This window comes from Kitasatospora sp. MAP5-34, assembly GCF_029894335.1.
Taxonomy (GTDB): domain Bacteria; phylum Actinomycetota; class Actinomycetes; order Streptomycetales; family Streptomycetaceae; genus Kitasatospora.
The window spans coordinates 1-53,248 of the sequence record NZ_JARXZC010000021.1 but is presented as its reverse complement, the minus strand read 5'-3'; the positions used below and the strand labels follow the sequence as shown (position 1 = coordinate 53,248).

Sequence of the window (53,248 nt, the reverse complement as noted above, 5' to 3'; positions counted from 1 at the left end):
CGGCCCGGGCCTCGCGGAGCGTGCCGTGCCCCGCCGACCGGACCGGGGCGCCCGGCGAGTCCGGGTAGTCCGGGTAGCGGAACGCCAGCGCGATCTCGCACTCGCCGACCCGCAACATCGCCAGCGACTCGGGCGGCTCGGCCTCGACCAGCGAGACCCGGACGCCCGGATGGGCCCTCCGCAGCCCGGCCACCGAGGGCGGCACCAGGGTGGAACTCGCGGTCGGGAAGGACACCAACCGCACCCGCCCGGCCCGCAACCCGGTGAGCGCCGCGACCTCCTCCTCGGCGGCCGAGAGCCCGGCGAGGATCCCGGTGGCGTGCTTGAGCAGCACCTGCCCGGCCTCGCTCAGCTGCATCCCACGCCCCGAACGGACCACCAACGGCGTGTCGACCGACTTCTCCAGGGCCTTCATCTGCTGGCTCACCGCAGGCTGGGTACAGCCCAGCTCCCGCGCGGCGGCGGAGAACGAGCCGGTACGGGCGACGGCACGCAGGACGCGCAGGTGACGAGCCTCGATCATGCCCCAGTTATAAGCCACCCTTTGGGTCCGAGGCCAACGCCAACCCCAGCGGGCCGACCGGAGAACGCCGGAGGCCCGGCCGCACCTTGGGTGCGACCGGGCCTCCGGGTTACCGACTCAGCGGTCGGTGTCACCGACTCGGAGGTCAGTGCGAGTGGCCGTGGCCACCGTGCGAACCGTTGCCGGCCTCGTCGTCGGCCGGCTTCTCCACCACGAGGGTCTCGGTGGTGAGCAGCAGGGACGCGATGGACGCGGCGTTCTCCAGCGCGGAGCGGGTGACCTTGACCGGGTCGATGACGCCGGCCTTCAGCAGGTCGCCGTACTCGCCGGTGGCGGCGTTGAAGCCCTGGCCGGCCTCCATCTCGGAGACCTTGGAGGTGATGACGTAGCCCTCCAGGCCGGCGTTCTGGGCGATCCAGCGCAGCGGCTCGGCGAGCGCCTTGCGGACGACCGCGACACCGGTCGCCTCGTCGCCGGTCAGGCCGAGGCCGCCGTCGAGCACCTTCTGGGCGTGCACGAGGGAGGCGCCGCCACCGGCGATGATGCCCTCCTCGACCGCCGCGCGGGTCGCCGAGATGGCGTCCTCGAGGCGGTGCTTGCGCTCCTTGAGCTCCACCTCGGTGGCGGCGCCGACCTTGATGACGCAGACGCCGCCGGCGAGCTTCGCCAGGCGCTCCTGCAGCTTCTCGCGGTCCCAGTCCGAGTCGGTGTTGGCGATCTCGGCCTTGATCTGGGCGACGCGGCCGGCCACGGCCTCGTGGTCGCCCGCACCGTCGACGACGGTGGTCTCGTCCTTGGTGATGGTCACGCGGCGGGCGGTGCCCAGCACGTCCAGACCGGCCTGGTCGAGCTTGAGGCCGACCTCCTCGGAGATGACGGTGGCACCGGTCAGGGTGGCCAGGTCGCCCAGGATGGCCTTGCGGCGGTCACCGAAGCCGGGGGCCTTGACGGCCACGGCGTTGAAGGTGCCACGGATCTTGTTCACCACGAGGGTGGACAGCGCCTCGCCGTCGACGTCCTCGGCGATGATCAGCAGCGGCTTCGAGGTGCCACCCTGCAGGACCTTCTCCAGCAGCGGCAGCAGCTCCTGAATGCTGGAGATCTTGCCCTGGTTGATCAGGATGTACGGGTCCTCGAGGACCGCTTCCTGACGCTCGGCGTCGGTGACGAAGTACGGCGACAGGTAGCCCTTGTCGAACTGCATGCCCTCGGTGAAGTCCAGCTCCACGCCGAAGGTGTTCGACTCCTCGACGGTGATGACACCGTCCTTGCCGACCTTGTCGATCGCCTCGGCGATGAGCTCGCCGACCTGCGGGTCCTGGGCGGACAGCGACGCGACGGCGGCGACGTCGTCCTTGCCGTCGATCTCGCGGGCGCTGGCGAGCAGGTACTCGGACACGGCCGCGACGGCCTTGTCGATGCCCTTCTTCAGGGCGGCGGGACCGGCGCCGGCGGCGACGTTGCGCAGACCCTCGTTGACCAGGGCCTGGGCCAGCACGGTGGCGGTGGTGGTGCCGTCACCCGCGACGTCGTTCGTCTTGGTGGCGACCTCCTTGACGAGCTGCGCGCCAAGGTTCTCGTACGGGTCGTCGAGCTCGATCTCGCGAGCGATGGTGACGCCGTCGTTGGTGATGGTCGGCGCGCCGAACTTCTTGTCGATGACGACGTTGCGGCCCTTGGGACCAATGGTCACCTTGACGGTGTCGGCCAGCTTGTTCACGCCGCGCTCCAGCGAGCGGCGGGCGTCCTCGTCGAACTGCAGGATCTTCGGCATGGTTCGTTTCCTTCGGGGAGTGTCTACTGCGTGAGCGCGCGCGGGCCAAACAACCGCGCCCCGGGCCCCTGTCGGTGACGACACGGATCCGGGGCGGGCTGGAACGACTTACTTCTCGACGATGGCGAGAACGTCGCGGGCCGAGAGGACGAGGTACTCCTCGCCGTTGTACTTCACCTCGGTGCCGCCGTACTTCGAGTACAGGACGACGTCCCCGACGGTGACGTCGAGCGGAAGACGGTTACCGTCCTCGAAGCGGCCCGGGCCGACAGCCAGGACGACGCCCTCCTGGGGCTTCTCCTTGGCGGTGTCCGGGATAACCAGGCCGGAGGCCGTGGTGGTCTCGGCTTCGAGCGGCTGGACCACGATGCGGTCCTCGAGCGGCTTGATGGCAACCTTGCTGCTGACGGTGGTCACGTCCGAGCTCCCCTTCGGAGAATACGGGGTTGTTCTTCAGGTAGGTGGCGACGTCTGCATGCCTGCCGTCGCGGGGGTCAGGCACACTCTGCCGCGTTAGCACTCTCCCTGGGGGGAGTGCCAGGAACGACCATAGGCCGCAGTTAGCACTCAGTCAACCAGAGTGCCAACGGCGTGGCTCGAAGGCAGCACGGCGGACGGGGACAATGGCCGGGTGGAGATCGAATCGTTCCAGGCCCTGCTGACCGACGAGGGCCAGACCCTGCTGGCCGAGCTACGAGATTTCAAGCCAGGGGAGGAACTGGCGCTGGCCACCCGGCTGCGCCGGAAGCATCCGGCCGAACTGGTCTCCGCCGCGCTCGCCCAAGCCGCGCTGCGGCAGCGGGCCCGCGCGAAGTTCGGCTCTGCCGACAGACAGCACAGCGGGGAGGACACGGACGCGGACGCGCTGTACTTCACCCCCAACGGAGTCGAACAGGCCACCCGCCGCAGCGTCGCCGAGTGGCGGGCGGAGCGGTTCGCGGCGCTCGGGGTCCGGCGCCTCGCCGACCTCTGCTGCGGGATCGGCGGCGACGCGATCGCGCTGGCCCGGGCCGGGATCGCCGTGCTCGCCGTCGACCGTGACCCGCTGACCTGCGCCGTCGCCGAGGCGAACGCCGCCGCGCTGGGGCTGGCCGAGCTGATCGAGGTGCGCTGCGCCGACGTGACCGACGTCGACGTGACGGGCTTCGACGCGGTGTTCACCGACCCGGCGCGGCGGACCTCGCGGGGCCGGGTGTTCGATCCGGAGGCGTACTCGCCCCCGCTCTCCTGGGCGATCGGGGCAGCCCGCCGTACCCCGTTCGGAGCACTCAAGGTCGCGCCCGGCATCCCGCACGAGCTGGTCCCCGAGGGCGCCGAGGCCGAGTGGGTCTCGGACCACGGGGACGTGAAGGAGGCCGGGCTCTGGTTCGGCACCAAGGCCGACAAGGCCACCGAGCCGCACCGCGCCACCCTGTTGCCCGGCCCGCACACCCTCACCGGCGGCCGGCTGCCCGACCCGGAGGCCGGCCCGGTCGGCCGCTACCTGTACGAGCCGGACGGCGCGGTGATCCGGGCGCACCTGGTCGCCGAGGTCGCCGAGCAGGTCGGCGGGCGGCTGATCGACCCGATGATCGCCTACCTGACCTCCGACCTGCTCGTCCCGACGCCGTACGCCCACGCCTACGAGCTCACCGACGTGCTCCCGTTCAACGTCAAGAAGCTGAAGGCGCTGCTGCGGGAGCGCGGGGTCGGGACCGTCGTGATCAAGAAGCGCGGCATCGGGATCACCCCGGAGGACCTCCGCCGCCAGCTCAAGCCCACCGGACCGAACACGGTGACGGTGATCATCAGCCGGGTCGGGGACGGGCACATCATGATGCTCGGTCAGCCGGTGGGCTGATCAGCCCGTGGGCGGCTGGATGTAGTCGTCCAGGCGGGCGACCGCGAAACCCTGCTCCTGGATGCGGCTGAGCATCTCGCCGAACATCGCGGTCATGGTCTCGCCCTTGAGCTCCGACGGGCCCCGGAAGTGGGCCAGGATGATGTCCCCGGGCCTGAGCTTCTTGTCGGCGGTCACGTACTGCATGTCGTGGATCTGCATCGTCTCGTGCCAGAGCACGATGGCGCGCGGCCCGCACTCCTGCACCGAGGTGTTGAGGGTCGGCGTGTTGGCGCCGTCGCCGTACGGCGGGCGGAAGAGCAGCGGGGCCGTGCCGTACTGCTGGGTGAGGGTCGCCTGGTCCACGCAGATCTCGGACTTCTGCTTCGCCGCCGAGATCTTGCTCATGATCGGGTGGGTGACGGTGTGGTTCTGGATGTGGTTGCCGAGCGCCTGGAGTGGCTTGAAGTAGCCGTAGTCGTTCTCGATGATGTTCTTGGTCAGGAACATCGTGACCGGGATCTTGAGGTCGTTCATCATCTCGATGAACTTCGGGTCCTTCTCGGCGCCGTCGTCCAGGGTGATGAAGACGATCTTGTCCTTGGTCGGCACACTGCTGATCACCGGCACGGTGCCGCTCGCGGTCAGCTTGATCGGCCGGTCGGTGGGCGGGGCGGGGGCCGGCGGCAGCGGCTGGAGGCCCCACTTCGACCACGCGGCGGCCTGCGGCCCGCCCGAGGCGGACGCGGAGCCCGACGGCGCGTCAGCGGACTGGCTGCTCTGCTCCGGTGGGGCGGCGGGGTGGGCGGCGGGGGCGGCGCTGCTGCTGCAACCGGCCACCGCTGCCAGCAGGGCCAGCGCCCCTACCGCGTACGTCTTCGTCCTGCTCTTCACGGTGCTCCCCTGGTCGTTCCGCGCTCTCGGTAGGAACGCTACCGGCTGGACATCCGGGTCATTCCACGTGCTCGCTGGTGAAGCTCCAGCGGTGCACCGGACGGGCGAGCAGGCCGCCGGGCGGGTCCGGGACGGGCAGCGGTTCGCCCGTCCACCAGGTGATCAGCAGCACCCGGTCGCCCGGCGCGGTGAACACCTCCAGCCGCTCCAGCCCGGCCGAGCCGCGCAGCGCCGGGACGGCCTCACCCTGGACCCATTCCCGCAGCTCACCGGCCCTGCCGTCGGCCGCCCGGGCCTCCCACATGGCGGCCGTGGTCACCCGAGGGCCAGGTGCGCGGCGGCGTGCAGGTCGCCGTGCTCGATCGTTGCCGCAGGCACCGAGACCTCGGTGACGGGCAGCGAGGAGTCGGCCGACAGGTCGAAGGACGACGGCGCGCGATTGCGCCAGACCATCTCCGAGCCGAGCGCGGCGACCATCGCGCCGTTGTCCGTGCACAGCCCCGGGCGCGGCACCCGCAGCACGATGCCGGCCTTGTCGCAGCGCTGCTGGGCCATCTCGCGCAGCCGCGAGTTGGCCGCCACGCCGCCGCCGATCATCAGGTGCTCGACGCCGTTCTCCTTGCACGCCTTGACGGCCTTACGGGTCAGCACGTCGGTGACGGCCTCCTGGAAGGACGCGGCGACGTCGGCGACCGGCACCTCCTCCCCCGCCCGGCGCTTCGCCTCGACCCAGCGGGCGACGGCGGTCTTCAGGCCGGAGAAGGAGAAGTCGTACGCCGGGTCCTTGGCGCTGCTGAGCCCGCGCGGGAAGGCGATCGACTTCCGGTCCCCCTCCCGGGCCAGCCGGTCCACCGCCGGGCCGCCGGGGAAGCCCAGCCCGAGCACCCGGGCGACCTTGTCGAAGGCCTCGCCGGCCGCGTCGTCGATGGTCGCGCCGAGCGGGCGGATGTCGGTGGTGATGTCGGCGCTGAGCAGCAGCGAGGAGTGCCCGCCGGAGACCAGCAGGGCCATCGTGGGCTCGGGCAGGCGGCCGTGCTCCAGCTGGTCCACGCAGATGTGCGAGGCGAGGTGGTTGACCCCGTACAGCGGCTTGTCGAGCGCCCAGGCGTACGCCTTCGCCGCCGACACGCCGACCAGCAGCGCACCGGCCAGGCCGGGCCCGGCGGTGACGGCGATGCCGTCCAGGTCACTGGCCTTGATCCCGGCGGTGTCCAGCGCGCGCTGGATGGTCGGGACCATCTCCTCCAGGTGCGCCCGGCTGGCGATCTCGGGGACGACCCCGCCGAAGCGGGCGTGGTCGTTGACGCTGGAGGCCACCGCGTCGGCGAGCAGGGTGGTGCCCCGGACGATGCCGACGCCGGTCTCGTCGCAGGAGGTCTCGATACCGAGGACGAGCGGTTCGTCAGCCATTCTGAATGTCCTTCAGGTCGTACTTCGGGTTCTCCAGACGCATCACCAGTGCGTCCACGTTGGCGGGCTGGTAGTAGCCGCGCCGGATGCCGACCGGCTCGAAGCCGAAGCGCTCGTACAGCTGCTGGGCGCGCGGGTTGTCCACCCGTACCTCCAGCAGCAGTTCGGCGCAGCCGCGCCGGGCGGCGGTCGCGATCAGGTCGGTGAGCAGCGCGGCGCCGATCCCGGCGCCCTGGTGCCGCTCGTCGACGGCGATGGTCTGGACGTCGCCCTCACCGGCGACCTCCATCAGCCCGGCGTAGCCGACGATGGCGCCCTCGGGGGTGGTGGCGACGGTGTAGTGCCGGGTGCCGCCGGGGTGGGCCTCGGCCAGCTCGGACCAGTACATGCCGTGCGACCAGGCGTCCTCGGGGAAGAGCCGGAGCTCCAGCTCCATCACCGGCTCGATGTCCCACCAGCGCATCGGGCGCAGGCTGACGTCACTGCTCACGCCGGCAGCACCGCCTTGTAGCCTGCGGGCACCTGGGCGTCGGGGCGGCGCAGGTAGAGCGGGACGTTCGGCAGCAGCTCCCGCCCGGCGGCCAGCTCGGTGGCGGCGAAGTCGGCGAGCGCGCCGGCCGACACGTGCTCGGGGCCGCGCGCGCCGGGGAAGCTGTCCGGGTACAGCAGCGCACCGGCGCCGACGGACCGCGGCTCGGGCGTCAGCTCGGCGGGCCGGTCCACGGCCGGTCCGGTGACGCGGCGGCCGTCCGCGTCGTACGAGGCCCAGTAGACCTCCTTGCGCCGCGCGTCGGTGGCGACGGTGAACGGTCCGGCGAGACCCTCCGTCCGGGCCTGGTGGGCGATCGCGTCGAGGGTGCAGACGCCGTACACGGGCAGCCCGAGGGCGTGGCCGAGCGCGGCGGCGGTGACCAGGCCGACCCGCAGGCCGGTGTACGGGCCGGGGCCGACGCCGACGGCGATGCCGGTCAGCTCGCGCTTGTCGACCCCCGCCGCGCGCAGCACGTCGTCGATGGTGGGCAGGAGCAGCTCCCCGTGCCGTCTGGCGTCGACCTCGTACGACTCGGCGAGGACGCCCGAGCCGTCGTGGACGGCGGCGGTGACGGCGGGGGTGGCGGTATCGAACGCGAGCAGCAGCACGTGTCCAGGTTAGAGGGTCGCGCGGGTCGGCATTTCGTACTGGTCCGGAACACACGTCCGGATCGGTCCGGCTGGGCCTGACGGACCTGGCACGATGGGCGGCACAGCAGGAGCCGACAGGCAACAGCAGGAGCCGACAGAGGGAGCGCACGTGGTGAAGACGCGTCCTGGAGTGGTGGTCACCGGCCTGACCGTCGGAGCCCTGGCGGCGGTGAGCCTGCTGGCCTTCCAGGCCAACGGCGCCGTGACCCGCCCGGCCGCCGCCAAACCCGTGGCGAGCGCCCCCGCCACCACCGCCTCCCCCACGGCCGGCCCGAGCCCCGCCGCCGTCGCACTGCCCGCCGCGTCCGGCAGCGGCCGACGGGTGGTCTACTCCACCGGCCTGCACCAGGTCTGGCTGGTCGACCCGAAGAAGACCCCGCCGGTGCAGAGCTCCTTCAAGGTCACCCCGGGCACGGTCGGGCCACTACCCGGCACCTACACCGTCTACAGCCGCACGGCGGCGGGCACCGGCACCGACGGCCTGCAGATCGAGCACGTGGTCCGGTTCGCCCAGCAGAGCGGTACGGTCTTCGGGTTCAGCGCCGCCGTCGACACACCGACCCCGGCGCCCTCCCCGGACGCGACCCAGCCCGACCCGGCCCAGAAGAAGACCGGCGGCATCCGCTCCGGCCGCACCGACGGCCAGTCCCTCTGGGACTTCGCCCCGAACGGCACCCGGGTGACGGTCATCCCGTAGCGGGCTAAGCCGCTTGCCGTGCCCCGACGGGCTCCGGCGGGGTGGACACGGCGGTGGCCGCCGCGCAGGCGGCCAGTACGGCGCGTACGGGCGCTCCGGCGGGCGGGCCGGGCTCCGCGGCCGGACGGCCGGGCTCGGTGGCCCGCTGCTGCGGAGTGTCCGCAGTGGGGGTGGTGCTCGACATGGCGCCTCCCTAGTTAGGCATACCTAACCGCAGCGCCCATCCCATCACGCCGGGACACCCACCCGCAACACCTTGCCGACAGACTGTCGGAAACCTGCCGGTGGCGAGGTCAGACTTCACTCATTCCGGTGAGATCGACGCCGTCCCACCGTGCCCCGAGGCCGGACAGCGTCACCTGGCGCGGGTCGGAGTCGTCCTCGGCCGTGCCGCCGATCGCCCGCTCGATCCGAACCTCCAGGCGGTCGTCGCTCAACTGCTCGACCTTGCCCTCGCCCCACTCAACCACCACCACCGACTCCGGCAGCGAGACGTCCAGGTCGAGGTCCTCCATCTCGTCCAGCCCGCCGCCCAGGCGGTACGCGTCCACGTGCACGAGCGCGGGCCCACCGGTCAGCGACGGGTGCACCCGCGCGATCACGAAGGTCGGCGAGGTCACCGCGCCGCGCACCCCGAGCCCCACCCCCAGGCCCCGGGTCAGCGTGGTCTTGCCCGCGCCCAGCTCGCCGGAGAGCAGCACCAGGTCGCCCGGGCGCAGCAGCGCGGCGAGCTCCCGGCCGAGCCGGTTCATCCGCTCGGGCGTGGCGACGGTGACGGTGGTCTGCGAACCCATCGGGGTCTCGGTGTCCTTTCGGAGGTGGGTCATACGTCGAAGGGTGCTTCCGGTGCCACCGGCGAGCCCGCCAGGTCCCGTACGGCCTGCGGGAGCGGCGCCGCGCCCGCGTACCCGGCGGCGCGCAGCAGCAGGGCCGCGAGCCGCTGGTCGACCAGGTCGGGGCACTCCAGCATCACCAGGTGGCCCGCGTCCTGGATGAGGACCAGCTCGGCGTCGGGCAGCGCCCTGGCGATCGCCTCGCTGTACTCGGGCGGGGTGAGCAGGTCCCTGGTGCCGGCCAGGACGAGGGTCGGGATGCCCGTCAGGGTGGCCAGCGCGGCGGTCTTCTCGTGGGTGGCGAAGGCCGGGTAGAACTCGGCGACCACGTCGATCGGGGTGGCGTCGAGCAGCTGCTCGGCGAAGCGCGCGACGCCCGGGTCCACGTCCTTCGTACCGAACGAGAACCGGCGGTAGAAGACGCCGGTGAGGTCGGTCCCCAGCCGTCTGGTCGCCTCCACCAGCTCGACCTGGCGGCCGAGCAGCTTCACCACGCCGGGGGCGACCCGGCGGAGCAGCTTGGCGCCGACGGCGGGCAGGCCGAGGGTGACGGAGTTCCAGCCGCCCGCCAGCGTGCCGACCAGCGCCACCCCGGCGACCCGCTCGCGGAAGAGTTCGGGGTGCTGGTCGGCCAGCGCCATCACCGTCATGCCGCCCATCGAGTGGCCCACCAGCACGAGCGGTCCCTCGGGCGCGACGGCGTCGAGGACGGCCTTGAGGTCACCGCCCAGCTGGTCGATCCCGGCGGGTTCCCCCGCCAGGTACGTGCGCGAGCGCTCCGAGCGGCCGTGGCTGCGCTGGTCCCAGAAGACCAGCCGCACGCCCTCGCCCACGCTCTCGCGCAGGGCGGCTCGCTGGAAGTGCCAGCTGTCCTGGCTGAGGCAGTAGCCGTGGCAGAAGACCACCGTGAGCGGCGGGGCGGGTGGGCTGTCGGCGGTGGCCACCGGGGCCGGAGTCTCGCCCAGCCACCGGGTGAACCAGCCCCGCCGCTCCTCGGGATCGGGTACGGGTGCCGGCGCCGGGGCGGGCTTCGCGGTGCCGTCCAGCTCGACGTAGAGCTCGGTGCCGTCGGGCGCGGCGACCGTACGCGGCCGGCCGCGCAGCGAACCGTACGGGGTGGCGGCGTCCAGCTCCTCGCGGGCCCGGCGGCGCATCGTCCGCCCGACCGTCAGCCGCTCGATCGCCACCCCGGCGGCGGCACCGGCGGCGACCACGCCGACCGAGATCCCGATCAGCCCGGCCCGGCTCACCCCCGCCGACGCGTTCTCCGCCGCCCGCGCGACGGCGCCGACCGGACCGCCGGTGGCGGGGCTGCTGCCGACCGGGTTGCCGACGGACTCGCTCATGCCTGGTAGCCACCCACGTATCGGCGGGGCACCCGGGCCCCGATCCGGGTGACGATCTCGTACGCGATGGTGCCGCAGGCCCGGCCCCAGTCCTCGGCCGTCGGCTCGCCGTTCTCGCCGTTGCCGAACAGCAGCGCCTCCTCGCCGACGGCGGGCGTGTCACCGCCGAGGTCCACGACGAACTGGTCCATCGCGACCCGGCCCGCGATCGTCCGCCACTTGCCCGCGATCCGGACCGGCCCGGTGCCGCTGGCGTGGCGCGGGATACCGTCCGCGTAGCCGACGGGGACCAGGGCGAGCGTGGTCTCACCGGGGGTCGTGTAGTGGTGGCCGTAGCTGACGCCGTGCCCGCCGGGCACGGTCTTGACCAGCGCCAGCCGGGCCGCCAGCGACATCACCGGGCGCAGCCCGAAGTCCGCCGGGGCGCCGACCTCGGGGACGGGCGAGAGCCCGTACATCGCGAGCCCGGTACGGCAGAGGTCGTAGTGGGACTGCGGGAGCAGCAGCGTCGCCGGGGAGTTGGCGAGATGCCGCACCTCGGGCCGGACCCCGGCCCGCTCGGCGTACCCGAGGGCGGCTGCGAAGCCGTCCAGCTGGGCCTGGACGGACGGGTGCCCGGGCTCGTCGGCGGCGGCGAAGTGCGACCAGAGGCCGACCACCTGGACCAGCCCCTCGGCCTGCGCGCGCAGGGCGGCCGCCACCAGCTCGGGCCAGTCGTGCGGCTGGCAGCCGTTGCGGCCGAGGCCGGTGTCGGCCTTCAGGTGCACCCGGCCCGGCACGCCGGTCTCGCGGACGGCGGCGAGCAGCTCGTCGAGGGCCCAGAGCGCGCTGACCGAGACGTCGATCCCGGCCCGCAGCGCCTGCCGCCAGGGCCCGCCCGGCGTCCACAGCCAGCACAGCACCCGGGCCTGCTCGGGGCCGATCCCGGCCGCGCGCAGCGCGAGCGCCTCCTCCGGCGTGGCGGTACCGAGCCACGTCACCCCGGCCGCGACCGCCTCCCGGGCACACCGGACCGCACCGTGGCCATAGGCGTCCGCCTTGACCACGGCCATCAGCTCAGGGCCGTCGGTACGCTCCCGCAGCGCGGCGAGATTCCCCCGCAGGGCGGCCAGGTCGATGGTCGCCTCGGCGCGGACCCCGTCGGTGAGGGTGGCCGTCCCGGTCGTGTTCGCAGTTGTCATCGCGTATCAGTCTCCCAGACCCGCAGAGCTCCCCTGCGAACGGGCAACCACATCAGGGGCGCGAGGAACTGCGCGATCAACCCTGCACCTCCGTAGAGCCCTGGCCGCACAGTTCCCCGTGCGCCCGTGGGTACGTTCATCCCTGTACGGTGCGCCACGCAGTGGTAAGTGCGTCGGCCACATCCAGCGCAGTGGCAGGGACCCCGCCGGCCGCGGCCTCCCGGCCCGCCAGCCCGTGCAGGTACGCCGCCACAGCGGCCGCGTCCAGCGGGTCGAGGCCGGCCGCGAGCAGGGATCCCGCCAGCCCGGCCAGGACGTCGCCGCTGCCCGCCGTTGCCAGCCAGGGGGTGCCGGTCGGGTTGACCCGGGCCGCGCCCCTGGGGGTGGCGATCACCGTGGTCGAGCCCTTGAGCAGCACCGTCGCGCCGTACGCGGCGGCGAGCCGCCGGGCGGTCGCCAGCCGGGTGGCGGCGAGGTCGTCGGCGGCGGGCGGCGCCTCGCCGGTGGCGCCCGCGAGCAGCCGGGCGGCCTCGCCGGTGTGGGGGGTGAGCAGGGTCGGCGCGGTGCGGCCGGCCAGCGCGGCGGGGCCGAGCCTGGCCAGTTCGGTCAGGCCGTCGGCGTCCACCAGGACCGGTACGGGGCTCGCCAGGGCCTCCGCCAGCGCCTGGGCCGCGCCCTCCCCGCCGCCCGGGCCGACCACCCACGCCTGCACCCGCCCGGCCGCCGCCGGACCAGCACCGGTCACCAGCGCCTCCGGGAAGCGCCGTACCACCTCCTCGGCGGCCGTACCCGCGTACCGCACGGCACCCGCGCCACCCCGCAGCGCACCCGCCACCGCCAGCAGCGCTGCGCCCGGGTAGCGCGCCGAACCGGCGGCGATCCCGACCACCCCGCGCCGGTACTTGTCGCTCTCGGCGGAGGGGGTGGGCAGCAGCGCGACCAGGTCGGCGTGTTGCAAGGCCCGTACCGGCGCGTCGGGCAGTGTCAGCCCGAGGTCCGCCAGGTGCACCACGCCCGCGTACGACGCCCCGGGGTCGACCAGCAGCCCGGGCTTGTAGGTGCCGAACACCACCGTGACGTCGGCGCGCAGCGCCACCCCGCTCACCTCGCCGGTGTCCGGGTCGACCCCGCTGGGCACGTCCACCGCGACCACCGGGCCCCGGCGCGCCATCGCCGCGTACGGCTGCGCCTCCGGCCGCAGGCCGCCCCGGCCGCCGATGCCGACGATCCCGTCCAGCACCAGATCGGCCCGGCCGAACTCCCCCTGATCGTCCGTCACCCGGCCGCCCGCCGCCAGCAGCGCGGCCAGCCCCCCGGCATGCACCCGCCCGGGCGCGAGCAGCACGGCCCGCACGGAAGCACCACGCCGGGCCAGTCGGGCCCCCGCGTACAGCGCGTCGCCACCGTTGTCCCCGCTGCCGGCCAGCACCAGGACGCGACTCCCGTACACCCTCGGCAGCAGCCGGGCACAGGTCGCGGCGAGCCCGGCGGCGGCGCGCTGCATCAGCGTGCCCTCGGGCAGTCGGGCCATCAGCTCGGCCTCGGCGGCCCGTACCTGCTCAACCGTGTGTGCGTGGCGCACGACACCCTCCCGGGGCTCAGCCTTCGGCGATCACCACGGCCGACGCTACGCCCGCGTCGTGGCTGAGCGATACGTGCCACGAGGTGACGCCCAGTTCGGCGGCGCGCGCCGCGACCGTCCCGCTCACCCGCAGCACCGGCCGGCCGGACTCCTCGGTGTGCACCTCGGCGTCCGTCCACCGCAGGCCGGGGGGCGCGCAGAGCGCCTTGGCCAGCGCCTCCTTCGCGGCGAAGCGCGCCGCGAGCGAGGCGGTCCCCCGCCGCGCCCCGGACGGCAGGTACAGCTCGGCTTCGGTGAACAGCCGGTCGGCCATCCCGGGCGTCCGCTCCAGCGCGGCCCCGAACCGCTCGATCCCGGCCACGTCGATCCCGACCCCGATGATCACTCTGCAACTCCCTCGCGACACGCCCCTGCTGCCGGGGACCTTACGGCACACTTTCGAGTGAGAACCCATTCGATCGCCCGCCTGCGTCCGTCCGCGCACCTACCGTGTTGCGCGTACAGACCCAAGGAGGGAGAAGGGCCATGGTCGCCATGCCAGCTGTCGAACAGCCCCTGTACTCCGAGGAGGAGCAGATCCTCCAGTCGTTTCTGGAGTTGGACACCCCAGCAGGCTTCAAGGCCGAGCTGATCGAAGGGGAGATCGTCGTGACCCCACCGCCGAGCGGATCGCACGAGACGGTCTTCGCGCTGATCAACAGGCAGTTCATGCGCAAGTCGGCGGTCGAACTGGACCTCGCCGGCAACAAGGGCCTGGCCGTGCCGCGCGGCCACTACATCCCGGACGGCACGATCAGCCCGGTCGGGCACTTCGAGGATGCCGACTCCTGGGCGGACCCGACCGGAGTTCTCCTGGTCTTCGAGATCACGTCCAGCAACCCGACCAAGGACCGCGAAGCCAAGCGACGCGGTTATGCCGCCGCCAAGATCCCCTGCTATCTGCTGATCGACCGCAGCGACAGGAGCGTCACCCTGTTCACCGACCCGGCGGAGGGTGACTACCGGGCTCACTCCCAGGTGCCCTTCGGCAAGCCGCTCGACCTGCCCGCGCCGTTCTCCTTCGCCCTGGACACCGGCCCCCTGCAGTAAGCGCAAGGGGCCGGTGCCGTCGGGACTACTCCACCGTGACGGACTTCGCCAGGTTGCGCGGCTGGTCCACCTCGTGGCCCTTGGCCGTGGCCAGCTCGCAGGCGAAGACCTGGAGCGGGACGGTCGACACCAGCGGCTGCAGCAGCGTCGAGGTGGCGGGGATCCGGATCAGGTGGTCGGCGTACGGGACGACGGCCTCGTCACCCTCCTCCGCGATCACGATGGTCCGGGCGCCACGGGCCCGGATCTCCTGGATGTTGGAGACGATCTTGTCGTGCAGGATCGACCGGCCACGCGGGGACGGGACGACCACGACGACCGGCAGGCCCTCCTCGATCAGCGCGATCGGGCCGTGCTTGAGCTCGCCCGCCGCGAAGCCCTCGGCGTGCATGTACGCCAGCTCCTTGAGCTTGAGCGCACCCTCCAGCGCGACCGGGAAGCCCACGTGGCGGCCGAGGAACAGCACCGACTTGGCGTCGGCCAGCGAACGCGCCAGCTCCCGCACCGGCTCCATGGTCTCCAGGACCTGCTCGATGTGCTCGGGCGCGTCGCCCAGCTCCTTGATGACGGCGAGGATCTCGTCGCCCCACTTGGTGCCGCGCACCTGGCCCAGGTACAGCGCCACCAGGTAGCAGGCCACCAGCTGGGTCAGGAACGCCTTGGTGGACGCGACCGCGACCTCGGGGCCGGCGTGGGTGTAGAGCACCGCGTCCGACTCGCGCGGGATGGTCGAGCCGTTGGTGTTGCAGATCGCCAGCACCTTGGCGCCCTGCTCGCGGGCGTGCCGCAGGGCCATCAGGGTGTCCATGGTCTCGCCGGACTGCGAGATCGCGATGACCAGCGTGCGGCCGTCCAGGATCGGGTCCCGGTAGCGGAACTCGCTCGCGACCTCGACCTCGCAGGGGATGCGGGTCCAGTGCTCGATCGCGTACTTGGCGATCATGCCCGCGTGGAACGCGGTGCCGCAGGCGATGATGACGACCTTGTCGACCTCGCGCAGCGCCGAGTCGGAGATCCGCAGCTCGTCCAGGGTGAGGCGCCCGTCGGTGCCGATCCGGCCGAGCAGGGTGTCGGCGACGGCCTTCGGCTGCTCGGCGATCTCCTTGAGCATGAAGTAGTCGTAGCCGCCCTTCTCGGCGGCCGAGGCGTCCCAGTCCACGTGGTACTCGCGCACCTCGGCGGGGCTGCCGTCGAAGTTGGTGACGGTCACACCCTCGCGGCGCAGCTCGACCACCTGGTCCTGGCCCAGCTCGACGGCCTCGCGGGTGTACGCGATGAAGGCGGCCACGTCCGAGGCGAGGAAGTTCTCGCCCTCGCCGCGCCCGACCACCAGCGGCGAGTTCCGGCGCGCGCCGACCACCACGTCGGGGGCGTCCGCGTGCACCGCGACCAGAGTGAACGCGCCGTCCAGCTGGCGGCAGACGATCCGCATCGCCTCGGCGAGGTCACCCTCGTACGCCTCGCCCAGCAGGTGGGCGACGACCTCCGTGTCGGTCTCCGAGCGCAGCGTGTGGCCGCGCTCGGCGATGTCCGCGCGCAGCTGGGCGAAGTTCTCGATGATGCCGTTGTGCACGACCGCGACCCGCTGGGTGTCGTCCAGGTGAGGGTGGGCGTTGGCGTCCGTCGGGCCGCCGTGGGTGGCCCAGCGGGTGTGGCCGATGCCGGTGGTGCCGCCGGGGAGAGGGGTTTCGGCGAGCGACTTCTGCAGGTTGGCGAGCTTGCCCGCCCGCTTGTCGGTGGCGAGGCTCCACTGCCCGTCGGCACCCCGCGTCTGTACAGCGACCCCGGCGGAGTCGTAGCCCCGGTACTCCAGCCGCTGCAGGCCTGCGATTACTACGTCCAGGGCTGTAGCTGAGCCCACATATCCAACGATTCCGCACATGTGAGTCAGCATAAGCGGGGCCCGGGATCACCCTGGTCACGCCGGTCGCGACGCCTAGTGACCGACACCACAGCATCCACACCGCCCGGGACGGCCCACAATGGAGCATGTGCTGACCGAACTCTGTACGCGGGGCGCCCCCTCCACGCCCACCCCCTCCCCGTACGTGGATCTGAGCCGGGCCGAGTGGAGCGCCCTGCGCGAACGTACTCCTCTGCCGCTCTCGGCCGAGGAGGTCGAACGGCTGCGTGGTCTGGGCACAGCACTCGACCTGGACGAGGTCCGGGACGTGTACCTCCCGCTCTCGCGGCTGCTGAACCTGTACATCCACGCCACGCACGAGCTGCGCGGCGCCGTCGGCACCTTCCTGGACAAGCAGGACACCGAGCAGGTCCGGACGCCGTTCGTGATCGGCGTGGCCGGGTCCGTCGCGGTCGGCAAGTCGACCACCGCCCGCCTGCTGAAGGCCCTGCTGGCCCGCTGGCCGGAACACCCCCGGGTCGAGCTGGTCACCACGGACGGCTTCCTGCTGCCCAACGCGGAACTACGGCGACGCGGCCTGATGGCCAGGAAGGGCTTCCCCGAGTCGTACGACCGCCGGGCACTGATGCGGTTCGTCGCCGACGTGAAGGCGGGCAAGGAGCGGGTCTCCGCGCCCGTCTACTCGCACCTGGTCTACGACATCGTCCCGGACGAGCGGCTCGTCGTGGAGCGGCCCGACATCCTGATCGTCGAGGGCCTGAACGTCCTGCAGCCCGCCCTGCCCGGCACCGACGGCCGGACCAGGCTCGCGGTCGCCGACTACTTCGACTTCTCCATCTACGTGGACGCACGCACGGACGACATCGAGCGCTGGTACCTCGACCGCTTCAAGAAGCTCCGGGACACCGCGTTCCAGGACCCGAGCTCCTACTTCCGCCGCTTCACCGAAGTCCCGGAGGAGGAAGCGATGGAGTACGGCCGCCAGGTCTGGCGCACCATCAACAAGCCCAACCTGGTCGAGAACGTCCTCCCCAACCGCGGCCGGGCCACGCTCATCCTCCAGAAGGGCGCCGACCACAAGGTCCGCAGAGCTCTTCTTCGCAAACTCTGACGGGTAACAACAGGGGCGCGGGGAACTGCGCGAAGCGGAAGGTGCGGCGCCGTCACTTCCGATTTCGCGCAGTTCCCCGCGCCCCTGTTGTCGCTTACCCGAGGTGCGTACGTACCGCCTCGGCGAGCCGCTCCGCGACGGCCTTCGCCTGGACCTGGTCGGCGGCCTCGACCATCACGCGGACCAGCGGCTCGGTGCCGGACGACCGCAGCAGCACGCGCCCGGTGGCGCCCAGCTCGGCCTCGGCCTCGGCCACTGCGGCCTGGAGCTCGACGCAGCTGGTGACCCGGCTCTTGTCGACGCCCTTGACGTTGATCAGCAGCTGCGGCAGCCGGGTCATCACCGAGGCCAGGTCGGCCAGCGGCTGCTTGGTGGCGGCCAGCCGCGCGCCCAGCATCAGACCGGTCAGCGTGCCGTCACCGGTGGTCGCGTGGTCGAGCAGGATGACGTGGCCGGACTGCTCGCCGCCGAGGGCGAAGCCGTGCTGCTTCATCTCCTCCAGCACGTACCGGTCGCCGACCGAGGTCTGCACGAGCTCGATGCCCTCGCGCTCCATGGCCAGCTTGAAGCCCAGGTTGGACATCACGGTGGCGACGGCGGTGTTGCGGCGCAGGGTGCCGGCCTCGCGCATGGCGACGGCGAGGATGGCGAGGATCTGGTCGCCGTCCACCTCCTCGCCCTCGGCGTCGGCGGCCAGGCAGCGGTCGGCGTCGCCGTCGAGGGCGATGCCGAGGTCGGCCTTGTGCTCGCGCATCGCGACCCGCAGCTTGTCCAGGTGGGTGGAGCCGACGCCGTCGTTGATGTTGAGGCCGTTGGGCTCGGCGCCCAGGGTGTAGACCACCTCGGCACCGGCCCGGGCGAACGCCTCGGGGGCGACCCGGGCGGCGGCGCCGTGCGCGCCGTCGATGACGACCTTGACCCCGTCCAGCCGGTTCGGCAGCACGGCGACCAGGTGGGCGACGTACCGGTCGAAGCCCTCGGTGTACTGGCGGACCCGGCCGACGGCCGCGCCGGTGGGGCGCTTCCAGTCCTCGCCGCCGACGCCGTAGCGCTGGTAGTGCGCCTCGATGGCGTCCTCGATGGCGTCGTCCAGCTTGTGCCCGCCGCGTGCCAGGAACTTGATGCCGTTGTCGGGCATCGCGTTGTGGCTGGCGGAGAGCATCACGCCGAAGTCCGCGCCGAGCGCGCCCGTGAGATACGCCACGGCCGGGGTCGGCAGCACGCCGACCTTCAGCACGTCGACACCCGCGCTCGCCAGGCCGGCGATCACGGCGGCCTCCAGGAACTCCCCGGACGCGCGCGGGTCGCGGCCGACCACCGCGACCGGGCGGTGCCCGTCGAAAGCCCCGGCGTCGCCGAGCACGTGCGAGGCGGCCACCGAGAGGCCGAGTGCCAGTTCGGCGGTCAGGCCCTCGTTGGCCACACCACGTACGCCATCAGTACCGAAGAGTCGTCCCACAGCCTGGTCCTCCGTCATGCCGCCCAGTACCAAATGTTCCACTGTCTTCCCGGCCTCCGCACCGGCGCGCGGGAAGAGAAAGCACGACGCCCCGGAGCACACGGGGTGCTCCGGGGCGTACGACTGCACCCAACGGGGGTGCGAACCATCGCAGATGGTACGCCCCCCGGCGGAGGTGCTTAGCGCTTGCTGTACTGCGGGGCCTTACGGGCCTTCTTGAGACCGGCCTTCTTGCGCTCGACGGCACGCGCGTCACGCATCAGGAAACCAGCCTTCTTGAGGGCGGCGCGGTTGTTGTCCACGTCGGCCTCGTTCAGGGCGCGGGCCACGCCGAGGCGCAGCGCGTAGGCCTGACCGGAGACGCCGCCACCCGAGATGCGGGCGACAACGTCGTAACGGCCGTCGAGCTCAAGGAGCTTGAACGGCTCGTTGACGGTCTGCTGGTGCACCTTGTTGGGGAAGTAGTTCTCCAGGGTGCGACCGTTGATCTTCCACTTGCCGGTGCCCGGGACGATCCGCACGCGGGCGATCGCCTCCTTGCGACGGCCGAGGCCGGCGCCGGGGATGGCCTCGCCGAAGCGACCGGCAAGCGACTCGGAGGTGTAAGGCTCCTCCGAGGTGTACTCCTCGACGTTCTCGTCGACGAAGTCGACCTCAACCTCGAGGGGGGTCTCAATGGCAGTCTCGGCCACGGTGTTCCTCAGCTTCTCAGTGATGGGGGGGCTTGTGGCCGGAATTACTGCGCGACCTGGGTGATCTCGAACGGCACCGGCTGCTGGGCAGCGTGGGGGTGCACATCGCCCGAGTAGACCTTCAGCTTCGAGAGCATCTGGCGACCCAGAGTGTTCTTGGGGATCATGCCCTTGATGGCCTTCTCGACGGCCTTCTCGGGGTTCTCGTCCATGAGCTTGTCGTAGCGCACCGAGCGGAGACCGCCCGGGAAACCGGAGTGGCGGTAGGCCATCTTCTGGTTCTTCTTGTTACCGGACAGGTGCACCTTGTCGGCGTTGATGATGACGACGAAGTCACCCATGTCCATGTGCGGCGCGTAGATCGCCTTGTGCTTGCCCCGGAGGAGGTTGGCGGCCTGGGAAGCCAGGCGGCCGAGCACGACGTCTTGCGCGTCGATGACGTACCACTGACGGGTGACGTCGCCGGGCTTGGGGCTGTACGTACGCACGGTCGTAGCCTTCGCTTTTCAGTGAGTGAGTCCTGACAGGAGCACCTGGCGAAGAGATCAGCCTGGTCCCGCTTAGGACGCAATCCAAGGGGGAGCCGCTGGTCATCGGCCTGGTGTCTCCGGCGTACCGACCTCTCACGTGAGATGGAGCGAGCCAATACGCACAACAAGCGCCCAGCCTACCGGGCCGGACGGTGAGGGTCAAAAACGGTCGGCGGTGACGTCCGCGACGACGCCTCCCGGGCCGCCTCCGGCGACGTCAGCGATCACGTCCGATCACGTCACCGGTCACGTACGACCCGGGCTTCGTCCCAGACCGGCTCGGGTGCTTCGTAGACCCTGCCGTCCGAGCCGAAGACCAGGAAGCGGTCGAAGGTGCGGGCGAACCAGCGGTCGTGCGTCACGCACAGCACCGTGCCGTCGAACGCCTCCAGGCCCTCCTGCAGCGCCTCCGCGCTCTCCAGGTCGAGGTTGTCCGTCGGCTCGTCCAGCAGCAGCGCGGTGACACCGGAGAGCTCCAGCTTGAGGATCATCAGCCGGGCCTGCTGGCCGCCGGAGAGCGACTCGAACTTCTGCTCCTCCTGCTTGTCCAGCTCGTACCGGCGCAGCACGCCCATCGCGGCCTTGCGGTCGAGCGCGTGCTCCTCCTCGACGATCGACCGGACGGTCCGGCCGAACAGCTCGGGGTGGGCGTGGGTCTGCCGGAAGTGGCCGGGGACGACCCGGGCGCCGAGCTTCCAGCTGCCGCCGTGGGCGACGGAGGTGTCGCCCGCCAGCATCCGCAGGAAGTGCGACTTGCCGGAGCCGTTGGAGCCGAGCACCGCGACCCGCTCGCCGTAGAAGACCTCCAGGTCGAAGGGCTTCATCAGGCCGGAGAGCTCCAGCTTCTCCAGGGTGAACGCGCGGACGCCCGTCCGGCCGCCCTTGAGGCGCATGCTGATGGACTGCTCGCGCGGGGGCTCCTCCGGGCGGCCGGCCTCCTCGAACTTCTTCAGCCGGGTCTGCGCGGCGGCGTAGCGGGTGGCCAGCGCATGGCTGATCGAGGCCGCCTGGCGCAGGGTGACCACCAGCTTCTTGAGCTTGGCGTGCTCCTCGTCCCAGCGCCGGCCGAGCTCCTCGAAGCGGGCGAAGCGCTCCTTGCGGGCCGCGTGGAAGGACTCGAAACCGCCGCCGTGCACCCAGACGCTGCTGCCGCCGCCCCCGAAGCCCGACTCGACACTGATGATCTTGTCGGCGGAGCGGGAGAGCAGCTCGCGGTCGTGCGAGATGAACAGCACGGTCTTCGAGGTGGCCTTGATGGCCTCCTCCAGCCAGCGCTTGCCCGGGACGTCCAGGTAGTTGTCCGGCTCGTCGAGCAGCAGCACCTCGTCGGGGCCGCGCAGCAGCGCCTCCAGGACGAGCCGCTTCTGCTCACCGCCGGAGAGCGTGTTCAGGCCCCGGAACTGGGCCCGGTCGAAGGGCATCCCGAGCGCCGCCATGGTGCAGACGTCCCAGGTGGTCTCGTACTCGTAGCCGCCGACGTCCGCCCAGTCGGAGAGCGCCTGCGCGTACGCCATCTGCGACTTCTCGTCGTCCTGGGCCATCATCGCCAGCTCGGCGGCGTCGACGGCCCGCGCGGCCACCGCTATCCGGGGCGGGGCGACGGAGACCAGCAGGTCGCGGACGGAGGCGTCGGGCGCCAGCGCCCCGGGCGTCTCTCGCTGGTCCTCCCTGCCGGTGGTGCCGACGAACTGGCGCATCACGCCGAGCCCGCCGGTGACCGTGACGGTGCCACCGTGCGGCTGGGTGTCCCCCGCGATCATGCGCAGCAGGGTGGTCTTGCCGGCGCCGTTGGCGCCGACCAGCGCGACGGCGGAGCCCTCGCCGACCCGGAAGGACGCGTCGTCGAACAGCACCCGCCCGTCCGGCAGGTAGTACTCAAGGTGCGAAATCTCGACGTGTCCCATGCCCGGATTGTGCCTCGGGTGCTCTCCCGCTCCAAAATCAATTACCGAATCCGCCGTCCGGCACCCGAGGCGGCTGACGGTCAGTCAATTCAGGACAAAGGGGATGCGGGGGACGCCACTCGAACGAGCCATCGGCCCCCCTGACTAGGCTGTGGCGCATGCAACCGAGCAAACGTCAGCGGCTGGTGGTGGCGCTGATCGCCTTCGTGGTGTCACTGCTGGCGACGATCCTGGCCGGTTCGTTCCCGTCCTCCTCCTCCCCGTCCCAGCCCTCCCGGTCCCCCTCGCCGAGTCACCCGGCGCCCTCCGCCTCCGGGACGGCGGGCGCGGCCGGGTCGGCCGACCAGCTGCGGATCGGCATCGCCTACGGCGACAGCCTCACCTGGAAGTCGGACCAGGATCTGGCGGTCGGGCTCGACGACGCGGTCAACTCCGGTGCGAAGTGGGTGCGGGTCGACCTGTCCTGGAACAACATCCAGCCGGACAACGCCACCCACTACGAGTGGCAGCGCTTCGACCGGATCGTCAAGGCCGCCGACACCCGCAAGCTGCAGGTGCTGGCGACCATCGCCTACACCCCGGGGTGGGCCCGCAAGCCCGGCTGCGGCAATGACCCGTCCTGCCCGCCGGCCAGACCGGCGGCCTTCGCCGCGTTCGCCAAGGCCACCGCCCAGCGGTACGCGCCGATGGGCGTGCACACCTGGGAGATCTGGAACGAGCCGAACCTGCCGTTCTGGGCGCCCAAGCCGGACCCGGCCGGGTACACCGAGTTGCTCACCGCCACCAGCCAGGCGCTGCGCGCGGCGGACCCGAAGGCGTTCATCCTGATGGGCGGGCTCGCGGCGGTGGGCACCGACCCGTCCAGCGGGTACGTGTCCCAGTCCGAGTTCCTGGCCGCCGTGTGCCAGCTGGGCGCCAACAAGGTGGTGGACGCGATCAGCTACCACCCGTACACGTACCCGTACCTGCCGAGCGCCAAGACCGACTTCGGGACGGCGATGGAGCAGATCAGCAGCACCAAGGACAACCTGGTCGGGGTGCTGGCCGCCAACGGCACGCCGAACCTGCCGATCTGGCTCACCGAGACCGGGGCACCGACCGACGGGCCCGGCAGCGCCACGGACGGGACGTCGATCACGGCGGACACCACCCACGTGTCCGAGGCGTACCAGGCGAAGATCGCCGCCGACACGGTGCCCGCCGCAGCGGCCAACCCGCATGTCGGCGCGGTGTTCTGGTTCGCCGACCAGGACGCCGGGACGGACAAGGACCGCCAGCACCGGTCGCTGTTCTACGGCCTCCGGCACTACGACGGCACGCCGAAGCCCGCGCTCCAGGCGTGGAAGGATGCCATCTCCGCCTACGAGCAGCGGCACCCCTCGCAGGCCGCTACGCCGACCGGAACAGGCTGAGGTAGCGCGCCATCAGCCCGTCCCAGGCATAGCGTTCCACCGCCCGGCGCCGCCCCGCCCCGGCCAGCCGGTCCGCCAGACCGCCGTCCTCCAGGACCCGGCGACAGGCCGTGGCCAGTGCGCCCGGGTCGCCCGGGGGGACCAGCAGCCCGGTCTCACCGTCCGTGATCACGTGCGGGATCCCGCCCACTTCGGAGCCGACCACCGGAGTACCGCAGGCCATCGCCTCGACCAGGGCCATCCCGAAGGACTCGGCCTCGGTACGGGAGGGCAGCACCAGCAGCGCGGCCGTCCGGACCTCGGCGACCAGCGCATCGCCGGTCAGCTCGCCCACGGCGTCGACGCGGTCGGCGACCCCCAGCCGCCCGGCGAGCGCGAGATGGTCGGGCACCGCGTCGCCGCCGCCCACCAGGCGCAGCCTGGCGCCGGGCAGCTCGGCCAGCTCGGCGAAGGCCCGGACCAGCACGTCGACGCCCTTCCAGGCCGAGGTGCGGTCCATCCGTCCGACGTAGAGGACGGTCCGGGGGCGGCCCGAGGCCGGCTCCCCCGGGGTGAAGCGGTCGGTGTCCACCCCCGGAGTGATCTCCACGGCGTGCGGGCGGCCGGCCGCCAGCGAGACCGGGGACACCGCGACCAGGCGCCGGGCCCGGCGGAAGACCCGGGGCAGCAGGTGCCGTTCGTACAGGCCGATGACGCGGTCCGCCGCGCCGCTGCCCGGCTCGCCCTTGTGCATCGAACCGGCGTGGTAGGTGAGCACGACGGGCCGCCGGCCGGACATCGCGACGGCGAGATCCCCGAGGCCGGGCACCGGCGCGTGGGCGTTCACCACCTCGGCCCCCGTCCGGCGCAGCCAGTAGCGCAGCTGGACCGGCCAGAGCGGGCTGAGCGGCGTGTTCGACAGCCGCAGCCACGCGCCGAGCCGGACGACCTGGACCCCGTCCTCGGTGGAGACCGTGGTGCGGAGCCCGTCCGGGCGGGTGGTGATGACCACCGGCCGGAGATCGGGCGCGGCGGCGAGGGCGGCGGCGATCCGGGCCGCGTAGCTCTCCACCCCACCGATCTTGGGCGGGTAGTACGGCGCGACCACCGCCACCGTCCGGCGGGCGCTCATGTCGCCGCCCCGGCCTCGACCACCTCACGTCCGGCGGCCACCGCCGTCCGGAGGAGGTCCGGGAAGCGCTCCGCGTCGCCGACGTAGGCGGGGACGCGCTGCTGGAGCACGGCCCGGTACTCCTCCTCGCCGGCCTGGAGAGCGGTCACCCGCTCCATCAGCCGGGCGTACGTCACCTCCGCGATCGGGAGCACCCACTCAGCCAGGCCGAGGTCGGCCATGATGCCCCGGGTCTTGTGCTCGTACTCGATCGCGATGCAGGGCACGCCACCGGTGAGCGAGAAGATCACCGAGTGGAAGCGGGTGCCGATCAGGAAGGTGCACTCGTCGTAGAGGCTCTTGATCTCCCGGTAGTCGACCCGGTCGTCGACCCGGAGCGGGACGCTGGTGCAGTGGGCCGCTATCCGGCTCTCGACGATCCGGTCGTCGTCGCCGAGGTAGTCGGTGCTCACCTGCGGTATCAGGACCACCCGGACGCCGTCCGCCTGGATCGTGTCGATCGTCTCGGCGAGGGCCCGCTCGTAGCGGTCCTGGCCCGCCCGGTCGAGCCAGCGGCGCGCGGTGACCCCCACCAGGGGCTGCTCCCGGTCTAGGCCGAGCAGGGCACGCCAGTCGGTGGAGGGGCTCGGTGCGAAGGCGAAGCCGGCGTCGACCGCCCGCCGGATCTGCCGCTCCGGCAGGCCGCAGTCCCTCAGCTCGTTGACGCTCACGTCCTCGCGGGCCAGCACCAGGGCGGCCCGGTGCAGCGTGCGGCGGACCAGCCAGCGCTGCGACCTGGCGGGGAACGGCCCGAAGGACTGCGGCGCGAACACCACCGGTGTCGCCGTCAGCTGGGCCAGCAGTACCGGCAGCAGCACGAAGAAGATGTTCTGGTAGCCGTCCAGCCCGGGCCGGGCCAGCAGGTAGCCGCCGCCCATGGAGACCACCAGGTCCGCGTCGAGGACTGCGGCGGCCTCCCGGCGGGCCTCGGCGGGCAGCAGCCGTAGCAGCAGTGACCGGGTGAACACCGGCAGGACCAGGTAGGCCACGGCGATCTGGGCCGCCGCGAGCCGGCGCACGATGCGGCGGAGCCGCGAAACCTCGCCGTCGGCGACATAACGGCGGATGGAGCCGAGGTTGGCCGCTCCCTCGAAGGAGGGGTGGACGGTGGCGTCCTCCATCCCGGCGACCTCTACCCGGGCCCCCGGGAACGCCTCCCGGATGTGCCGCAGACAGACCGACAGGAGCGCGGCGTCACCGGCGTTCCCCCGGACGTACGCGTTGACGACAACGATGTTCACTACGACAGACTCCCTGGTCGAACAGGACTTGCCCCGGCCCGGCCGAGCTGCGGCGCGCCCGGCCGACGCGCCACCACCGCACGGCCGCCCAGCAGGGCGATCGCGGCGTACACCCCCGACACGAGGTTGCCGACGCCCCAGGCCCAGCCCACCCACACCAGGCCACGGGGTGCCCAGACGGCCGCCAGGCCGATGGCGACGACGGCGACGAGGACGTTGCTGAGGATCAGGTGGGTCATCTGCCCGGCCAGTTTCAGCGCGAAGCTCGCCCAGGTGTTGAGCGCGACGGCCAGGGCCCCCACGGCGAGCACCACCAGCACACCCTGCGCCCGGGACTCGTAGGCGCCCCCGAAGATCCGCAGCAGCAGCCCGCTGCCCAGCGCGACCACGGCGACCGCCGGCACCTGCACGGCGGTCAGGATGACGGCCGAGCGCCGGAGCAGCTCGCCGAACCGCGACTCGTCGGAGGAGACCTCGGCGAAGACCGCCTCGCCGACGGCCGCCGACACCGCGTGCAGCAGGCTGGCGATCTGGAAGGCGACGTAGTAGTAGCCCGCCTCGGCCGTGCCCAGCCGTTGCAGCAGGATCAGCGGGATCACCAGCAGTGGCAACAGGTTGAGCAGGCTGGAGACGTAGCTCGCCGCCGAAAACCCGAGGTTCTCGCGCATCCGGGTGCCCCTGGTCCGGAAGTCGAACCGGAAGCCGAGCCGGCTCCGCATCAGGAGCAGCGAGGCGACCAGCGCCACCGCGTACCCGCCGCCGACCGACGTCAGGATGCCGAAGGCTCCGAAGCCGGCCAGCCCGACCGGCAGCGCGAGCTTGGCGATCCCCTGGAGCAGCCCGTCGACCAGCACGTTGTACTGCGGCAGGCGCGCGCCGATGAAGACCGAGTCGGTCAGCATGTTCGCGGCCGCGCAGACGCAGAACAGCACGAAGGCGGCCTCCCCCAGCAGGTGGTCCCGCACGAAGAGCAGCTTCGGGCCGTAGAGCGGCAGGCCGAGCAGATAGAGCACGCCCGCGAGGAACGCGACACCGCCGACCAGCACGATCGACTGGGTGAGCTGCCCGTTGCGGGACTCCTCGGGGGCCGGGAAGCGGACCAGCGTGCTGTTCAGCCCAAACATGCTCAGGTAGGCGAGCAGCGAGGTCGCCGAGATCAGCGAGGTCGCCAGGCCCACCTCGCCGGGCGTGTACAGCCGCGCGACGACGACCCAGAACAGGAAGCCCAGGCCGGCCGTGGTCACCGAGGACGCCAGCAGGAAGAAGGAGCTGCGGTACACCTGATCCGGGGGGCGCGCGTGTCTGCCCCGGGTCATACCGGGTCCCGGTAGTGCCGGACGAGCGTGTCGGCGTGGTCCGGCCAGGAGAACCTGGTCGTGGCGTACGCCAGCGAGTAGCGGCGCATCTCCGCGAGCCGGCCGGCGTCGCCGACCAGCCCGGCGAGGGTGCCGCGCAGCACCCCGGCGTCCCGGGCCGTCAGCGCGACCAGCGAGCGGTCCAGCTCGTACGGCGCGTAGCCCGGGTCGTCCGTGGTCAGCACGGGCAGCCCCGAGGCCATCGCCTCCTGGACCGACAGCGGGAAGCCCTCGGCGGTGGACGGCAGCGCGAAGACGTCGCAGGCGCGGTACACCTCGGCGAGCGCCTCGGGCGGCAGCGGGCCGAGCGCGTGCACGCCGGGACGGCCGGCCAGCGCCTCGACGTCGCCGTCACCGGCGAAGACCAGGTCGAAGGCGTCGGCGTCATGGGCGGCCAGCAGCAGGTCGTAGCCCTTCTTCGGCACCAGCCGGCCGACGAAGAGCACCAGCGGGCGGTCCGGGGGCAGGCCGAAGCGCTCGCGGGCGAGGTCGCGCTCCTCGGCGGAGGCGGCGGGCCGGAACAGCGCGGTGTCCACACCGTTCGGCAGATGGCCGAGCCGCGCCGGGCGGGCGCCGAGGCCCCGGACGAACCCGGTGACGGAGGCGTTCAGCGTGAACACCCGGCGGGCCCGGCGCAGCAGGGCCCGGCCGGCCACCCCGTAGACGATCCGCTGGACCGCGCGGACCAGCCCGGACGGGTGCTCCACCATCGCCACGTGCTGGGTGACGAACTGCGGGGTGCGGGTCAGCAGCGCCGCCAGCCCGGCCGCCCAGGAGGTCAGGTACAGGCAGTCGTGCAGGTGCACCACGTCGGCCCGGCGGGCCCAGCGCAGCGCGGCGGTCAGCAGCTGCGGCCCGGGCACGGGGAACGGCACACCGGCCCGTTCGACACCGTTCCAGGCGGCGATCCGGACGACCCGCACGCCCTCCTCGTCCCGGACGCTGCCGGACTCGCCGCTGGTGAGGACGGTCACCTCGACGCCCCGGGCGGTGAGATGCACCGCCTCCTGGCGGACCACGTTCTCGATCCCGCCGACGTGCGGCGGGTAGTAGTGGCTGACCAGCAGGACGCGGAGCGGACGCTCAGCCTCGCTCATCGGTAGATCACCGCTCCCTCACTGCTGTAGATCAGGTTCTTGGACGTGTCCAGCAGGTTCTTGGGGTACCGGTAGGTGATCAGGTCACCCTGGTAGAAGACCGTCACCTCGTCCTTCTGCAGGGTCGTGGCCCCGAGCAGGACGTACGAGTTGGGCCGGATCAGGGTCGGGTAGATGTCACCCTGCGCCGAACCGGTGATCAGGGTCTGCAGGCGGCTGAAGGCGAAGCGGTCGGTCTGCAGGATCTGCCTCCGGTCCGGGGCGATCTGCTGTTCGATCCAGAAGGCCGCGTCCCGTTCCTCGTCGTGCGGGTAGTAGATGTCGTAGTACTGACCGGCGTTGCTGAGCTGGAGCTGGGCCGGGTAGCCGCCGAGCACCTTGGGGACGACTCCGGAGAGGTCGAGGAACATCGACGCCACCAGGGCACAGGTGAGCGGCACCGTCCTGCGCCCGGCCCAGCGCAGCAGCCACAGCGCGCCGGTCGCGAGGAACGGTGCGTAGAAGAACAGCCCCTGCTGGAAGGCGCGGAGCACGCTGTAGTCCACCGAGAGCTGCGGCAGCAGCGTGAACGTCGCCACCACGGCGAGGGCACCGACCGTCAGCGTGACCTGGTCCCGGGTCGGCTGGAAGCGCCGGCGGCGCGACCACATCGCCACGCCGAACCCGACCAGTACCAGCAGCTGGAGCAGCAGCGCGGTGCCCTGCCGCAGCAGGCCGTTCAGCCCGGACACGCTCAGCCCGGTGGCCTGGAGCGCCTTGCCGACGCCGGTCAGCGGCTGGTTCTGCGGCGCCACGACGGGCGTCTGGAACGGCTGGAGCGCCTTCAGCGGCAGGTAGTCGCCGGCCGCCCGCTGGGCGGTGGTGGCCGTGATCGTGTCCGCGCGGTACTGGTTCATCCGCTCCGCCGGGCTGGCCTTGGCGCCGCCGAAGATGCTGTACGACGTGTCCGACGACCCGGCATGGCCCTTCCCCGGGTGCAGGAGCTGGGTCACGGCCGCGCCGAGGGTGGTGCGCAGCTGCACGTTGGTGTTGGTGACCGGCCCGGCCCAGACCAGGGCCAGCACGGCCGGCACCAGGACCATCCACCAGGTCACGAAGCCCCGGGTCTGCTCGTGCAGGCCCTTGCGGCGTGGCCGTCGGCTGGCCCGCCGGGCGGTCAGGCGCCAGATCAGGTCGGCCACGAAGGCGATGCCGAGGGTGGCCACCACGATGTAGGTGGTCGAGTAGTGCGAGAGCACGCAGCCGACCAGCAGCACGCTGACCATCAGCCGGCGGTGCAGCAGCGGCCGCCCCCGGTCGGTCAGCACCACCATCACACAGCCAATCAGCAGGAACGCGATCTCCTGCCGGCCGAGGAAGGTCATGTCGGTGAAGAAGGTCGGGAAGGCCATGAAGAAGACCGCCGACAGGAGGGCCACCGGCTGCGAAGCGACGTTCCGTACCGACCGGTGCACCAGCACCGGGCAGAGCGCGAACAGCAGCGGGAGGACGACCTTGAAGACGTAGATGTCGGGGATCGCCGTGAGCCGGACCAGTGAGACCGGCAGGATGGTGATGCTCAGACAGGCGTTGTACGCGTCCGGGTAGAGCTGGACGTTCCAGAGCGATCCGCCGAGCGTGAGCCGGAAGTACTCGTACTCGCGCTGGATGTCGTGCCCGGCGATGGTCCAGCCCCGCAGCGAGTTCAGCAGCAGCAGCGCGACGGCCGCGACGTACAGCCCGCTCTCCAGCACCGGGACGGAGTAGTCGCGGCGACGGAACATCAGGAGGGCCAGCAGCCCCGCCACGGCGACCAGCGCCACCGTGCTGGCCACTCCGCTCTGCCCGTTGTTGAGCCTGACCGGCCCGGCCACCGAGAGCACCAGGGTCAGTACGCCGAGCGAGACCAGGGGTATCAGCCCCCGTGGGCGGCGGCGGGCGCGCGACCTCTTCGCCCGCTCCTGCTCGCGCTCCTTCTCGCGCTCCTCCTCGGGGACGAACGCGCCGATCACGATCATCACCATCGCCATCGCCCCGGCGAGGTTCGTCCTGGTGAGCGGGTGGGCCGCGCCGAACAGTGGCAGCAGCGTGTTCACCCCCAGCGCGACCACCATGTCGGTGATGACGGCCAGCCCGATCGCGAGCATCAGCCCGGCGTCCCGGCCGGACACCGCCCGGGAGGCCGTACCGCGCCACACCGCGACCGGCGCCCCGAACAGCAGCCACAGCCCGGCCAGGGTCAGCGGCAGGCCGGGCATGCCCGGCAGCAGCACCACGACCTCGGCCAGGGCAGTGCCCAGCAGCACTCCGGACCGGCCACGGACCAGCGTCGGCAACGTCATCCGACGGCCTTGTCGTAGACCCGCTCGACCAACTCCGACACGGCTTCCCAGGAGTAGCCCCGGGCCGCCTCGGCACTGCGCCGGGCGAGCCGCAGGCGCAGCTCCGGGTCGGCGGCGAGGGTGTCGATCGCGGCGGCCAGCGCGGCGGGCTCGGGGGCCGCGAGCAGGCCCACCCCGCCGATCAGCTCGGCGGTGCCGGGTACGTCGGTCGCCACCAGCGGCAGCGCCGCCGCCATCGCCTCCAGCACGACCAGCGGCATGCCCTCCTTGTCCGAGGGCAGCACGAAGGCGTCGGCGTCGGCGTAGGCGCGGACCAGCTCCGCGCCCAGCAGACCACCGGAGAACTCGACGTCCGTGAGGCCGAGCCGGGCGGCCTGGGCGGTGAGCTGCTCGCGCAGCTCGCCGTCACCGACGATGCGCAGCCGGACGGGCTGCCGCACCAGGCTCATCGCCTCCAGCAGCCGGCTCACGTTCTTCTGCGCGCTGAGCCGGCCGACGAACAGCAGCTGGAGCGGGCGGGGCGCCGGCTGCCGGACCGGCATGAAGTAGTCGTCGCCGACGCCGTTCGGGACGACGAACACCCGCTCGGCGGGCACCCGGTAGCTGTCCCGGATGAAGGCGGCCTGGCCCTCGGTCAGCGCGATGACGGCCGCCGCGCCGCGCATCACCCGCCCGAGGAGGTGCTTCTTGTAGAGCGGCAGCAGCCGGCCGAGCGGGCCGGAGGCGTCGACGTCCAGGTGGAAGTGCAGGACGAACCGCAGCCCCCGCAGCCGCGCGGCGAGCGCGACCAGCTCCGGCAGCAGGGCGTGCGCGCAGTGCAGGTGCAGGACGGCCGTCCGGGGCGCGCGCAGCAGGGAGAGCGGCAACCCGGGGGAGATCGCGGTGTGCGCCAGCTCGACCGCGCGGTGCCGGCGGACCGTCACCCCGCCCTCGCTGGTGCGACGCGGCGCCCCGTCCGCCCCCAGGACGGTGGTGACGACCCGGACCTCGTGCCGCCGCCCGAGCTGCCTGGAGAGATGTTCGACCACGCGCTCCAGCCCGCCCAGGTGGGGCGGGTAGTACGGGGTGACCTGCAGGATGGTGCGCATCAGGCTTCCAGGGCAGTGGCGGCTCGGGCGGAGTTCGTGCTTCGCGCTCAGTGGTCGGGCAGCTGCAGCTTGCCGAAGCTGTAGTGCAGGGTCTGCGGATGGCCCACCAGGGCCACCCGCACCATGGCCACCTCGGACGGCGCCTGCAGCTTGAAGACGGTCGACACCGGAGCCCCGTAACGCGCGGTGAGATTCGCCGTGCCGCCGGTCAGGACCTGGCCGTTGGGCGATTCTAGCGTCACCTTCACCTGGTACCCCTTGGCGCCCTCACCGTGGTCGGTCACCGAGACCGGGACGGAGACGGTGGCGCCGTCGAAGGTCGGCATGGTGGTGAAGAAGAGCTCGGCGTAGGGCTGGTCCTGCTGCGTGAACGAAAGGAGCAGCTGGCTGCGGACGGTCGGCACCGACCACCCGGCCACGCCGAGGCCAGCCACGGCCGCGACGGCCAGCAGCCCCGCCGCGATCCGCCGGGACGGGCTCGGACGGCGGCGCCGCCGCCCTGGCCCGGCCGCCGGCTCCGGCACGGGGACGGGCTCCGGCTCCGGGTCGGTCTCCGGAGCCAGGTCCGGGTCCAGATCCAGCTCCAGGTCCGTCACCGGGACGGGCTCCGGCTGCGGCTCCTGCGGCTCCGGCTCGTCGAGCAACGAGGTCATACGGCCTCGTAGCTCTGGGCCGGGACCACCGCCGCCGACGCGTCCTCGCTCCGGCGGAGGCGGTGCGAGAACAGCTGACGGAGGTTGCCCATCCCGTCCGGCAGCGCCTTCAGCTTCACCTCGCCGCCGCGCACCCGGTACTCGATCGGCACCTCGAGGAAGCGGAAGCCGGCCCGGGTCGCGGCGTTCTTGATCTCCTGCGAGAAGGCCATCCCGGAGGAGCGGACGTCTATGCCGTGCCACACGTAGCGGCGGAAGATCCACATACCCGACTGCGAGTCACGCAGCCCGTTGCGGAACAGGCTCCGGCTCAGCGCGCTCAGCGCGTGGTTGGCGACGTAGTGCGAGGACTTCATCGCGTCCCGGTTCTCGCGGCGCAGCCGATCGGTCGTCATGAACTCGACGTCCCGATCGACCAGCGTGCGCAGCAGGTCGGGAAGCGCGTCGAACGGGTAGGTGCAGTCCGCGTCGCCGGTGGCTATCACGTCCCCCGTCGCCGCTTCGAAGCCCGCCTGATAGGCGTTGCCGTAGCCGCGCTCCGGCTGCGAGACCACCCGGGCCCCGAGGGAGCGGGCGACGTCCGCCGTCCCGTCGGTTGACGCGTTGTCAACCACCACGACCTCGGTGCGCCAACCCATCTCCGCGAGTTCGGCCATCGGCACGGATGCCATGACCTCGGGAAGGTTTGATGCCTCGTTGAGCGCGGGAATGACGACCGACAGTGTGTTCACGCGTTCCCCCCTAAGACAGATGTCTCGCGGGATACTACTCCAGACGTGTGACGGGTCCACGTCCCACCCTGCCCCGCTGGTTCGCAGGCGACTGCCGTCCCACGCCCCGGCCGCCGGGCCCGCCCGGGCTCAGCCGACGAGCCAGGAGGCGATCGGCACGGCGTCGGGGATGGTGCCCTTGTCCTTGAGCGTGCCGATCTGGGTGTCCGTCAGGGCCTGCTTCCAGATCTGGACGTGCCCGATCACACCGGCCCAGGGGCCGCCCCAGCCGGAGTGCGTACGGTTGCGGCCCAACTCGAGCGCACCGGGAGCGGCCCAGATGCCCGGCACCTTGGTGAGCGCCACCGACTTGCCGTCGACGTAGAGCGTGATGATCCCCTGGGTCGCGTCGTAGCTGCTGGTCAGCAGCACCCACTTGCCGACGGTGTCCACGCTCGGGGAGATCGCGTGGAAGCTGGTGGCGTCCGCGCCGCCGGCGGCGGTCTGCACCCGGAAGATCCAGACCGTCTTGCCGCCGTAGTCGTCCCGGCCCAGGTCGAAGGCGTACGAGACGCCGTCCCCCTGGCTGATGACCGTCCGGTAGCCGTCCTTCGCCTCGTTGTAGACCCAGGCCGAGAGGGTGAAGCTCTTGGTGACGTCCACCACCTGCGCCGACGACTGCGCGTAGGAGTTGCTGTTCCCCCGGAGCCTCAGCGCGAAGCCACCGCTCTGGACGGGGTCCACCGAGGCGTCGGGGCTGACCGTGAGGTCGGCACGACCGGTGTGATCGGCCACCTGGTTCGGCTGGCCCGGGACCGTCGGCGTGTTGACCGGAACGGTGGAGACCGGGCCGGGCCGGGCCGTCCCGGAGGCGCTCGCGCTCGGCGTCGCCTTGCCGTGCGTGCTCCACAGCACCGCCGTGCCGACGATCCCGCCGAGCAGACAGGCCGTCAGCACGATGCCGCCGGTCCACATCCACTTGCGGCGGCGCGCACGGGCCTGGTGGTCCTCGGCCAGCGCCTCCCAGTCGGGCCCGGACGAGGGCGCGCCGAAGGGCTGCGCCGCCGGTCCGAAGCCCTGGTTCGCAAACGGCGGCTGCTGCTGCATCGGGAACTGCTGGAGCGGCTGCTGCTGGAGCGGCTGCTGCTGCGGAAACGGGCTCTGCGGCGGCGGGTAGCCGTACCCGCCCGGTGCGATCGGTGCGGCCGGTGTCACCGGTGCGGCCGGCCCACCCGGGCCGGCCGGCGGCGTGGGCTGGGCGTCCGGCCCGGGGCCGGCCGCGGCCCCGTTAGCGTGTTCCATACCGTCAGTCATAAACCGGATGTTAGGACATCCCCCCAGCGCCGCTGGCGGATCCCCCCGATTTCCGGGACCGGCGAGATCGGTTCGTTGCGGAGCACCCCGGCCCCGGGCGGGACGCCCCGTCGGCTCCCCGTCAGTTCCCGGGCAGGGTACGCAGCTGACGCGCCGCCCGGTTCCGCGCGGCGAGCTGGTCGTCGGCCGGGTAGCCGACCTCCTCCAGCGTCAGCCCGTGCGGCCGCACCACGTTGACGGCGGAGTCCCGCACCCGGCCCGCCAGTACCTGGCCGGGGAACTCCACCGGCCGGTGCCCGCCGCCGACCAGCAGCATCGAACCGACCAGCGCCCGCACCATGTTGTGGCAGAACGCGTCGGCCCGGACGGTGGCCACCGCCAGCTCGCCCGCCGTCCCGGCGATGAACGGGTCCGCCGGGACACGCTCCCAGTGCAGGTCGAGCAGCGTCCGGATGGTGGTCGCGCCCTCGCGCTTCTTGCAGTACGCGGCGAAGTCGTGCTCGCCCAGCAGCAGCGCCGCCGCCTCGTTCATCCTCCCGACGTCCAGCGGCCGGTCGTGCCAGAGCACGTGCCCGCGCAGCAGCGGGTCCACCCCGCCCTGGTTGTCGGCCACCCGGTACGCGTACCGGCGCCAGACCGCCGCGAAACGCGCGTCGAAGCCCGCCGGCGCCTCGGACAGCCGGTACACCCGGACATCCCCCGGCAGCCGCCCGGCGAGCCGCCGCAGCAGCTTCTCCCGATGCTCGGCCCACACCTCCACCGGCAGGTCCACATGCGCCACCTGCCCCCGCGCATGAACCCCGGCGTCCGTCCGCCCCGCCACCGTCAGGACGTACGGCTCCTCGCTGCGGGTCACCACCTGCAGCGCACTCTCCAGCTCGCCCTGCACAGTCCGCCGCCCTGGCTGCCGCGCCCACCCCGAGAACTCGCCCCCGTGGTACGCCAGGTCCAACCTGACCCGGACAGCCCCCTCGGCCGGCCCGTCCTGGCGCTCCGGCCGCTCACAATCCTTGAGCACTAGCTTCTCCCACTAGCCCAGTAGAAAGAACGGGCCCGCTCCCCCATGGCTGGGAGAACGGGCCCGGACAAACACCTCAGGGTGTTCAGGCGGTCTCGACCTCGGTGGTCTCGACGGCGGCAACCTCGGCGTCCTTGGCGGCACGCTTGGTGGCGCCCTCGGCCTCGCCGACGGCGGTCTGCGCGACGGTGAGCGCCTCGACCAGCTCGATCACGGCCATCGGGGCGTTGTCGCCACGACGGGGACCGATCTTGGTGATACGGGTGTACCCACCCGGGCGCTCCGTGTAACGCGGCGCGATCTCGGTGAAGAGGGTGTGCAGCACGGAGATGTCGGTGATCGTCTTGCGGACGATGCGACGGTCGTGGATCGTGCCGGCCTTGGCCTTGGTGATGAGCTTCTCCGCCAGCGGGCGCATCCGACGGGCCTTGGCCTCGGTCGTGGTGATGCGGCCGTACTGGAACAGCTCCCGGCAGAGGCCGGCGAGCAGCAGCGGCTCGTGGTGCGGGCCGCCGCCGAGGCGGGCACCCTTCGCGGGACGGGGCATGGTAGCTCCTTGAATCTCCGAATCCGGCCGTATCAGGTACCGGAACGGGCGTACGAGCACTGTTGCCCGTACGGCTTAGCGTGGGCCCGAGAGCCCGGTGTGCATCGAACGGGGGGCGGCCCGAGGGCCGCCCCCGTCCAAACTCAGTACTGCTCGGTCTCCGCGTAACCCGCGTCGTCCAGGTCGTCGGCGCCGAAGGCGTCGGCGGCGGCGGTCGGGTCGAATCCGGGCGGGCTGTCCTTGAGGGCCAGGCCCATGCCGGCCAGCTTCGCCTTGACCTCGTCGATCGACTTCGCACCGAAGTTGCGAATGTCGAGCAGGTCGGCCTCGGAGCGGGCGACGAGCTCACCCACGGTGTGGATGCCCTCGCGCTTGAGGCAGTTGTACGACCGAACGGTGAGCTCGAGCTCCTCGATCGGCAGGGCGAGATCAGCGGCCAGGGCGGCGTCCGTCGGGGACGGGCCCATGTCGATGCCCTCGGCGTCGATGTTCAGCTCGCGGGCGAGACCGAACAGCTCGACCAGGGTCTTACCGGCCGACGCCATGGCGTCACGCGGGCGCATGGCGGGCTTGGTCTCGACGTCGACGATCAGCTTGTCGAAGTCGGTCCGCTGCTCGACACGGGTGGCCTCGACCTTGTAGGTGACCTTCAGCACGGGGCTGTAGATCGAGTCGACCGGGATGCGGCCGATCTCCTGGCCGGAAGCCTTGTTCTGCACGGCGGAGACGTAGCCGCGACCGCGCTCGACGGTCAGCTCCATCTCCAGCTTGCCCTTGCCGTTGAGCGTGGCGAGGACGAGCTCGGGGTTGTGCACCTCGACACCGGCCGGGGGCGCGATGTCGGCGGCGGTGACGACACCCGGGCCCTGCTTGCGCAGGTACATCACGACGGGCTCGTCGTGCTCCGAGGAGACGACCAGCTGCTTGATGTTGAGGATGAGGTCGGTGACGTCCTCCTTGACGCCCGGCACGGTGGTGAACTCGTGCAGGACACCGTCGATCCGGATGCTGGTGACAGCAGCGCCGGGGATCGAGGAGAGGAGCGTGCGGCGCAGGGAGTTGCCGAGGGTGTAGCCGAAGCCCGGCTCGAGCGGCTCGATAACGAACCGCGAGCGGAACTCGTCGACGACCTCTTCGGTCAGCGAGGGGCGCTGAGCGATCAGCATGTTTTCAGATCCTCCAGTTGTCTTCGGCACCCACTATTTGATGCCGAACAGAACCAGCGTACGGGGTCCCGCCTGAAACGGGACCCCGTACGTGGTTTAAAGCAAACACCGAGCCCGAAGGCGCTGCGTCAGACGCGGCGGCGCTTCGGCGGACGGCAGCCGTTGTGCGGGGTGGGGGTGACGTCCTGGATCGAGCCGACCTCCAGGCCGGTGGCCTGCAGCGAACGGATCGCGGTCTCGCGGCCGGAGCCCGGACCCTTCACGAAGACGTCGACCTTGCGCATGCCGTGCTCCTGCGCGCGACGGGCAGCGGCCTCGGCGGCCATCTGCGCGGCGAACGGGGTGGACTTGCGCGAGCCCTTGAAGCCGACGTGGCCGGCCGAGGCCCAAGAGATCACGTTGCCCGCAGGGTCGGTGATCGAAACGATGGTGTTGTTGAACGTGCTCTTGATGTGAGCGTGCCCGTGGGCGACGTTCTTCTTCTCCTTGCGGCGGATCTTCTTCGCGCCTGCAGCCTGACGACCCTTAGGGGGCATAAGTCTGTTTCTCCTACTGAGGTGGTCGGTCCGCTACCCGCGGGCCGGAGGGATGTCCGGTTGAGGGGCGGACTACTTCTTGCCGGGCTTCTTCTTGCCGGCGATCGCGCGACGCGGGCCCTTACGGGTACGCGCGTTGGTGTGCGTGCGCTGACCACGGACGGGCAGGCCACGACGGTGACGCAGACCCTCGTAGCAACCGATCTCGACCTTGCGGCGGATGTCGGCGGCCACCTCACGGCGGAGGTCACCCTCGACCTTGTAGTTGCCGTCGATGTACTCGCGCAGCTTGACGAGGTCTTCCTCGGACAGGTCGCGAACGCGAATGTCCGGGTTGACGCCGGTCTCGGCCAGCGTGTGCTGGGCGCGGGTACGGCCGATGCCGTAGACGTACGTGAGGGCGATCTCGATCCGCTTCTCGCGCGGGAGATCAACGCCGGAAAGGCGTGCCATTCATGGCTCCTGTGATTCTTCAGAGGTCTTACGAGCTACCTACTCCGACACCTCTCGGTGTGGGAGCCCCGGCCTCTGACCGGGGGTGGCAGTCCGTCCGCGAGGACGGATCGGGCAGCCCGCGTATGACGTGGTGCGCGTCGCGCGAACTGAAGTCCACGCAAAGACGTACGAGAAATGCTTGGGGATCAGCCCTGGCGCTGCTTGTGGCGCAGGTTGTCGCAGATCACCATGACCCGGCCGTGACGGCGGATCACCTTGCACTTGTCGCAGATCTTCTTGACGCTCGGCTTGACCTTCATGATTCAGGTTCTCCGGGTCTAGATCTGATCTCTTGCCCCTTGCGGAGCAAGACAATGTTCCTACTTGTAGCGGTAGACGATCCGGCCACGTGTCAGGTCGTAGGGGCTGAGCTCCACCACGACCCGGTCGTCCGGGAGGATCCGGATGTAGTGCATCCGCATCTTGCCGCTGATGTGCGCGAGGACCTTGTGACCGTTCTGCAGCTCAACTCTGAACATGGCGTTCGGAAGAGACTCGATCACGGTGCCCTCGATCTCAATGGCGCCTTGCTTCTTTGCCATGAACTGCGAGATCCACCTTCCGGGAACGGCTACCGTATGCGGCACGCTCGTGCGAACCTGGGTTCACCCCTGCCCCGGAGGGAAGAGGGCGTGCGCTAGCACGCTACGAGTGAGCCGACGGTCCATCGTACGTTACCGTCCCCGGTATGCCCAACTCAGCACTGCGGGCACGTCCGATTCAGCGCTGCATCACGTACTGGACGGGCGCCACCACGGCGGTGCAGGCCGAGCAGCGGCTCGCGGCCTCGGGGATCTCGGTCAGGCACTCCGGGCAGGGGCGCTTGGCCACCTTCGGCTTCTGCGGCAGGTACTTGGCCGTCGCCTTGGTGACGGGCAGCACCACGCAGAAGTACAGCACCGCGGCGGTCAGCACGAAGGCGATCAGCACGTTCAGGAACTCGCCGTACGGGAATTTCACACCGAGCACCTTGAAGGTGTAGGTGCTGAAGTCGCCGGTCGCGCCGACCACCACGCCGACCAGCGGGGTGAGGAAGGCCTTGACGAACCCGGCGACCACCGCCGTGAAGGCCGAGCCGATCACGATGCCGACACCCATGTCGACGACGTTGCCGCGCATCATGAAGTCACGGAAGCCCTTGAGCACTGCTCGCCCCTTAGGTCGTACGGGTGAAGCCCGCGAGTTTAGCGAATGCGTCGCCGGTAGCAAAAACGGACAAAAGGCCCGGGAGCCGAAGCTCCCGGGCCTTCGCAGGTCTGCAGGTACTAGCCGAGCGGGTCCGGCGCGGCCGTGACGCCCAGCGCGGCCAGCGCGGCCTTGCCGCCGTCGAAGGCGGTCAGCACCAGCGGGCCCTGCTCGGTGATGGCGATCGAGTGCTCCCAGTGCGCGGCCCAGGTGCCGTCGGTGGTGACGACCGTCCAGTCGTCCTCCAGCACCTTGGTGTGCGGGGTGCCGAGCGAGACCATCGGCTCGATGCAGAGCACCGTGCCGGGGACGAGCTTCGGGCCCTTGCCCCGGCCGCGCTCGACGTAGTTCAGCACGTGCGGCTCCATGTGCATCGCGGTGCCGATGCCGTGGCCGCCATAGCCCTCGGTGATGCCCCACTTGCCCTTGGGGGGCAGCGGCTGGCGGCGGATGAAGCCCTCGATCGCCTTGGAGACGTCGGCCAGGCGGTTGTTCTTCTTCATCTGGGCGATGCCGGCCCACATCGAGCCCTCGGTCACCTTGCTGAGCATCGCGACCTCGGGGGCGACCTCGCCGACCTCGACGGTGATCGCGGCGTCGCCGTGCCAGCCGTCCACGATCGCGCCGCAGTCGATGGAGATCACGTCACCCTCGACCAGCACCCGGTCACCCGGGATGCCGTGCACGACCTCGTTGTTCACCGAGGCGCAGATCACGCCGGGGAACCAGAGGCCGCCGTGGTCGGCGCGGAAGTTGGAGGTGGCGCCGTGGTCGGCGATCACCTTCGCCGCGATGTCGTTGAGGTCCTGGGTGCTCACACCCGGCGCCACCGCCGCACGGCAGGCCTTGAGCGCCTCGGCGACGACCAGCCCGGCCACCCGCATCTTCGCGACCTGCTCGGGGGTCTTGATCTCCACCATCTGCTCCACGCTTTCCACACTGTCGTCGCGCGCCCGGTCCTTGCCGGGGCGCCCTGCCACTCGATACCACCGTACGACGCCGTACGGCCGCGGCGCCCCGCTCGGGGCCCCGCGGCCGTAGTACGTACGTTAAAGCTGGGTACTCAGCGCTTCAGCGCCTCGATCGCCCGCTGGGTGACCTCGTCGACCTTGCCGAGAGCCGGGATGGTCGCGACCACGCCCTGCTGCTGGTAGTAGGCGATGATCGGCTCGGTCTCCGTGTGGTAGACCTCCAGCCGGTTGCGGACCGTCGCCTCGGTGTCGTCGGCGCGCTGGTACAGCTCGCCGCCGCACTCGTCGCAGACGCCCTCGACGGCCGGTGCGTTGTAGTCCACGTGGAACACGTGGCTGCCGTCGTTGCGGCACAGCCGGCGGCCGGCGATGCGCTTGACGACCTCGTCCTCGGGGACCTCCAGGTCCAGCACCCCATCGAGCGCGATGCCCCACTCGGCCAGGATCTCGTCGAGAGCCTTGGCCTGTGCGAGGTTGCGCGGGAAGCCGTCCAGCAGGAAGCCGTTGGCGGCATCGGGCTGCGCCATCCGGTCCTTGGCCATCCCGATGGTGACCTCATCCGGTACCAGCCGACCCGCGTCCATGTAGCCCTTGGCCTCGAGCCCCAACGGGGTGCCCTGGCCGATGTTGGCACGGAAGAGGTCGCCGGTGGAGATGTGGGGGATGGACAGGGTCTTGGCGAGCACGTGCGCCTGAGTACCCTTCCCGGCCCCGGGAGGTCCGACGAGGACGATACGCATCAGCGGAGGAACCCTTCGTAATTACGCTGCTGGAGCTGGCTCTCGATCTGCTTCACAGTTTCGAGTCCGACACCGACGATGATGAGGATGCTGGTACCGCCGAACGGGAAGTTTGTCTGCGCGCCGAACGCCACGAGGGCGATGAGCGGGACCAGGGCGATCAGCCCCAGGTACAGCGAACCCGGCCACGTGATGCGGGTAAGCACGTAGTTCAGGTACTCGGCGGTCGGACGGCCGGCCCGGATGCCCGGGATGAAGCCACCATACTTCTTCATATTGTCGGCAACTTCTTCGGGGTTGAAGGAGATGGCGACGTAGAAGAAGGCGAAGAAGACGATCAGCACGAAGTAGGTGACCATGTAGATCGGGTGGTCACCCTTGATGAAGTTGGTCCGCACCCACGTCGCCCAGCCCGCCTGGCTGTTGGTCAGCTGCACCACCAGGGAAGGGATGTACAGCAGCGACGAGGCGAAGATGACCGGGATGACACCGGCCTGGTTGACCTTCAGCGGGATGTAGGTCGAGGTACCGCCGAACGCCCGCCGGCCGATCATGCGCTTCGCGTACTGGACCGGGATCCGGCGCTGGGCCTGTTCCACGAAGATGACCAGGATCACCACGACCACGCCGACCGCGATGACGCTGAAGAACTCGACCCAGCCGCCGCCGATCTTGCCGGAGAGCTTGATCGCCCACATCGAACCCGGGAAGCCGGAGGCGATGGAGGTGAAGATCAGGATCGACATGCCGTTGCCGATGCCGCGGTCGGTCACCAGCTCACCGAGCCACATGATCATCGTGGTACCGGCGGTCATCGTGATCACCATGGTGGCGATCCGGAAGACCGACTGGTCCGACACGACCTGGTTGGCGTACTGGCAGCCCGAGAAGAGCGCGCCACTGGAGGCCGTCGCGACGATGCCGGTGCCCTGGAGCAGGGCGAGCGCGATGGTCAGGTAACGGGTGTACTGGGTGATCTTGGCCGTACCGGCCTGGCCCTCCTGCTTCAGCGCCTCGAGGCGTGGGATCACCACGGTGAGGAGCTGGAGGATGATGCTGGCCGTGATGTACGGCATGATGCCGAGCGCGAAGATCGTGAGCTGCAGCAGCGCGCCACCACTGAAGAGGTTGACGAGCCCGAACAGGCCGCTGCTCTTCGTGGCACTGATGCACTGGTTCACGGCATGGAAGTTGACGCCCGGAACGGGGACGTGCGCACCCACCCGGTACAGAGCCACAATGCCCAGCGTGAACAGCAGCTTCTTGCGCAGGTCGGGCGTCTTGAACGCCCGCGCGAACGCACTGAGCACGGTGCCTCCTGCGCCTCCCGCACGTCGTCGGCGGAAGGGTCGGTCCTGATGTGGGGAGCGGGCCGGTCCGGCCCTGGCGTTTCAGACCCTCGCAGAGACAAGCAAAGGCAAGCCTGTGCCGCAGCCTACAAGGGAACTCCACGGACTCTAACAGTGTGTGGCCACCCGGAAGAAGCATGTGCCGCCTCTCTGCCACTGATGAGGTACGGGATGCCCGGATTTGACACACAAAAGAACGACACAAAAAGAACGGGCCCCGTATCTCCCAAAGGAGATACGGGGCCCGAAAGTCAACAGGCTCAGAGGAGCTCGGTGACGGTACCGCCGGCGGCGGTGATCTTCTCGGCGGCGGTACCGGAGACGGCATCAACCGTCACCTGCAGCGCCACGGCGATGTCGCCCGTGCCGAGGACCTTGACGAGCTCGTTCTTGCGAACGGCGCCCTTCGCGATCAGGTCGGCGATGGTGACCTCGCCACCGGCCGGGTAGAGCTCGGCCAGCTTCTCCAGGTTCACGACCTGGAACTGCTTGTGCGCCGGGTTACGGAAGCCCTTGAGCTTCGGCAGGCGCATGTGGAGGGGCATCTGCCCACCCTCGAAGCGCACCGGAACCTGGTAGCGAGCCTTGGTGCCCTTGGTACCACGACCAGCGGTCTTACCCTTGGATGCCTCACCACGACCAACACGGGTCTTGGCGGTCTTGGCACCCGGGGCGGGCCGCAGGTTGTGGACCTTCAGCGGAGAGTCGCTCATGTCAGTCAACCTCCTCGACCGTGACGAGGTGGCGGACGGTCTGGGCCATCCCGCGAATCTCGGGACGGTCCTCCTTCACGACCACATCGTTCATCCGCTTGAGACCAAGCGAACGAAGGGTGTCACGGTGGTTCTGCTTGCTACCGATGTAGGACTTGGTCTGCGTGATCTTGAGACGGGCCATCAGGCACCGGTCCCAGCCGCACGCGCCCGCAGCAGAGCAGCGGGAGCCACATCCTCCAGCGGCAGACCACGGCGGGCCGCAACCTCTTCCGGGCGAACGAGGCCCTTCAGAGCAGCCACCGTGGCGTGCACGATGTTGATCGCGTTGGACGAGCCGAGCGACTTCGACAGGATGTCGTGAACGCCGGCGCACTCCAGAACGGCACGCACCGGGCCACCGGCGATAACGCCGGTACCGGGGGACGCCGGCTTCAGGAGCACAACGCCGGCCGCCTTCTCACCCTGGATCGGGTGCGGGATGGTGCCCTGGATACGGGGGACCTTGAAGAAGCTCTTCTTGGCCTCCTCAACACCCTTGGCGATGGCGGCCGGAACCTCCTTCGCCTTCCCGTAGCCGACACCTACGGTGCCGTCACCGTCGCCCACCACGACCAGCGCGGTGAAGCTGAAACGACGACCACCCTTGACAACCTTGGCGACACGGTTGATCGCTACGACGCGCTCAACGTAAGCGGTCTTCTCGACGGCGGGAGCGTTGCCCCGGTCGTCACGCTTACGGTCACGCCGCTCGCCACCGCCGGTGCCGCCGCCGGCGCCGCTACCGCGGCGCTGGGGTCCAGCCATTGGAATTACCTCTCTCGATTACGTCCGTCGACTGAGCCGACGAGCGGCTTAGAAGTCGAGCCCAGCCTCACGGGCAGCGTCCGCCAGGGCGGCGATGCGCCCCGCGTAACGGTTGCCCGAACGGTCGAAGACGACCGTCTCGATGCCGGCGGCCTTGGCGCGCTCGGCGACCAGGGCTCCGACCTTCTTGGCCAGCTCGGTCTTGTCGCCCTCAACGCCCTTGACGGACACGTCGAGAGTGGACGCCGACGCGAGGGTGTGACCCTTGGCGTCGTCGATGACCTGGGCGAAGATGTGGCGGTTCGAACGGGTCACGACCATACGAGGACGAGCCTCGGTGCCGGTGACGCGCTTACGCACACGGATCGCGCGACGCTTGCGGGCAGCGTTCTTGTAGCCGTTGCCCTTGCCGATCTTGACAGAAAGACTCATGGCTTACTTACCGCTCTTTCCGACCTTGCGGCGGATGACCTCGCCCGCGTACTTGACGCCCTTGGCCTTGTACGGGTCGGGCTTGCGCAGCTTGCGGATCTTGGCCGAAACCTCGCCGACGAGCTGCTTGTCGATCCCGTCCACGTGGAACTTGGTGGGCGACTCGACCACGAAGGAGATGCCCTCCGGGGCCGTGATCAGGATCGGGTGGCTGTAGCCGAGCTGGAACTCCATGTCGGAGCCCTTCATAGCGACTCGGTAACCAACACCGCTGATCTCCAGCGACTTGCGGTAGCCCGCGGTCACGCCGGTGATCATGTTCGCCACCAGCGTGCGCGAAAGGCCGTGAAGGCTCTTCGACACCCGCTCGTCGTTGGGGCGAGAGACGACCAGAGTGCCGGTCTCGTCCTTGCTGATCTCGATCGGCGCGGCAACGGTGTGGGAAAGGGAACCCTTGGGGCCCTTCACCGAGACTGCCTGGCCATCGATGGTGACGTCCACGCCGGCGGGAACCGGGATGGGCAGCCGTCCAATACGCGACATTGCTGTACCTCCGTTTCCCGAATTACCAGACGTAGGCGAGAACTTCTCCGCCTACGCCCTTCTTGGCGGCCTGCTTGTCCGTGAGGAGACCCGAGGACGTGGAGATGATCGCCACGCCCAGGCCGCCGAGGACCTTCGGCAGGTTGGTGGACTTTGCGTAAACGCGCAGACCCGGCTTGCTGATGCGCTTGATGCCGGCGATGGAGCGCTCACGGTTGGGGCCGAACTTGAGCTCGATGGTCAGCTTCTTGCCGACCTCGTTCTCCTGCGGCTCCTCAACCTTCCAGGAGGAGATGTACCCCTCCTGCTGCAGGATCTGGGCGACGTGCGCCTTGATCTTGCTAGCCGGCATCGCCACGGTGTCGTGGTACGCCGAGTTCGCGTTACGCAGACGCGTGAGCATGTCTGCGATGGGGTCGGTCATGGTCATGGTGGCCTCAGGCCTCTCTCGCCGTGGTTTCTCCGCGCCAGGTCCCCCCGGCGCACTCGTGACGAGTGCGCAAGGGGCACAGACGCAGGGGACCTGCGACGTTAGTAAGACTGGGTGCGAGCCCTCAGAGAGGGTCGCGGGCACCTACGGAGATGCCGCGACACGGGGCCCGACCCCACTACCTTACGGGATTCCGTACGGAGCCCCAAAAGCAGGGGGTCGGGCACCAGTGCTTCACACTGTGGCGTTACCTAGAACTCCGGGACTACCAGGAGGACTTGGTGACACCCGGCAGCTCGCCGCGGTGGGCCATCTCACGGAGGCACACACGGCACAGGCCGAACTTGCGGTACACCGAGTGCGGGCGGCCGCAGCGCTGGCAGCGGGTGTAGCCGCGGACAGCGAACTTCGGCTTGCGCTCAGCCTTCGCGATGAGGGACTTCTTCGCCATGTGGTCACGCCTCCTTGAACGGGAAGCCCAGAGCGCGCAGGAGCGCCCGGCCCTCATCGTCGGTCTGGGCGGTGGTCACGACGGTGATGTCCATACCGCGCTGACGGTCGACCTTGTCCTGGTCGATCTCGTGGAACATAACCTGCTCGGTCAGACCGAAGGTGTAGTTGCCACGGCCGTCGAACTGCTTGGGGGAGAGACCACGGAAGTCACGGATACGCGGCAGAGCCAGCGACACCAGACGGTCCAGGAACTCCCACATGCGGTCACCACGGAGGGTGACGTGGGTGCCGATCGGCTGGCCCTCACGCAGCTTGAACTGCGCGATGGACTTGCGAGCCTTCGTCACCGCCGGCTTCTGGCCGGTGATGGCGGTGAGGTCGCGAATCGCGCCCTCGATCAGCTTCGAGTCGCGGGCGGCCTCGCCCACACCCATGTTGACCACGACCTTGACCAGGCCGGGGATCAGCATGACGTTCTCGTACGAGAACTCCTCGCGCAGCTGGCCCTTGATCTCGGAGTTGTAACGCTCCTTGAGGCGGGGGGCCACCTTCTCAACGTTCTCGATCGTCGTCTCAGACATCAGATGTCCTCACCGGTTCGCTTGGCAACGCGGATCTTGTTGCCCTCGTCATCGAAGCGGTAACCAACGCGAGTGACGACCTTCTTGCCGTCCTTCTCGACGACCAGCTGCACGTTGGAGACGTGCACCGGGGCCTCGACGGTGACAATGCCACCCTGAGTACCCGGACCGGGCTTGGTGTGCTTCTTGACCCGGTTCACACCCTCGACGAGAACCTTGTTGGTAGTGGGCATGGCCTGAATGACCTTGCCCTGCTTACCGCGGTCCTTGCCAGTGATGACCTGAACCAGGTCACCCTTCTTGATCTTCATGCTGTTCGCCATGGTTAGAGCACCTCCGGCGCAAGCGAGATGATCTTCATGAACTTCTTGTCGCGCAGCTCGCGGCCCACCGGGCCGAAGATGCGGGTGCCACGGGGGTCACCATCGGTGTTCTTGAGCACGACGGCGGCGTTCTCGTCGAACCGGATGTACGAACCGTCGGGACGACGGCGCGACTTCACGGTACGAACGATGACGCACTTGACGACGTCACCCTTCTTCACGCTGCCACCGGGGATCGCGTCCTTGACGGTGGCGACGATGACGTCCCCGATGCCGGCGTAGCGGCGACCGGAGCCACCGAGAACGCGGATGCAAAGGATTTCCTTCGCGCCCGTGTTGTCGGCGACACGCAGTCGCGACTCCTGCTGGATCACTGCTTTCTCCTGATCGTCAACGAGAGCTGGCGGGCCGGCCGCTGCTCACACCAGCGCCCGCGAGGGACCTGATGCACATACGGCCGTACCCGGACAACTTCGTTACTTGGCCTTCTCGAGGATCTCGACGACGCGCCAGCGCTTCGTCGCGGACAGCGGACGGGTCTCCGCGAGGAGCACCCGGTCGCCGATGCCGCAAGCGTTGGTCTCGTCGTGCGCCTTCAGCTTGTTCGTACGGCGGATGACCTTGCCGTACAGCGCGTGCTTGACGCGGTCCTCGACGGCGACAACGACGGTCTTGTCCATCTTGTCGCTGACGACCAGACCCTCACGGGTCTTGCGGAAGCCGCGGGCCTCGGTCTCAGTGGTGTTCTCAGTCATCAGGCGTTCTCCACCGTCTCGATGCCCAGCTCGCGCTCGCGCATCAGGGTGTAAATACGCGCGATGTCCTTACGGACGAGCTTGAGCCGTCCGTGGTTGTCGAGCTGCCCGGTCGCCGCCTGGAAGCGGAGGTTGAACAGCTCCTCCTTGGCCTCGCGAAGCTTGCCAACGAGACCATCGTTGTCGAGCTCACGAAGCTCTGCAGCCTTGGTGCCGGCCGACATCAGCTCTCACCTGCCTCGCGCCGGACAATCCGGCACTTCATCGGGAGCTTGTGAGCAGCGCGGGTGAGCGCCTCACGAGCAACCTTCTCATTGGGGTAGGACAGTTCAAACATGATCCGTCCCGGGTGAACGTTGGCGATCCACCACTCCGGCGAACCCTTACCGGAACCCATGCGGGTCTCGGCAGGCTTCTTGGTGAGGGGACGGTCCGGGTAAATGTTGATCCAGACCTTGCCGCCACGCTTGATGTGACGGGTGACGGCGATACGAGCGGACTCGATCTGCCGGTTCGTCACGTAGGCCGGGGTGACGGCCTGGATGCCGTACTCGCCGAACGCGAGCTCGGTGCCACCCTTCGCAGCGCCACGGCGCTTCGGGTGGTGCTGCTTACGGTGCTTGACCCGACGGGGGATCAGCATGACGGTCAGGCCTCCGTTCCGGTGCTCTCGGCAGCCGGCGTCTCCGTCACAGCCGCGGCCGGAGCCTCGGTGTTCTGGGGACGACGGGCGCCACCACGGGCGCCGCCACGCTCGCCACCACGGGCGCCGCCACGCTCGCCACCGCGTGCGGGGCGGGCGTCGTTGCGGGCCGGGCGGTTGCCCGAGCGGGCAGCAGCGTTCTCAGCGCGGACCTCGGCGATGTTCTTGACGTCGCCCTTGTAGATCCAGACCTTGACGCCGATACGACCGAAGGTCGTCTTGGCCTCGAAGAAGCCGTAGTCGACGTTCGCGCGCAGCGTGTGCAGCGGCACACGACCCTCGCGGTAGAACTCCGAACGGCTCATCTCGGCGCCGCCGAGACGACCGGAGCACTGGACCTTGATGCCCTTGGCGCCGGACTTCATGGTGCCCTGCATGCTCTTACGCATGGCACGGCGGAAGGAGACGCGGGAGGACAGCTGCTCCGCGACGCCCTGAGCCACGAGCTGGGCGTCCAGCTCGGGGTTCTTGACCTCGAGGATGTTCAGCTGGACCTGCTTGCCGGTCAGCTTCTCCAGGTCGCCGCGGATGCGGTCGGCCTCGGTGCCACGGCGACCGATGACGATGCCGGGGCGGGCGGTGTGGATGTCGACCCGGACGCGGTCGCGGGTGCGCTCGATCTCAACCTTCGAGATGCCGGCACGCTCCATGCCCTTCGTCATCATGCGACGAATGGCAACGTCTTCCTTGACGTAGTCCGAGTACAGCTTGTCGGCGTACCAGCGGGACTTGAAGTCCGTGCTGATGCCGAGACGGAACCCGTGCGGGTTAACCTTCTGGCCCATTACCGGGTCCCTTCCTTGCTGCTGACGACCACGGTGATGTGGCTGGTCCGCTTGCGGATCCGGTAGGCACGGCCCTGTGCACGCGGACGGAACCGCTTCAGGGTCGGGCCCTCGTCAACGTACGCCTCGCTGATGACGAGGTCGTCCACGTTGTTGTGGTTGTAGTTGTGCACGGCGTTGGCAATGGCGCTGTCGAGCACCTTGCCGACCGGCACGGTCGCGGCCTGCGGAGCGAAACGCAGGACCGCCTGGGCCTCCGTGGCGTTCAGGCCACGGATGAGGTCCACCACGCGGCGGGCCTTCATGGGCGTGACGCGGATGTACCGCGCCTGGGCCCTGGCTTCCATGGTTGTCCCCTTGCTGGTGTAAGTCATTGAGTCGGTAATCTCGCTGGCGACTAGCGACGCTTCGACTTGCGGTCGTCCTTGACGTGACCGCGGAAGGTACGCGTCGGCGCGAACTCGCCGAGCTTGTGGCCGACCATCGACTCGGTGACGAACACCGGGACGTGCTTACGGCCATCGTGGACCGCGATCGTGTGGCCGAGCATGGCCGGGAAGATCACGGAACGACGGGACCAGGTCTTGATGACGTTCTGGGTACCCGCCTCGTTCTGCGCGTCCACCTTCTTGAGAAGGTGGCCGTCGATGAAGGGGCCCTTCTTGAGACTGCGCGGCATCTGACCTGCTCCTAGCGCTTCTTGTTGGTCTTGCGGCGGCGCACGATGAGAGCGTTCGAGGCCTTCTTCGGCCTACGAGTGCGACCCTCCTTCTTGCCCCACGGCGAAACCGGGTGGCGACCACCGGAGGTCTTACCCTCACCACCACCGTGCGGGTGGTCGATCGGGTTCATGGCGACACCACGCACGGTCGGGCGAACGCCCTTCCAGCGCATACGGCCGGCCTTGCCCCAGTTGATGTTCGACTGCTCGGCGTTGCCGACCTCGCCGACGGTGGCGCGGCAGCGCACGTCGACCAGGCGGATCTCACCGGAGGGCATGCGCAGGTGCGCCATCTTGCCCTCACGAGCCAGCAGCTGAATGCCGGCACCGGCGGAACGGGCCATCTTGGCACCGCCACCGGGACGCAGCTCCACAGCGTGGATGGTGGTACCGACCGGGATGTTGCGCAGCGGCAGGTTGTTGCCGGGCTTGATGTCGGCCGCGGGGCCGTTCTCAACCCGGTCACCCTGCGCGATGCCGCGCGGCGCGATGATGTAGCGCTTCTCGCCGTCCGCGTAGTGCAGGAGCGCGATGCGCGCGGTGCGGTTCGGGTCGTACTCGATGTGAGCGACCTTGGCCGGCACGCCGTCCTTGTCGTGACGACGGAAGTCGATCACGCGGTAGGCGCGCTTGTGTCCGCCACCCTGGTGGCGAGCGGTGATACGACCGGCGTTGTTACGGCCGCCCTTGCTGTGCAGGGGGCGAACCAGCGACTTCTCCGGCGTGGACCGCGTGATTTCTACGAAGTCGGCCACGCTGGAGCCACGACGGCCCGGCGTAGTCGGCTTGTACTTGCGGATGCCCATTGGCTTCTCTCGTCCTCGTCCTAATCGACGATCCGACACTCCGTCAGGAGGTCGGACCACCGAAGATGTCGATGCGGTTGCCCTCAGCCAGCGTCACGATGGCGCGCTTGGTGTCCTTGCGCTTGCCAAAGCCCGTCTTGGAGCGCTTGCGCTTGCCCTGACGGTTGAGCGTGTTGACGGACTCGACCTTGACCGAGAAGACCGCCTCGACGGCCTGCTTGATCTGGGTCTTGTTGGCACCGGGCGACACGACGAACGTGTACTTGTTCTCGTCGAGGAGCGAGTAGCTCTTCTCCGAGATGACCGGCTTCACCAAGATGTCACGGGGGTCCGTGAACGTCTTGCTCGTGATCTCTGCAGCCATCAGGCGGCGCTCCCTTCGAGCTCGCCCTCAGCAGCCACAGCCTTGGCGGACGCGGCGGGACCCGCCACGAAACGCTCGAAGGCGGCCTGGGTGAAGACCACGTCGTCGGAGACGAGCACGTCGTAGGTGTTCAGCTGACCGGCGTCCAGGATGTGGACGTTCGGCAGGTTGCGGGCGCTCTTCAGACCCAGCTCGTCGGCACGCTCGACGACGAGGAGGATGTTCTTGCGCTCGGTGATCTTGCCGAACAGGCCCTTCGCGGCCTTGGTCGACGGCGCCTCGGCCGCGATCACGTCGGTGATGACGTGAATGCGGTTGTGACGGGCCCGGTCGGTGAGCGCGCCACGCAGAGCGGCGACGATCATCTTCTTCGGGGTCCGCTGCGAGTAGTCACGCGGCTTCGGGCCGTGGACGACGCCACCGCCGACGAACTGCGGCGCGCGGGTCGAGCCCTGACGGGCGCGGCCGGTGCCCTTCTGGCGGTACGGCTTGCGGCCACCGCCTCGGACCTCGCCACGACGCTTCGTCGAGTGGGTGCCCTGACGGGCCGCAGCGAGCTGCGCCACGACGACCTGGTGCATCAGCGGAACGCTGACCTTGGCGTCGAAGATGTCCGCCGGCAGCTCGAGGCTGCCGGTCTTGTCGCCCGAGGGCGACAGGATGTCAATGGTGCTCATATCCTCACAGCCCCTTCGCCGCAGTGCGGACGAGGACGAGGCCGCCGTTCGGACCGGGGATTGCACCCTTGATCAGGAGCAGCCCCTTCTCCGCGTCAACGGCATGGACGGTCAGGTTCTGGGTGGTCACGCGCTCGTGGCCCATCCGGCCGGCCATCTTCATGCCCTTGAACACGCGACCCGGGGTGGCACAGCCACCGATCGAGCCGGGCGAACGGTGCTTGCGCTGCACGCCGTGACCGGCGCCGAGGCCCTTGAAGTTGTGACGCTTCATGACACCGGCGAAGCCCTTGCCCTTGGAGGTGCCGGTCACGTCGACCTTGACACCCGCCTCGAACAGCTCAGCGGTGATCTCCTGGCCCAGCGTGTACTCGGACGCGTCCGAGGTACGCAGCTCGACCAGGTGGCGGCGCGGGGTGACACCGGCCTTGGCGAAGTGACCCGCGAGGGGCTTCGTCACCTTGCGGGGGTCGATCTCGCCGAAGCCGATCTGCACGGCGTCGTAGCCGGTGCTGTCAGCGGTGTGGACCTGGGTCACGACATTGGGCCCGGCCTTGACGACGGTCACCGGAACGATCCGGTTGTTCTCGTCCCAGACCTGGGTCATGCCGAGCTTCTCGCCCAGGATTCCCTTAATCTGCTTTGCCATCTTCGTCGCGCCTCTCAGAGCTTGATCTCGATGTCGACGCCGGCCGGAAGGTCGAGGCGCATCAGCGAGTCAACGGTCTTCGGGGTCGGGTCGAGGATGTCGATCAGACGCTTGTGAGTGCGCATCTCGAAGTGCTCGCGCGAGTCCTTGTACTTGTGCGGCGAGCGGATGACGCAGTAAACGTTCTTCTCAGTGGGCAGCGGCACCGGGCCCGCGACCTGCGCACCAGTGCGAATGACGGTCTCGACGATCTTCTTCGCCGAGGAGTCAATCACCTCGTGGTCGTAGGCCTTGAGCCGGATGCGGATCTTCTGTCCCGCCATGGCTACTAGTAGTCCTTTTGTCCGTGTCGCCTCTACGGCCGGCTTCATCCGCCTGTGGATTGGGTCCGGTGGCGTCTCTGGGTGGTTACCTCCGACCCACGCGGTCGGGCGTGTCGCCCTCTCGCTTGCAAAAAACCAAAAGGGCCGTTCCTCTCACGAGGAGGCCTTCTGAGGTTTTGCGGATCGGTAGGCCTTGCACCCACCAGGCGCCGGATCGAGGCCCCGCCCACGCTTCCCGGAAGATTCCCGTACGTCCGCCCCGCAGCTGCCGCGGTGTCGCTTACACACCACTACGTCCACACAGAGCACGTGAACATATGAACGGCCATCACGGGAACGACGAGTACTTGGGACTCGCTTCCAGTCCTCCCGGCGGGAGGCGCGCAGCATCGGCACTCAACCGAGCAACTTGAACATCTTGCCACACGGGAGGGGTGCTGCGCCAATCGGGGGCGCTTGAGGCTACCCACGGGCGGGGGGCCGTCAAACCCGGGGCCGACCGAGGACGGCGGCCCGGCTCAGGAGGATCCGCCCAGATAGCTGGAGTCCAGGTAGACCGTCTCCATGGGGCCACGGGGGTCGACCAGCACGGCGAAGGTGTTCTGGTGGGCGGTTGCGAAGCCGGTGAAGAGCTCGTACGTCGTGGCGCCGTCGAACGACCAGCCGAACTTCTTGGCCTCCTCGTCGGGGACGAGCCTCGCAGCCTTCGGATCCAGCTCGCCGTGACCACTGCCGACAACCGGGCGCTCCACATCATTCGCCACGCCGACCGCACCTGGTCCGCCGCCACTCCGGTCAACCTGCAAGGCGTCATCGGCACCCCCAACGGCGCCGCCATCACCGGCACCTACTGAGCCCGAATCCACCGGGCTGATTCCGGACTGAGCGTTTTGCTGGATTTGTCAGGTGGACCGGCCGGAGGGTGTGGAGTGTCCGCTGGTCTGC

General features: G+C 70.0%; 66 protein-coding genes (1 of these 66 cut by a window edge). 5 read left to right on the top strand and 61 right to left on the bottom strand.

Annotation, left to right across the window (positions count from 1 at the left end):
* From P3T29_RS18640 to groES, 3 genes are all read right to left on the bottom strand, one after another.
* On the bottom strand, positions 1-523 hold the 5' portion of the coding sequence (locus tag P3T29_RS18640) for a LysR family transcriptional regulator (RefSeq protein WP_280717629.1). It extends 488 nt beyond the left edge of the window; only the first 523 of its 1,011 coding nucleotides appear in the window; it begins with the start codon at positions 521-523; its stop codon lies beyond the left edge, outside the window.
* Positions 524-668: 145 nt separating this feature from the next.
* Positions 669-2,297 (bottom strand): chaperonin GroEL, encoded by a 1,629-nt coding sequence (gene groL / locus P3T29_RS18635; protein ID WP_280717628.1) that lies wholly within the window; start codon positions 2,295-2,297, stop codon positions 669-671.
* Positions 2,298-2,405: 108 nt separating this feature from the next.
* Positions 2,406-2,714, bottom strand: coding sequence for a co-chaperone GroES (groES, locus tag P3T29_RS18630; protein ID WP_280717627.1), 309 nt, complete (start codon positions 2,712-2,714; stop codon positions 2,406-2,408).
* Between the two features lie 214 nt (positions 2,715-2,928).
* On the opposite strand from groES, the gene P3T29_RS18625 reads away from it, so the two are divergent.
* Positions 2,929-4,137, top strand: a complete 1,209-nt coding sequence (locus P3T29_RS18625; protein ID WP_280717626.1) for a class I SAM-dependent methyltransferase — start codon at positions 2,929-2,931, stop codon at positions 4,135-4,137.
* Here the strand turns inward: P3T29_RS18625 and P3T29_RS18620 are convergent, their stop codons facing one another.
* The 5 genes from P3T29_RS18620 to tsaB are packed head-to-tail and all read right to left on the bottom strand — an operon-like array spanning position 4,138 to position 7,560.
* On the bottom strand, positions 4,138-5,010 hold the full coding sequence (locus tag P3T29_RS18620; RefSeq protein WP_280717625.1) for a polysaccharide deacetylase family protein: 873 nt from the start codon (positions 5,008-5,010) through the stop codon (positions 4,138-4,140).
* Positions 5,011-5,068: 58 nt separating this feature from the next.
* Complete coding sequence (locus P3T29_RS18615; RefSeq protein ID WP_280717624.1) at positions 5,069-5,329, bottom strand: hypothetical protein; 261 nt, start codon at positions 5,327-5,329, stop codon at positions 5,069-5,071.
* Positions 5,326-6,420, bottom strand: a complete 1,095-nt coding sequence (gene tsaD / locus P3T29_RS18610; RefSeq protein WP_280717623.1) for a tRNA (adenosine(37)-N6)-threonylcarbamoyltransferase complex transferase subunit TsaD — start codon at positions 6,418-6,420, stop codon at positions 5,326-5,328. The genes P3T29_RS18615 and tsaD overlap by 4 nt, the downstream gene beginning before the upstream one ends.
* A complete protein-coding gene (gene rimI, locus P3T29_RS18605) occupies positions 6,413-6,883 on the bottom strand; it encodes a ribosomal protein S18-alanine N-acetyltransferase (protein ID WP_280717681.1) in 471 nt (156 codons plus the stop codon). Before rimI ends, tsaD begins: the two co-directional genes overlap by 8 nt.
* Positions 6,884-6,906: 23 nt before the next feature.
* Entirely contained in the window at positions 6,907-7,560 is a 654-nt protein-coding gene (gene tsaB, locus P3T29_RS18600) for a tRNA (adenosine(37)-N6)-threonylcarbamoyltransferase complex dimerization subunit type 1 TsaB (protein ID WP_280717622.1), read from the bottom strand.
* A 154-nt stretch (positions 7,561-7,714) separates the two neighbouring features.
* Here tsaB and P3T29_RS18595 point away from each other — a divergent pair, with 154 nt between their 5' ends.
* On the top strand, positions 7,715-8,299 hold the full coding sequence (locus tag P3T29_RS18595; protein WP_280717621.1) for a hypothetical protein: 585 nt from the start codon (positions 7,715-7,717) through the stop codon (positions 8,297-8,299).
* Positions 8,300-8,303: 4 nt separating this feature from the next.
* On the opposite strand, the gene P3T29_RS18590 is transcribed toward P3T29_RS18595, so the two are convergent.
* The 6 genes from P3T29_RS18590 to P3T29_RS18565 form a co-directional block, all read right to left on the bottom strand.
* Positions 8,304-8,483 carry a hypothetical protein gene (locus P3T29_RS18590; RefSeq protein ID WP_280717620.1) on the bottom strand — a complete coding sequence of 60 codons (180 nt, stop codon included), beginning with the start codon at positions 8,481-8,483 and terminating at the stop codon, positions 8,304-8,306.
* A 109-nt stretch (positions 8,484-8,592) separates the two neighbouring features.
* Positions 8,593-9,126, bottom strand: a complete 534-nt coding sequence (tsaE, locus tag P3T29_RS18585; protein WP_280717619.1) for a tRNA (adenosine(37)-N6)-threonylcarbamoyltransferase complex ATPase subunit type 1 TsaE — start codon at positions 9,124-9,126, stop codon at positions 8,593-8,595.
* Entirely contained in the window at positions 9,123-10,478 is a 1,356-nt protein-coding gene (locus tag P3T29_RS18580) for an alpha/beta hydrolase (RefSeq protein WP_280717618.1), read from the bottom strand. Before P3T29_RS18580 ends, tsaE begins: the two co-directional genes overlap by 4 nt.
* Positions 10,475-11,659 carry an alanine racemase gene (gene alr / locus P3T29_RS18575; RefSeq protein WP_280717617.1) on the bottom strand — a complete coding sequence of 395 codons (1,185 nt, stop codon included), beginning with the start codon at positions 11,657-11,659 and terminating at the stop codon, positions 10,475-10,477. Before alr ends, P3T29_RS18580 begins: the two co-directional genes overlap by 4 nt.
* 136 nt (positions 11,660-11,795) lie before the next feature.
* Positions 11,796-13,241: an NAD(P)H-hydrate dehydratase gene (locus P3T29_RS18570; protein ID WP_280717616.1), complete on the bottom strand. Its 1,446-nt coding sequence runs from the start codon at positions 13,239-13,241 to the stop codon at positions 11,796-11,798.
* Positions 13,242-13,257: 16 nt separating this feature from the next.
* On the bottom strand, positions 13,258-13,626 hold the full coding sequence (locus P3T29_RS18565) for a holo-ACP synthase (RefSeq protein WP_280717615.1): 369 nt from the start codon (positions 13,624-13,626) through the stop codon (positions 13,258-13,260).
* Positions 13,627-13,766: 140 nt separating this feature from the next.
* Between P3T29_RS18565 and P3T29_RS18560 the strand changes: the two genes are divergently transcribed.
* Entirely contained in the window at positions 13,767-14,330 is a 564-nt protein-coding gene (locus tag P3T29_RS18560) for a Uma2 family endonuclease (protein ID WP_280717614.1), read from the top strand.
* A gap of 25 nt (positions 14,331-14,355) precedes the next feature.
* On the opposite strand, the gene glmS is transcribed toward P3T29_RS18560, so the two are convergent.
* Positions 14,356-16,212: a glutamine--fructose-6-phosphate transaminase (isomerizing) gene (gene glmS, locus P3T29_RS18555; RefSeq protein WP_280717613.1), complete on the bottom strand. Its 1,857-nt coding sequence runs from the start codon at positions 16,210-16,212 to the stop codon at positions 14,356-14,358.
* A gap of 100 nt (positions 16,213-16,312) precedes the next feature.
* Between glmS and coaA the strand changes: the two genes are divergently transcribed.
* Complete coding sequence (gene coaA, locus P3T29_RS18550; RefSeq protein WP_280717612.1) at positions 16,313-17,305, top strand: type I pantothenate kinase; 993 nt, start codon at positions 16,313-16,315, stop codon at positions 17,303-17,305.
* A gap of 94 nt (positions 17,306-17,399) precedes the next feature.
* Here coaA and glmM read toward each other — a convergent pair whose 3' ends face one another.
* The 4 genes from glmM to P3T29_RS18530 all read right to left on the bottom strand — a co-directional run bounded on the left by glmM (position 17,400) and on the right by P3T29_RS18530 (position 21,890).
* A complete protein-coding gene (gene glmM, locus P3T29_RS18545; RefSeq protein ID WP_280717680.1) occupies positions 17,400-18,764 on the bottom strand; it encodes a phosphoglucosamine mutase in 1,365 nt (454 codons plus the stop codon).
* 179 nt (positions 18,765-18,943) lie between these two features.
* A complete protein-coding gene (gene rpsI, locus P3T29_RS18540) occupies positions 18,944-19,456 on the bottom strand; it encodes a 30S ribosomal protein S9 (protein ID WP_280717611.1) in 513 nt (170 codons plus the stop codon).
* Positions 19,457-19,500: 44 nt separating this feature from the next.
* Positions 19,501-19,944, bottom strand: a complete 444-nt coding sequence (gene rplM, locus P3T29_RS18535; protein WP_280717610.1) for a 50S ribosomal protein L13 — start codon at positions 19,942-19,944, stop codon at positions 19,501-19,503.
* Between the two features lie 281 nt (positions 19,945-20,225).
* Positions 20,226-21,890, bottom strand: a complete 1,665-nt coding sequence (locus tag P3T29_RS18530; protein WP_280717609.1) for an ATP-binding cassette domain-containing protein — start codon at positions 21,888-21,890, stop codon at positions 20,226-20,228.
* A gap of 158 nt (positions 21,891-22,048) precedes the next feature.
* On the opposite strand from P3T29_RS18530, the gene P3T29_RS18525 reads away from it, so the two are divergent.
* Positions 22,049-23,302 carry a cellulase family glycosylhydrolase gene (locus tag P3T29_RS18525; protein ID WP_280717608.1) on the top strand — a complete coding sequence of 418 codons (1,254 nt, stop codon included), beginning with the start codon at positions 22,049-22,051 and terminating at the stop codon, positions 23,300-23,302.
* Here the strand turns inward: P3T29_RS18525 and P3T29_RS18520 are convergent.
* The 42 genes from P3T29_RS18520 to P3T29_RS18315 all read right to left on the bottom strand — a co-directional run bounded on the left by P3T29_RS18520 (position 23,280) and on the right by P3T29_RS18315 (position 53,067).
* On the bottom strand, positions 23,280-24,413 hold the full coding sequence (locus P3T29_RS18520; protein WP_280717607.1) for a glycosyltransferase family 4 protein: 1,134 nt from the start codon (positions 24,411-24,413) through the stop codon (positions 23,280-23,282). The genes P3T29_RS18525 and P3T29_RS18520 overlap by 23 nt on opposite strands.
* Positions 24,410-25,693 (bottom strand): polysaccharide pyruvyl transferase family protein, encoded by a 1,284-nt coding sequence (locus P3T29_RS18515; RefSeq protein ID WP_280717606.1) that lies wholly within the window; start codon positions 25,691-25,693, stop codon positions 24,410-24,412. Before P3T29_RS18515 ends, P3T29_RS18520 begins: the two co-directional genes overlap by 4 nt.
* The gene (locus P3T29_RS18510; protein ID WP_280717605.1) at positions 25,693-26,973 is read right to left on the bottom strand and encodes an oligosaccharide flippase family protein; all 1,281 of its coding nucleotides are present in this window, start codon (positions 26,971-26,973) and stop codon (positions 25,693-25,695) included. Before P3T29_RS18510 ends, P3T29_RS18515 begins: the two co-directional genes overlap by 1 nt.
* Positions 26,974-27,005: 32 nt before the next feature.
* Positions 27,006-28,145 (bottom strand): glycosyltransferase family 4 protein, encoded by a 1,140-nt coding sequence (locus P3T29_RS18505; RefSeq protein ID WP_280717604.1) that lies wholly within the window; start codon positions 28,143-28,145, stop codon positions 27,006-27,008.
* Complete coding sequence (locus P3T29_RS18500) at positions 28,142-30,466, bottom strand: DUF2206 domain-containing protein (protein WP_280717603.1); 2,325 nt, start codon at positions 30,464-30,466, stop codon at positions 28,142-28,144. Before P3T29_RS18500 ends, P3T29_RS18505 begins: the two co-directional genes overlap by 4 nt.
* Positions 30,463-31,554, bottom strand: coding sequence for a glycosyltransferase family 4 protein (locus P3T29_RS18495; RefSeq protein WP_280717602.1), 1,092 nt, complete (start codon positions 31,552-31,554; stop codon positions 30,463-30,465). Before P3T29_RS18495 ends, P3T29_RS18500 begins: the two co-directional genes overlap by 4 nt.
* Before the next feature lie 47 nt (positions 31,555-31,601).
* Positions 31,602-32,207 (bottom strand): hypothetical protein, encoded by a 606-nt coding sequence (locus P3T29_RS18490; protein ID WP_280717601.1) that lies wholly within the window; start codon positions 32,205-32,207, stop codon positions 31,602-31,604.
* Positions 32,204-32,938: a glycosyltransferase family 2 protein gene (locus P3T29_RS18485; RefSeq protein ID WP_280717600.1), complete on the bottom strand. Its 735-nt coding sequence runs from the start codon at positions 32,936-32,938 to the stop codon at positions 32,204-32,206. The genes P3T29_RS18490 and P3T29_RS18485 overlap by 4 nt, the downstream gene beginning before the upstream one ends.
* A 129-nt stretch (positions 32,939-33,067) precedes the next feature.
* Positions 33,068-34,219: a LamG domain-containing protein gene (locus P3T29_RS18480; RefSeq protein ID WP_280717599.1), complete on the bottom strand. Its 1,152-nt coding sequence runs from the start codon at positions 34,217-34,219 to the stop codon at positions 33,068-33,070.
* Between the two features lie 133 nt (positions 34,220-34,352).
* On the bottom strand, positions 34,353-35,249 hold the full coding sequence (gene truA / locus P3T29_RS18475) for a tRNA pseudouridine(38-40) synthase TruA (protein WP_280717598.1): 897 nt from the start codon (positions 35,247-35,249) through the stop codon (positions 34,353-34,355).
* A gap of 85 nt (positions 35,250-35,334) precedes the next feature.
* Positions 35,335-35,796 carry a 50S ribosomal protein L17 gene (rplQ, locus tag P3T29_RS18470; RefSeq protein WP_280717597.1) on the bottom strand — a complete coding sequence of 154 codons (462 nt, stop codon included), beginning with the start codon at positions 35,794-35,796 and terminating at the stop codon, positions 35,335-35,337.
* Positions 35,797-35,939: 143 nt separating this feature from the next.
* Entirely contained in the window at positions 35,940-36,962 is a 1,023-nt protein-coding gene (locus P3T29_RS18465; RefSeq protein ID WP_030055844.1) for a DNA-directed RNA polymerase subunit alpha, read from the bottom strand.
* Positions 36,963-37,090: 128 nt separating this feature from the next.
* Positions 37,091-37,498 (bottom strand): 30S ribosomal protein S11, encoded by a 408-nt coding sequence (gene rpsK, locus P3T29_RS18460; RefSeq protein WP_030232513.1) that lies wholly within the window; start codon positions 37,496-37,498, stop codon positions 37,091-37,093.
* Between the two features lie 72 nt (positions 37,499-37,570).
* On the bottom strand, positions 37,571-37,951 hold the full coding sequence (rpsM, locus tag P3T29_RS18455; RefSeq protein ID WP_280717596.1) for a 30S ribosomal protein S13: 381 nt from the start codon (positions 37,949-37,951) through the stop codon (positions 37,571-37,573).
* A gap of 188 nt (positions 37,952-38,139) precedes the next feature.
* On the bottom strand, positions 38,140-38,253 hold the full coding sequence (rpmJ, locus tag P3T29_RS18450) for a 50S ribosomal protein L36 (RefSeq protein WP_003956441.1): 114 nt from the start codon (positions 38,251-38,253) through the stop codon (positions 38,140-38,142).
* A 60-nt stretch (positions 38,254-38,313) separates the two neighbouring features.
* Positions 38,314-38,535 (bottom strand): translation initiation factor IF-1, encoded by a 222-nt coding sequence (infA, locus tag P3T29_RS18445; RefSeq protein WP_014047798.1) that lies wholly within the window; start codon positions 38,533-38,535, stop codon positions 38,314-38,316.
* A 178-nt stretch (positions 38,536-38,713) separates the two neighbouring features.
* A complete protein-coding gene (mscL, locus tag P3T29_RS18440) occupies positions 38,714-39,139 on the bottom strand; it encodes a large conductance mechanosensitive channel protein MscL (protein WP_280717595.1) in 426 nt (141 codons plus the stop codon).
* 119 nt (positions 39,140-39,258) lie between these two features.
* A complete protein-coding gene (gene map / locus P3T29_RS18435) occupies positions 39,259-40,098 on the bottom strand; it encodes a type I methionyl aminopeptidase (RefSeq protein ID WP_280717679.1) in 840 nt (279 codons plus the stop codon).
* A gap of 143 nt (positions 40,099-40,241) precedes the next feature.
* Positions 40,242-40,889: an adenylate kinase gene (locus P3T29_RS18430; protein WP_280717594.1), complete on the bottom strand. Its 648-nt coding sequence runs from the start codon at positions 40,887-40,889 to the stop codon at positions 40,242-40,244.
* Positions 40,889-42,199: a preprotein translocase subunit SecY gene (gene secY, locus P3T29_RS18425; protein WP_280717593.1), complete on the bottom strand. Its 1,311-nt coding sequence runs from the start codon at positions 42,197-42,199 to the stop codon at positions 40,889-40,891. The genes P3T29_RS18430 and secY overlap by 1 nt, the downstream gene beginning before the upstream one ends.
* 299 nt (positions 42,200-42,498) lie before the next feature.
* Positions 42,499-42,951 (bottom strand): 50S ribosomal protein L15, encoded by a 453-nt coding sequence (gene rplO, locus P3T29_RS18420; RefSeq protein ID WP_280717592.1) that lies wholly within the window; start codon positions 42,949-42,951, stop codon positions 42,499-42,501.
* A 1-nt stretch (position 42,952) separates the two neighbouring features.
* Positions 42,953-43,135 (bottom strand): 50S ribosomal protein L30, encoded by a 183-nt coding sequence (rpmD, locus tag P3T29_RS18415; protein WP_073924296.1) that lies wholly within the window; start codon positions 43,133-43,135, stop codon positions 42,953-42,955.
* Positions 43,135-43,758, bottom strand: coding sequence for a 30S ribosomal protein S5 (rpsE, locus tag P3T29_RS18410; protein ID WP_280717591.1), 624 nt, complete (start codon positions 43,756-43,758; stop codon positions 43,135-43,137). Before rpsE ends, rpmD begins: the two co-directional genes overlap by 1 nt.
* A 48-nt stretch (positions 43,759-43,806) precedes the next feature.
* The gene (gene rplR, locus P3T29_RS18405; protein ID WP_280717590.1) at positions 43,807-44,190 is read right to left on the bottom strand and encodes a 50S ribosomal protein L18; all 384 of its coding nucleotides are present in this window, start codon (positions 44,188-44,190) and stop codon (positions 43,807-43,809) included.
* Positions 44,191-44,193: 3 nt separating this feature from the next.
* Entirely contained in the window at positions 44,194-44,733 is a 540-nt protein-coding gene (gene rplF / locus P3T29_RS18400) for a 50S ribosomal protein L6 (RefSeq protein WP_280717589.1), read from the bottom strand.
* Positions 44,734-44,755: 22 nt separating this feature from the next.
* The gene (gene rpsH / locus P3T29_RS18395; RefSeq protein WP_280717588.1) at positions 44,756-45,163 is read right to left on the bottom strand and encodes a 30S ribosomal protein S8; all 408 of its coding nucleotides are present in this window, start codon (positions 45,161-45,163) and stop codon (positions 44,756-44,758) included.
* Between the two features lie 265 nt (positions 45,164-45,428).
* Positions 45,429-45,614, bottom strand: coding sequence for a type Z 30S ribosomal protein S14 (locus P3T29_RS18390; protein WP_057231320.1), 186 nt, complete (start codon positions 45,612-45,614; stop codon positions 45,429-45,431).
* 4 nt (positions 45,615-45,618) lie between these two features.
* Complete coding sequence (rplE, locus tag P3T29_RS18385; RefSeq protein ID WP_280717587.1) at positions 45,619-46,197, bottom strand: 50S ribosomal protein L5; 579 nt, start codon at positions 46,195-46,197, stop codon at positions 45,619-45,621.
* Positions 46,197-46,508: a 50S ribosomal protein L24 gene (rplX, locus tag P3T29_RS18380; protein WP_280717678.1), complete on the bottom strand. Its 312-nt coding sequence runs from the start codon at positions 46,506-46,508 to the stop codon at positions 46,197-46,199. The genes rplE and rplX overlap by 1 nt, the downstream gene beginning before the upstream one ends.
* Positions 46,509-46,522: 14 nt before the next feature.
* On the bottom strand, positions 46,523-46,894 hold the full coding sequence (rplN, locus tag P3T29_RS18375; RefSeq protein WP_035800854.1) for a 50S ribosomal protein L14: 372 nt from the start codon (positions 46,892-46,894) through the stop codon (positions 46,523-46,525).
* A gap of 102 nt (positions 46,895-46,996) precedes the next feature.
* Positions 46,997-47,275: a 30S ribosomal protein S17 gene (rpsQ, locus tag P3T29_RS18370; RefSeq protein WP_280717586.1), complete on the bottom strand. Its 279-nt coding sequence runs from the start codon at positions 47,273-47,275 to the stop codon at positions 46,997-46,999.
* Entirely contained in the window at positions 47,275-47,499 is a 225-nt protein-coding gene (rpmC, locus tag P3T29_RS18365) for a 50S ribosomal protein L29 (RefSeq protein ID WP_280666724.1), read from the bottom strand. Before rpmC ends, rpsQ begins: the two co-directional genes overlap by 1 nt.
* A complete protein-coding gene (gene rplP / locus P3T29_RS18360) occupies positions 47,499-47,918 on the bottom strand; it encodes a 50S ribosomal protein L16 (RefSeq protein ID WP_057231329.1) in 420 nt (139 codons plus the stop codon). Before rplP ends, rpmC begins: the two co-directional genes overlap by 1 nt.
* A 5-nt stretch (positions 47,919-47,923) precedes the next feature.
* The gene (rpsC, locus tag P3T29_RS18355; protein ID WP_280717585.1) at positions 47,924-48,763 is read right to left on the bottom strand and encodes a 30S ribosomal protein S3; all 840 of its coding nucleotides are present in this window, start codon (positions 48,761-48,763) and stop codon (positions 47,924-47,926) included.
* Positions 48,763-49,110, bottom strand: coding sequence for a 50S ribosomal protein L22 (gene rplV, locus P3T29_RS18350; protein ID WP_033824229.1), 348 nt, complete (start codon positions 49,108-49,110; stop codon positions 48,763-48,765). The genes rpsC and rplV overlap by 1 nt, the downstream gene beginning before the upstream one ends.
* A gap of 50 nt (positions 49,111-49,160) precedes the next feature.
* On the bottom strand, positions 49,161-49,442 hold the full coding sequence (rpsS, locus tag P3T29_RS18345; RefSeq protein WP_030055821.1) for a 30S ribosomal protein S19: 282 nt from the start codon (positions 49,440-49,442) through the stop codon (positions 49,161-49,163).
* Between the two features lie 11 nt (positions 49,443-49,453).
* Entirely contained in the window at positions 49,454-50,290 is an 837-nt protein-coding gene (rplB, locus tag P3T29_RS18340) for a 50S ribosomal protein L2 (RefSeq protein WP_280717584.1), read from the bottom strand.
* 43 nt (positions 50,291-50,333) lie between these two features.
* Positions 50,334-50,657 (bottom strand): 50S ribosomal protein L23, encoded by a 324-nt coding sequence (rplW, locus tag P3T29_RS18335; protein WP_280717677.1) that lies wholly within the window; start codon positions 50,655-50,657, stop codon positions 50,334-50,336.
* Positions 50,654-51,331: a 50S ribosomal protein L4 gene (gene rplD / locus P3T29_RS18330; RefSeq protein ID WP_280717583.1), complete on the bottom strand. Its 678-nt coding sequence runs from the start codon at positions 51,329-51,331 to the stop codon at positions 50,654-50,656. Before rplD ends, rplW begins: the two co-directional genes overlap by 4 nt.
* A gap of 4 nt (positions 51,332-51,335) precedes the next feature.
* Positions 51,336-51,980: a 50S ribosomal protein L3 gene (gene rplC, locus P3T29_RS18325; protein ID WP_280717582.1), complete on the bottom strand. Its 645-nt coding sequence runs from the start codon at positions 51,978-51,980 to the stop codon at positions 51,336-51,338.
* A 14-nt stretch (positions 51,981-51,994) separates the two neighbouring features.
* Positions 51,995-52,303 (bottom strand): 30S ribosomal protein S10, encoded by a 309-nt coding sequence (rpsJ, locus tag P3T29_RS18320; protein WP_012785157.1) that lies wholly within the window; start codon positions 52,301-52,303, stop codon positions 51,995-51,997.
* A 518-nt stretch (positions 52,304-52,821) separates the two neighbouring features.
* Positions 52,822-53,067 carry a hypothetical protein gene (locus tag P3T29_RS18315; protein ID WP_280717581.1) on the bottom strand — a complete coding sequence of 82 codons (246 nt, stop codon included), beginning with the start codon at positions 53,065-53,067 and terminating at the stop codon, positions 52,822-52,824.
* Positions 53,068-53,248: the final 181 nt, after the last annotated feature.

Excerpts from the sequence above, each read along its gene's own strand:
- groL (WP_280717628.1), bottom strand. The coding sequence starts at position 2,297 with ATGCCGAAGATCCTGCAGTTCGACGAGGACGCCCGCCGCTCGCTGGAG.
- tsaD (WP_280717623.1), bottom strand. The coding sequence starts at position 6,420 with ATGGCTGACGAACCGCTCGTCCTCGGTATCGAGACCTCCTGCGACGAG.
- rimI (WP_280717681.1), bottom strand. The coding sequence starts at position 6,883 with ATGCGCTGGTGGGACATCGAGCCGGTGATGGAGCTGGAGCTCCGGCTC.
- P3T29_RS18590 (WP_280717620.1), bottom strand. The coding sequence starts at position 8,483 with ATGTCGAGCACCACCCCCACTGCGGACACTCCGCAGCAGCGGGCCACC.
- tsaE (WP_280717619.1), bottom strand. The coding sequence starts at position 9,126 with ATGACCCACCTCCGAAAGGACACCGAGACCCCGATGGGTTCGCAGACC.
- P3T29_RS18580 (WP_280717618.1), bottom strand. The coding sequence starts at position 10,478 with ATGAGCGAGTCCGTCGGCAACCCGGTCGGCAGCAGCCCCGCCACCGGC.
- alr (WP_280717617.1), bottom strand. The coding sequence starts at position 11,659 with ATGACAACTGCGAACACGACCGGGACGGCCACCCTCACCGACGGGGTC.
- P3T29_RS18560 (WP_280717614.1), top strand. The coding sequence starts at position 13,767 with ATGGTCGCCATGCCAGCTGTCGAACAGCCCCTGTACTCCGAGGAGGAG.
- glmS (WP_280717613.1), bottom strand. The coding sequence starts at position 16,212 with ATGTGCGGAATCGTTGGATATGTGGGCTCAGCTACAGCCCTGGACGTA.
- coaA (WP_280717612.1), top strand. The coding sequence starts at position 16,313 with ATGGAGCATGTGCTGACCGAACTCTGTACGCGGGGCGCCCCCTCCACG.
- P3T29_RS18530 (WP_280717609.1), bottom strand. The coding sequence starts at position 21,890 with ATGGGACACGTCGAGATTTCGCACCTTGAGTACTACCTGCCGGACGGG.
- P3T29_RS18525 (WP_280717608.1), top strand. The coding sequence starts at position 22,049 with ATGCAACCGAGCAAACGTCAGCGGCTGGTGGTGGCGCTGATCGCCTTC.
- P3T29_RS18520 (WP_280717607.1), bottom strand. The coding sequence starts at position 24,413 with ATGAGCGCCCGCCGGACGGTGGCGGTGGTCGCGCCGTACTACCCGCCC.
- P3T29_RS18505 (WP_280717604.1), bottom strand. The coding sequence starts at position 28,145 with ATGAGCGAGGCTGAGCGTCCGCTCCGCGTCCTGCTGGTCAGCCACTAC.
- P3T29_RS18500 (WP_280717603.1), bottom strand. The coding sequence starts at position 30,466 with ATGACGTTGCCGACGCTGGTCCGTGGCCGGTCCGGAGTGCTGCTGGGC.
- P3T29_RS18495 (WP_280717602.1), bottom strand. The coding sequence starts at position 31,554 with ATGCGCACCATCCTGCAGGTCACCCCGTACTACCCGCCCCACCTGGGC.
- P3T29_RS18490 (WP_280717601.1), bottom strand. The coding sequence starts at position 32,207 with ATGACCTCGTTGCTCGACGAGCCGGAGCCGCAGGAGCCGCAGCCGGAG.
- P3T29_RS18480 (WP_280717599.1), bottom strand. The coding sequence starts at position 34,219 with ATGGAACACGCTAACGGGGCCGCGGCCGGCCCCGGGCCGGACGCCCAG.
- rplQ (WP_280717597.1), bottom strand. The coding sequence starts at position 35,796 with ATGCCCCGTCCCGCGAAGGGTGCCCGCCTCGGCGGCGGCCCGCACCAC.
- P3T29_RS18465 (WP_030055844.1), bottom strand. The coding sequence starts at position 36,962 with ATGCTGATCGCTCAGCGCCCCTCGCTGACCGAAGAGGTCGTCGACGAG.
- rpsK (WP_030232513.1), bottom strand. The coding sequence starts at position 37,498 with ATGCCCCCTAAGGGTCGTCAGGCTGCAGGCGCGAAGAAGATCCGCCGC.
- rpsM (WP_280717596.1), bottom strand. The coding sequence starts at position 37,951 with ATGGCACGCCTTTCCGGCGTTGATCTCCCGCGCGAGAAGCGGATCGAG.
- rpmJ (WP_003956441.1), bottom strand. The coding sequence starts at position 38,253 with ATGAAGGTCAAGCCGAGCGTCAAGAAGATCTGCGACAAGTGCAAGGTG.
- infA (WP_014047798.1), bottom strand. The coding sequence starts at position 38,535 with ATGGCAAAGAAGCAAGGCGCCATTGAGATCGAGGGCACCGTGATCGAG.
- map (WP_280717679.1), bottom strand. The coding sequence starts at position 40,098 with ATGGTGGAGATCAAGACCCCCGAGCAGGTCGCGAAGATGCGGGTGGCC.
- P3T29_RS18430 (WP_280717594.1), bottom strand. The coding sequence starts at position 40,889 with ATGCGTATCGTCCTCGTCGGACCTCCCGGGGCCGGGAAGGGTACTCAG.
- rplO (WP_280717592.1), bottom strand. The coding sequence starts at position 42,951 with ATGAGCGACTCTCCGCTGAAGGTCCACAACCTGCGGCCCGCCCCGGGT.
- rpmD (WP_073924296.1), bottom strand. The coding sequence starts at position 43,135 with ATGGCCCGTCTCAAGATCACGCAGACCAAGTCCTACATCGGTAGCAAG.
- rpsE (WP_280717591.1), bottom strand. The coding sequence starts at position 43,758 with ATGGCTGGACCCCAGCGCCGCGGTAGCGGCGCCGGCGGCGGCACCGGC.
- rplR (WP_280717590.1), bottom strand. The coding sequence starts at position 44,190 with ATGAGTCTTTCTGTCAAGATCGGCAAGGGCAACGGCTACAAGAACGCT.
- rplF (WP_280717589.1), bottom strand. The coding sequence starts at position 44,733 with ATGTCGCGTATTGGACGGCTGCCCATCCCGGTTCCCGCCGGCGTGGAC.
- rpsH (WP_280717588.1), bottom strand. The coding sequence starts at position 45,163 with ATGACCATGACCGACCCCATCGCAGACATGCTCACGCGTCTGCGTAAC.
- P3T29_RS18390 (WP_057231320.1), bottom strand. The coding sequence starts at position 45,614 with ATGGCGAAGAAGTCCCTCATCGCGAAGGCTGAGCGCAAGCCGAAGTTC.
- rplE (WP_280717587.1), bottom strand. The coding sequence starts at position 46,197 with ATGTCTGAGACGACGATCGAGAACGTTGAGAAGGTGGCCCCCCGCCTC.
- rplX (WP_280717678.1), bottom strand. The coding sequence starts at position 46,508 with ATGAAGATCAAGAAGGGTGACCTGGTTCAGGTCATCACTGGCAAGGAC.
- rpsQ (WP_280717586.1), bottom strand. The coding sequence starts at position 47,275 with ATGACTGAGAACACCACTGAGACCGAGGCCCGCGGCTTCCGCAAGACC.
- rpmC (WP_280666724.1), bottom strand. The coding sequence starts at position 47,499 with ATGTCGGCCGGCACCAAGGCTGCAGAGCTTCGTGAGCTCGACAACGAT.
- rplP (WP_057231329.1), bottom strand. The coding sequence starts at position 47,918 with ATGCTGATCCCCCGTCGGGTCAAGCACCGTAAGCAGCACCACCCGAAG.
- rpsC (WP_280717585.1), bottom strand. The coding sequence starts at position 48,763 with ATGGGCCAGAAGGTTAACCCGCACGGGTTCCGTCTCGGCATCAGCACG.
- rplV (WP_033824229.1), bottom strand. The coding sequence starts at position 49,110 with ATGGAAGCCAGGGCCCAGGCGCGGTACATCCGCGTCACGCCCATGAAG.
- rpsS (WP_030055821.1), bottom strand. The coding sequence starts at position 49,442 with ATGCCGCGCAGTCTCAAGAAGGGCCCCTTCATCGACGGCCACCTTCTC.
- rplB (WP_280717584.1), bottom strand. The coding sequence starts at position 50,290 with ATGGGCATCCGCAAGTACAAGCCGACTACGCCGGGCCGTCGTGGCTCC.
- rplD (WP_280717583.1), bottom strand. The coding sequence starts at position 51,331 with ATGAGCACCATTGACATCCTGTCGCCCTCGGGCGACAAGACCGGCAGC.
- rplC (WP_280717582.1), bottom strand. The coding sequence starts at position 51,980 with ATGGCAAAGCAGATTAAGGGAATCCTGGGCGAGAAGCTCGGCATGACC.
- rpsJ (WP_012785157.1), bottom strand. The coding sequence starts at position 52,303 with ATGGCGGGACAGAAGATCCGCATCCGGCTCAAGGCCTACGACCACGAG.